Source organism: Streptomyces sp. NPDC058773 (assembly GCF_042746015.1).
Classification (GTDB): Bacteria; Actinomycetota; Actinomycetes; order Streptomycetales; family Streptomycetaceae; genus Streptomyces.
Window position 1 is genome coordinate 146,997 of record NZ_JBHYPE010000003.1, and the last position, 56,094, is coordinate 203,090.

General features: G+C 70.7%; 51 protein-coding genes and 1 pseudogene (2 of these 52 running past the window's edge). 27 read left to right on the forward strand and 25 right to left on the reverse strand.

The window, feature by feature from the left end:
- Positions 1-623 carry the start of a recombinase family protein gene (locus ACFW5B_RS04035; RefSeq protein WP_386432831.1) on the reverse strand. It extends 919 nt beyond the left edge of the window, so the window shows 623 of its 1,542 coding nt (coding positions 1-623); it begins with the start codon at positions 621-623; the stop codon falls past the left edge of the window.
- A gap of 48 nt (positions 624-671) precedes the next feature.
- Here ACFW5B_RS04035 and ACFW5B_RS04040 point away from each other — a divergent pair.
- Positions 672-806: pseudogene (locus ACFW5B_RS04040) on the forward strand (exodeoxyribonuclease III); the annotation flags it as partial.
- 144 nt (positions 807-950) lie between these two features.
- Here ACFW5B_RS04040 and ACFW5B_RS04045 read toward each other — a convergent pair.
- On the reverse strand, positions 951-1,463 hold the full coding sequence (locus tag ACFW5B_RS04045; RefSeq protein WP_386432834.1) for a stress protein: 513 nt from the start codon (positions 1,461-1,463) through the stop codon (positions 951-953).
- A gap of 414 nt (positions 1,464-1,877) precedes the next feature.
- On the opposite strand from ACFW5B_RS04045, the gene ACFW5B_RS04050 reads away from it, so the two are divergent.
- On the forward strand, positions 1,878-3,878 hold the full coding sequence (locus ACFW5B_RS04050) for a BTAD domain-containing putative transcriptional regulator (RefSeq protein ID WP_386433248.1): 2,001 nt from the start codon (positions 1,878-1,880) through the stop codon (positions 3,876-3,878).
- Positions 3,879-3,897: 19 nt separating this feature from the next.
- On the opposite strand, the gene ACFW5B_RS04055 is transcribed toward ACFW5B_RS04050, so the two are convergent.
- A complete protein-coding gene (locus ACFW5B_RS04055; RefSeq protein WP_386432837.1) occupies positions 3,898-4,704 on the reverse strand; it encodes a MerR family transcriptional regulator in 807 nt (268 codons plus the stop codon).
- 220 nt (positions 4,705-4,924) lie between these two features.
- Here ACFW5B_RS04055 and ACFW5B_RS04060 point away from each other — a divergent pair, with 220 nt between their 5' ends.
- From ACFW5B_RS04060 to ACFW5B_RS04075, 4 genes are all read left to right on the forward strand, one after another.
- Positions 4,925-6,448 carry a flavin-containing monooxygenase gene (locus ACFW5B_RS04060; RefSeq protein WP_386432840.1) on the forward strand — a complete coding sequence of 508 codons (1,524 nt, stop codon included), beginning with the start codon at positions 4,925-4,927 and terminating at the stop codon, positions 6,446-6,448.
- Positions 6,445-7,440: an alpha/beta fold hydrolase gene (locus ACFW5B_RS04065; RefSeq protein WP_386432843.1), complete on the forward strand. Its 996-nt coding sequence runs from the start codon at positions 6,445-6,447 to the stop codon at positions 7,438-7,440. The genes ACFW5B_RS04060 and ACFW5B_RS04065 overlap by 4 nt, the downstream gene beginning before the upstream one ends.
- A complete protein-coding gene (locus ACFW5B_RS04070) occupies positions 7,437-8,318 on the forward strand; it encodes an SDR family oxidoreductase (RefSeq protein WP_386432846.1) in 882 nt (293 codons plus the stop codon). Before ACFW5B_RS04065 ends, ACFW5B_RS04070 begins: the two co-directional genes overlap by 4 nt.
- A 120-nt stretch (positions 8,319-8,438) precedes the next feature.
- Positions 8,439-8,696, forward strand: coding sequence for a hypothetical protein (locus tag ACFW5B_RS04075; RefSeq protein WP_386432849.1), 258 nt, complete (start codon positions 8,439-8,441; stop codon positions 8,694-8,696).
- Between the two features lie 135 nt (positions 8,697-8,831).
- Here ACFW5B_RS04075 and ACFW5B_RS04080 read toward each other — a convergent pair whose 3' ends face one another.
- Both ACFW5B_RS04080 and ACFW5B_RS04085 read right to left on the reverse strand, forming a co-directional pair.
- Complete coding sequence (locus ACFW5B_RS04080; RefSeq protein ID WP_386432852.1) at positions 8,832-9,461, reverse strand: hypothetical protein; 630 nt, start codon at positions 9,459-9,461, stop codon at positions 8,832-8,834.
- A 203-nt stretch (positions 9,462-9,664) separates the two neighbouring features.
- Positions 9,665-13,000 (reverse strand): S41 family peptidase, encoded by a 3,336-nt coding sequence (locus ACFW5B_RS04085; RefSeq protein WP_386433251.1) that lies wholly within the window; start codon positions 12,998-13,000, stop codon positions 9,665-9,667.
- A gap of 316 nt (positions 13,001-13,316) precedes the next feature.
- On the opposite strand from ACFW5B_RS04085, the gene ACFW5B_RS04090 reads away from it, so the two are divergent.
- The 4 genes from ACFW5B_RS04090 to ACFW5B_RS04105 all read left to right on the forward strand — a co-directional run bounded on the left by ACFW5B_RS04090 (position 13,317) and on the right by ACFW5B_RS04105 (position 17,329).
- Positions 13,317-14,453, forward strand: coding sequence for an energy-coupling factor ABC transporter permease (locus tag ACFW5B_RS04090; RefSeq protein ID WP_386432855.1), 1,137 nt, complete (start codon positions 13,317-13,319; stop codon positions 14,451-14,453).
- A gap of 1 nt (position 14,454) precedes the next feature.
- The gene (cbiQ, locus tag ACFW5B_RS04095) at positions 14,455-15,216 is read left to right on the forward strand and encodes a cobalt ECF transporter T component CbiQ (protein ID WP_386432860.1); all 762 of its coding nucleotides are present in this window, start codon (positions 14,455-14,457) and stop codon (positions 15,214-15,216) included.
- The gene (locus ACFW5B_RS04100; protein WP_386432863.1) at positions 15,213-15,983 is read left to right on the forward strand and encodes an energy-coupling factor ABC transporter ATP-binding protein; all 771 of its coding nucleotides are present in this window, start codon (positions 15,213-15,215) and stop codon (positions 15,981-15,983) included. The genes cbiQ and ACFW5B_RS04100 overlap by 4 nt, the downstream gene beginning before the upstream one ends.
- Before the next feature lie 152 nt (positions 15,984-16,135).
- Complete coding sequence (locus ACFW5B_RS04105) at positions 16,136-17,329, forward strand: serine hydrolase domain-containing protein (protein WP_386432866.1); 1,194 nt, start codon at positions 16,136-16,138, stop codon at positions 17,327-17,329.
- 57 nt (positions 17,330-17,386) lie between these two features.
- On the opposite strand, the gene ACFW5B_RS04110 is transcribed toward ACFW5B_RS04105, so the two are convergent.
- The 3 genes from ACFW5B_RS04110 to ACFW5B_RS04120 form a co-directional block, all read right to left on the reverse strand.
- Positions 17,387-18,154: a MerR family transcriptional regulator gene (locus ACFW5B_RS04110; protein WP_386432869.1), complete on the reverse strand. Its 768-nt coding sequence runs from the start codon at positions 18,152-18,154 to the stop codon at positions 17,387-17,389.
- 237 nt (positions 18,155-18,391) lie between these two features.
- Entirely contained in the window at positions 18,392-18,586 is a 195-nt protein-coding gene (locus ACFW5B_RS04115) for a DUF397 domain-containing protein (RefSeq protein ID WP_386432872.1), read from the reverse strand.
- Positions 18,583-19,419 carry a Scr1 family TA system antitoxin-like transcriptional regulator gene (locus ACFW5B_RS04120; RefSeq protein WP_386432874.1) on the reverse strand — a complete coding sequence of 279 codons (837 nt, stop codon included), beginning with the start codon at positions 19,417-19,419 and terminating at the stop codon, positions 18,583-18,585. Before ACFW5B_RS04120 ends, ACFW5B_RS04115 begins: the two co-directional genes overlap by 4 nt.
- A 440-nt stretch (positions 19,420-19,859) precedes the next feature.
- Here ACFW5B_RS04120 and ACFW5B_RS04125 point away from each other — a divergent pair, with 440 nt between their 5' ends.
- Together ACFW5B_RS04125 and ACFW5B_RS04130 are read left to right on the forward strand one after the other, a co-directional pair.
- Positions 19,860-21,425 (forward strand): alpha/beta fold hydrolase, encoded by a 1,566-nt coding sequence (locus tag ACFW5B_RS04125; RefSeq protein ID WP_386432877.1) that lies wholly within the window; start codon positions 19,860-19,862, stop codon positions 21,423-21,425.
- An 82-nt stretch (positions 21,426-21,507) separates the two neighbouring features.
- Positions 21,508-22,461 carry a TIGR01777 family oxidoreductase gene (locus tag ACFW5B_RS04130; RefSeq protein ID WP_386432880.1) on the forward strand — a complete coding sequence of 318 codons (954 nt, stop codon included), beginning with the start codon at positions 21,508-21,510 and terminating at the stop codon, positions 22,459-22,461.
- A gap of 10 nt (positions 22,462-22,471) precedes the next feature.
- Here the strand turns inward: ACFW5B_RS04130 and ACFW5B_RS04135 are convergent, their stop codons facing one another.
- From ACFW5B_RS04135 to ACFW5B_RS04145, 3 genes are all read right to left on the reverse strand, one after another.
- On the reverse strand, positions 22,472-23,323 hold the full coding sequence (locus tag ACFW5B_RS04135) for an EamA family transporter (RefSeq protein ID WP_386432883.1): 852 nt from the start codon (positions 23,321-23,323) through the stop codon (positions 22,472-22,474).
- A gap of 153 nt (positions 23,324-23,476) precedes the next feature.
- Positions 23,477-25,129 (reverse strand): penicillin-binding transpeptidase domain-containing protein, encoded by a 1,653-nt coding sequence (locus ACFW5B_RS04140; RefSeq protein WP_386432886.1) that lies wholly within the window; start codon positions 25,127-25,129, stop codon positions 23,477-23,479.
- A gap of 154 nt (positions 25,130-25,283) precedes the next feature.
- Positions 25,284-27,023, reverse strand: a complete 1,740-nt coding sequence (locus tag ACFW5B_RS04145; protein WP_386432889.1) for a dolichyl-phosphate-mannose--protein mannosyltransferase — start codon at positions 27,021-27,023, stop codon at positions 25,284-25,286.
- An 86-nt stretch (positions 27,024-27,109) separates the two neighbouring features.
- Here ACFW5B_RS04145 and rsmI point away from each other — a divergent pair, with 86 nt between their 5' ends.
- The 6 genes from rsmI (at position 27,110) to ACFW5B_RS04175 (ending at position 32,858) form a co-directional block, all read left to right on the forward strand.
- Complete coding sequence (rsmI, locus tag ACFW5B_RS04150; RefSeq protein WP_386432892.1) at positions 27,110-27,979, forward strand: 16S rRNA (cytidine(1402)-2'-O)-methyltransferase; 870 nt, start codon at positions 27,110-27,112, stop codon at positions 27,977-27,979.
- A 251-nt stretch (positions 27,980-28,230) separates the two neighbouring features.
- Positions 28,231-28,689: a hypothetical protein gene (locus ACFW5B_RS04155; protein WP_386432895.1), complete on the forward strand. Its 459-nt coding sequence runs from the start codon at positions 28,231-28,233 to the stop codon at positions 28,687-28,689.
- A 33-nt stretch (positions 28,690-28,722) separates the two neighbouring features.
- A complete protein-coding gene (locus ACFW5B_RS04160) occupies positions 28,723-29,598 on the forward strand; it encodes a TatD family hydrolase (RefSeq protein WP_386432898.1) in 876 nt (291 codons plus the stop codon).
- A 203-nt stretch (positions 29,599-29,801) separates the two neighbouring features.
- Positions 29,802-30,959, forward strand: coding sequence for a ubiquitin-like domain-containing protein (locus tag ACFW5B_RS04165; RefSeq protein WP_386432901.1), 1,158 nt, complete (start codon positions 29,802-29,804; stop codon positions 30,957-30,959).
- A gap of 22 nt (positions 30,960-30,981) precedes the next feature.
- A complete protein-coding gene (gene rsmA, locus ACFW5B_RS04170; protein WP_386432904.1) occupies positions 30,982-31,932 on the forward strand; it encodes a 16S rRNA (adenine(1518)-N(6)/adenine(1519)-N(6))-dimethyltransferase RsmA in 951 nt (316 codons plus the stop codon).
- Entirely contained in the window at positions 31,929-32,858 is a 930-nt protein-coding gene (locus ACFW5B_RS04175; RefSeq protein ID WP_386432907.1) for a 4-(cytidine 5'-diphospho)-2-C-methyl-D-erythritol kinase, read from the forward strand. Before rsmA ends, ACFW5B_RS04175 begins: the two co-directional genes overlap by 4 nt.
- A gap of 18 nt (positions 32,859-32,876) precedes the next feature.
- Here ACFW5B_RS04175 and ACFW5B_RS04180 read toward each other — a convergent pair whose 3' ends face one another.
- The 4 genes from ACFW5B_RS04180 to ACFW5B_RS04195 all read right to left on the reverse strand — a co-directional run bounded on the left by ACFW5B_RS04180 (position 32,877) and on the right by ACFW5B_RS04195 (position 35,356).
- Positions 32,877-33,698 (reverse strand): aminoglycoside phosphotransferase, encoded by an 822-nt coding sequence (locus tag ACFW5B_RS04180; protein ID WP_386432910.1) that lies wholly within the window; start codon positions 33,696-33,698, stop codon positions 32,877-32,879.
- 88 nt (positions 33,699-33,786) lie between these two features.
- On the reverse strand, positions 33,787-33,924 hold the full coding sequence (locus ACFW5B_RS04185) for a hypothetical protein (RefSeq protein WP_386432913.1): 138 nt from the start codon (positions 33,922-33,924) through the stop codon (positions 33,787-33,789).
- The gene (locus ACFW5B_RS04190) at positions 33,921-35,039 is read right to left on the reverse strand and encodes a radical SAM protein (protein ID WP_386432916.1); all 1,119 of its coding nucleotides are present in this window, start codon (positions 35,037-35,039) and stop codon (positions 33,921-33,923) included. The genes ACFW5B_RS04185 and ACFW5B_RS04190 overlap by 4 nt, the downstream gene beginning before the upstream one ends.
- Positions 35,027-35,356, reverse strand: coding sequence for a hypothetical protein (locus tag ACFW5B_RS04195; protein WP_386433254.1), 330 nt, complete (start codon positions 35,354-35,356; stop codon positions 35,027-35,029). Before ACFW5B_RS04195 ends, ACFW5B_RS04190 begins: the two co-directional genes overlap by 13 nt.
- 408 nt (positions 35,357-35,764) lie before the next feature.
- Between ACFW5B_RS04195 and ACFW5B_RS04200 the strand changes: the two genes are divergently transcribed.
- The 4 genes from ACFW5B_RS04200 to ACFW5B_RS04215 all read left to right on the forward strand — a co-directional run bounded on the left by ACFW5B_RS04200 (position 35,765) and on the right by ACFW5B_RS04215 (position 38,174).
- The gene (locus ACFW5B_RS04200; RefSeq protein WP_386432919.1) at positions 35,765-37,018 is read left to right on the forward strand and encodes a helix-turn-helix transcriptional regulator; all 1,254 of its coding nucleotides are present in this window, start codon (positions 35,765-35,767) and stop codon (positions 37,016-37,018) included.
- A 14-nt stretch (positions 37,019-37,032) separates the two neighbouring features.
- On the forward strand, positions 37,033-37,398 hold the full coding sequence (locus tag ACFW5B_RS04205; RefSeq protein WP_386432922.1) for a hypothetical protein: 366 nt from the start codon (positions 37,033-37,035) through the stop codon (positions 37,396-37,398).
- 47 nt (positions 37,399-37,445) lie between these two features.
- A complete protein-coding gene (locus ACFW5B_RS04210; RefSeq protein WP_386432925.1) occupies positions 37,446-37,637 on the forward strand; it encodes a hypothetical protein in 192 nt (63 codons plus the stop codon).
- 102 nt (positions 37,638-37,739) lie between these two features.
- On the forward strand, positions 37,740-38,174 hold the full coding sequence (locus tag ACFW5B_RS04215) for a hypothetical protein (RefSeq protein ID WP_386432928.1): 435 nt from the start codon (positions 37,740-37,742) through the stop codon (positions 38,172-38,174).
- Positions 38,175-38,183: 9 nt separating this feature from the next.
- Here ACFW5B_RS04215 and ACFW5B_RS04220 read toward each other — a convergent pair whose 3' ends face one another.
- Together ACFW5B_RS04220 and ACFW5B_RS04225 are read right to left on the reverse strand one after the other, a co-directional pair.
- Positions 38,184-38,945, reverse strand: coding sequence for an alpha/beta hydrolase (locus ACFW5B_RS04220; RefSeq protein ID WP_386432931.1), 762 nt, complete (start codon positions 38,943-38,945; stop codon positions 38,184-38,186).
- Between the two features lie 44 nt (positions 38,946-38,989).
- Positions 38,990-39,358: a hypothetical protein gene (locus ACFW5B_RS04225; RefSeq protein WP_386432933.1), complete on the reverse strand. Its 369-nt coding sequence runs from the start codon at positions 39,356-39,358 to the stop codon at positions 38,990-38,992.
- A 174-nt stretch (positions 39,359-39,532) separates the two neighbouring features.
- Here ACFW5B_RS04225 and ACFW5B_RS04230 point away from each other — a divergent pair, with 174 nt between their 5' ends.
- Positions 39,533-41,335, forward strand: a complete 1,803-nt coding sequence (locus tag ACFW5B_RS04230; RefSeq protein ID WP_386432936.1) for an ABC-F family ATP-binding cassette domain-containing protein — start codon at positions 39,533-39,535, stop codon at positions 41,333-41,335.
- Positions 41,336-41,453: 118 nt separating this feature from the next.
- Here ACFW5B_RS04230 and ACFW5B_RS04235 read toward each other — a convergent pair whose 3' ends face one another.
- The 6 genes from ACFW5B_RS04235 to ACFW5B_RS04260 form a co-directional block, all read right to left on the reverse strand.
- Positions 41,454-42,305 carry a hypothetical protein gene (locus ACFW5B_RS04235; RefSeq protein ID WP_386432939.1) on the reverse strand — a complete coding sequence of 284 codons (852 nt, stop codon included), beginning with the start codon at positions 42,303-42,305 and terminating at the stop codon, positions 41,454-41,456.
- 316 nt (positions 42,306-42,621) lie between these two features.
- A complete protein-coding gene (locus tag ACFW5B_RS04240) occupies positions 42,622-43,119 on the reverse strand; it encodes an Imm50 family immunity protein (protein WP_386432942.1) in 498 nt (165 codons plus the stop codon).
- Positions 43,016-43,504 (reverse strand): Imm50 family immunity protein, encoded by a 489-nt coding sequence (locus ACFW5B_RS04245; protein WP_386432945.1) that lies wholly within the window; start codon positions 43,502-43,504, stop codon positions 43,016-43,018. The genes ACFW5B_RS04240 and ACFW5B_RS04245 overlap by 104 nt, the downstream gene beginning before the upstream one ends.
- A complete protein-coding gene (locus ACFW5B_RS04250) occupies positions 43,497-48,251 on the reverse strand; it encodes a putative T7SS-secreted protein (protein ID WP_386432948.1) in 4,755 nt (1,584 codons plus the stop codon). Before ACFW5B_RS04250 ends, ACFW5B_RS04245 begins: the two co-directional genes overlap by 8 nt.
- A 66-nt stretch (positions 48,252-48,317) precedes the next feature.
- Complete coding sequence (locus tag ACFW5B_RS04255; RefSeq protein ID WP_386432950.1) at positions 48,318-48,953, reverse strand: hypothetical protein; 636 nt, start codon at positions 48,951-48,953, stop codon at positions 48,318-48,320.
- Entirely contained in the window at positions 48,950-49,381 is a 432-nt protein-coding gene (locus tag ACFW5B_RS04260; protein ID WP_386432953.1) for an SseB family protein, read from the reverse strand. The genes ACFW5B_RS04255 and ACFW5B_RS04260 overlap by 4 nt, the downstream gene beginning before the upstream one ends.
- A gap of 478 nt (positions 49,382-49,859) precedes the next feature.
- Between ACFW5B_RS04260 and ACFW5B_RS04265 the strand changes: the two genes are divergently transcribed.
- Positions 49,860-50,579, forward strand: a complete 720-nt coding sequence (locus ACFW5B_RS04265; RefSeq protein WP_386432956.1) for a response regulator transcription factor — start codon at positions 49,860-49,862, stop codon at positions 50,577-50,579.
- Between the two features lie 8 nt (positions 50,580-50,587).
- Here ACFW5B_RS04265 and ACFW5B_RS04270 read toward each other — a convergent pair whose 3' ends face one another.
- A complete protein-coding gene (locus tag ACFW5B_RS04270; RefSeq protein WP_386432959.1) occupies positions 50,588-50,896 on the reverse strand; it encodes a hypothetical protein in 309 nt (102 codons plus the stop codon).
- A gap of 30 nt (positions 50,897-50,926) precedes the next feature.
- A complete protein-coding gene (locus tag ACFW5B_RS04275; RefSeq protein WP_386432962.1) occupies positions 50,927-52,597 on the reverse strand; it encodes a sodium:solute symporter family protein in 1,671 nt (556 codons plus the stop codon).
- Between the two features lie 245 nt (positions 52,598-52,842).
- Here ACFW5B_RS04275 and galT point away from each other — a divergent pair, with 245 nt between their 5' ends.
- The 3 genes in view from galT to galK are tightly spaced (each overlapping or abutting the next) and all read left to right on the forward strand, a layout consistent with a single transcriptional unit that may run on beyond the window.
- Positions 52,843-53,940: a galactose-1-phosphate uridylyltransferase gene (gene galT, locus ACFW5B_RS04280; protein ID WP_386432964.1), complete on the forward strand. Its 1,098-nt coding sequence runs from the start codon at positions 52,843-52,845 to the stop codon at positions 53,938-53,940.
- Complete coding sequence (gene galE, locus ACFW5B_RS04285) at positions 53,937-54,911, forward strand: UDP-glucose 4-epimerase GalE (RefSeq protein ID WP_386432967.1); 975 nt, start codon at positions 53,937-53,939, stop codon at positions 54,909-54,911. The genes galT and galE overlap by 4 nt, the downstream gene beginning before the upstream one ends.
- Positions 54,911-56,094 carry the 5' portion of a galactokinase gene (gene galK, locus ACFW5B_RS04290; protein WP_386432970.1) on the forward strand. It continues 13 nt past the right edge of the window, so 1,184 of the gene's 1,197 nt are visible here — the first part of the coding sequence; its start codon is at positions 54,911-54,913; its stop codon lies off the right edge, out of view. The genes galE and galK overlap by 1 nt, the downstream gene beginning before the upstream one ends.

Sequence of the window (56,094 nt, forward strand, 5' to 3'; positions counted from 1 at the left end):
TCCAGCAGCATCCGAATCATGGTCTCTATGGCCTCTACGCGATCCGGGTCCGGGGCCAGCGTCCACCCTTCTCCGTCGCCGCGCGGAACGGGCTTGTAGCCGTACGGCGGCAGTCCGCCCGCGTACCGGCCTACGGCCCGCAGTGCGGCATTCGCGCCCGTCACGCGCTCCTTGATGGCCTGAGCCTCCATCTGGGCAGCGAACGCCAGAAGCATGATGATCAGCTCCGACATGATCGAAGTCATGTCCAGTTCCAGGGAGGCCCCGCACGGTCCCTCAGCGAAGATGAGCCGCTTGCCGTGCTGCTTCGCCCAGCGGGCAAGGTCGGCCATGTCAGCCATGGAGCGGACGGCCCGGTCAAGCCGCCACCAAATGATCACGTCGTAGTCGTCGGGGCGGGACAGCCAGTCACCCAGTTCCGGCCGCTCGAACGGTGTGGTCTTGCTGGCCGACACGTCCAGGTCTTCCGCGTACCCGACCAGCTCAGCGCCGATACGTTCCGCCGCAGCGTCCCCCGCTTCCCGCTGCCGCTTCGGGGATGTGGTCTCGTCCGTCTTCACGCTCAGGCGTATGGCGACGAGTGCGCGCAGCCCGGCAGCGCGGGCGGTGTTCTTGCTGGTCATGGCAGTGATCCTCTAGCAATCGGGGCTAGTTGTGCCTCCCGATTAATGGGATGGCGCATCGACTACGCCATGGCCACCCCCGGCCTCGCCGCCCGCGCGGTGAAGGCGTCCGTGGAGCGGGCGGCCAGCTATGACCAGCGGTGGTCGGACCATGCGCCGGTGGCGGTGGTGTTCGGGCCGTAGCCCGCGGCGGGAAGCCCCGTCGGCCGGTGTGCCCGCCGTCGCCGGACGGGGGGCGCCACCGGGCCGCGTGGCACGCGAAACGGCCCGCCGGGTAATCCGGCAGGCCGTCATGCGGGGAGTGGGGCCGGTGGTGCGGCCCGTGCGTCAGGAGACGCGGGAGAACTTCACGTAGCCGCCGTTGTCCGGGCGGTCGAAGACGCCGCGGAAGGCCCAGTTGATGTAGCCGCCGTCGCCCTGGTTCGTGAACTCGCCGTCCTCGAAGACCCAGATGCCGTAGACGACACCGTCGTAGGTGGCGGTGCCGAAGGACTGCACACCGTTGAAGTGGTCCTCGTACGGCTGGCTCAGGTTGTGGACCATGACGTTGTACTTGCCGCCGGCCGCGTAGAACGCCGACTCCATGAAGCTCTTGACGAAGCCCTCGCGGTTCTGGGCGGTCTTGATCGACGCCTCGATCTTGTTGGCGATGCCGAGGACGTCAACGTTCATGTTGAGGTTGGCGTTGGCGCCGACGCTCACGGGGGACTCGCCCGCCGCCGCGGCGGGCGCCGCCGGCGCGGCCGACGCGGTCGCCGGGAAGGCGAGCGCGGTGCCGGTGAGCGCCGCGCACAGGGTGACCGTGGCGAGGCTCTTCTTCACCAGGTTCTTCTTGGACATGATGCTCCTCATGTGTAGGGGGTGGCAGTCCTCCCCGTCCCCGATGCGGGTGGGCGGAGACGGAGAGGCGGCCCGGGCAGCCGCTGGGGAGTGCCACTGCGCCGGTGCGGAAACGATGATGCGCAGGTCGGCTCATGATCCGCTCACGTCGTGATCATGGAGTCCGCCGACAGTCCGCCGCTTTTATTGACTTTTCGTCAATTCCCTTGAGGTGTCCACATACTGAGAGTGGAAGAGAAAACGGAACCTGGCGTTCCTTTCGGTGGTCTTCCTGGAAAAAGGGGCGGTTTGCCGTGCGTTCCACGGCGGAGTGGACTCGAGGGCACAATGGTTCAGTTGCGGCTACTAGGGCCAGTTGAAATCGAAGTGAACAATGGGCGACTGCTGAGTTTGGGAACCGGCCGCTTGCGCACCGTGGCCGCGATTCTGATCAGCGAGGTCAATCAGGTGATCACGGTGAGCAGAATGATCGACCTGGCCTGGGACGCGGACCCGCCGGCCAGAGCGAGAGGCGTGGTCCACAACCATGTGCACCGCCTGCGACGGCTGTTGGTCGGTCACGCCGAGATCGCCACCCGGGGGCAGGGGTACGCGCTGCTCACCGATCCGTGCGCGGTGGACGTCAACCGGTTCCGGTACCTCGTCTCCAATGCTCACGAGGACGAGCCGCGCACCGCCGTCGCCAAACTGCGCCAGGCGCTGGGGCTGTGGCGGGGTGAGGCGCTGGCGGATGTGCCGGGGGAGCGGGTGCGGCGGACGCTGGGCGTGGGCCTGACCCAGGCGCGGGTGGCGGCGCTGCAGGAGCTCGGTGACAAGCTGCTGATGCTGGGCCGCTACGGGGAGTTGATCACGGAGCTGACCGCCTGGCTGGCGGAGCAGCCGCTGCACGAGGAGCTGACCGCGCTCCTGATGCGCGCGCTGCAGGCGAGCGGCAGACAGGCCGAGGCCCTCGACCACTACCACCGCACCAGGCGCCATCTGAAGGACCAGTTGGGCATCGATCCCGGGCCGGCTCTGAGTGACGCCTATATGGCGGTGCTCAGTGGGAGGCCCGTACTCGGCAGGCCGTTCACCGGGCGTCCGCCGGCCGGTCCCGGTCCCGGTCGCGCCCCAACTCCCGGCCGCGGCAGGGCTGCTGATCCCCGCGTCCGGTCCGGCCCTGGGCCCGATCCCGGCCCCACCGCGCCGTACGGCTCCGGCTCCGGCCCCACCGCGCCGTACGGCTCCGGCTCCGGCTCCGGCCCCGCCGCGCCGTACGGCTCCGGCTCCGGCCCCGGTCCCGCCGCGCCGTACGGCTCCGGCCCCGCCCCGTACGCCCCCGGAAGTCCCGCGCCCCTGCCCCCCTCCATCGCCCAACTCCCGCCCCGCATAGCCGACTTCTGCGGACGGGTGCGGGAGATCGTCGCGCTGGACCAGAAGCTGGACCGGTTTCCGCGGCCGGACTGCGTGGTGCTCGCGGGCGCGGGCGGGACCGGCAAGACCACGCTGGCGGTGCACTGGGCGCACGCGCACACCGCCGAGTTCCCCGACGGGCAGCTCTTCGCCGACCTGCGCGGGTTCGAGCGTCCCCCGATGCGGCCGGTCACCGTGCTGGGCATGTTCCTGCGGGCGCTGGGGGTGCCGGAGGCGGCGATGCCCGACTCCCTGACGGAGCGTTCGGCGCTGTACCGTTCGCTGCTCGCCGGCCGGCGGATGCTCGTGCTGCTGGACAACGCCGGCACCGCGGAGCAGGTGCGCCCGCTGCTGCCCGCGACGCCGGGCTGTCTGGCCGTGGTGACCAGCCGGCGGCGGCTGAGCGGGCTGGTGGTCCGCGACGGGGCGGCGCTGGTCACGGTCGGGCCGTTCGCCATGGAGGACGCCTTCCAGCTGCTGGGCAACGCGCTGGGCGTGGCGCGCGTCGCGGCGGACCGGGCCGCCGCCCGGGAGCTCATCGAGCGGTGCGACCGGCTGCCGCTGGCGCTGCGGATCGCCACCGCCCGGCTGATGGCGCACCCCGACTGGTCGCTGGCGTGCTGGACGGGGAAGCTGGCCGACGAGCGGCGCCGGTTGTACGAACTGTCCGCCCATGACGCCGATCTGGCGGTGGAGGCCTGTCTCTATCTCAGCTACCGCGCGCTGTCGAGCGGGGCCGCCCGGCTGTTCCGCCTGCTCGGGCTGCACCCGGGCCGGGACGTGGATGTGCCCGCCGCCGCGGCGCTGGCCGGCCGGGAACCCGACCGCACCCTGCGCCACCTCGCCGAACTGAGCGACGCGCACCTCGTCGAGGAGCACGCCCAGGGGCACTTCGTACGGACCGAGCTGGTGCGCATCTATGCCGAGCAGCTCGTGGCGTCCGAGGAGGCGCCGGCCGACCGGGACCTCGCCCGGCAGCGGCTGCGCGACCACCGGGCGCGCCACCGGCCGTGGCGTTGCTGAGCCGCCGGGCGGTTCGCGGTCAGCTCTCCTCCGGCCGCTCGGTGTGCAGCCACTTCGCCACCTCGGCCCGGACGCGGCGGTCCATGGCCATCGACAGCTCGGCCTCGACCACGCCCTTGGTGAGGGGGCGGAGCTGCTCGATGGTCTCGCTGATGCGGCCGGCGTCCCCGGGTCCGGCGTCCTCGCAGCTGGACAGGCGGCTGAGGACGTCGGAGAGGAGGTGGGTGCGGATGAGGTCGGTGAAGAGGTCGGCGAGGGCGTCGGCGTGGGCGCGTACCTGGCGGCCGGCTTCGAGGACGGCGGCCAGCGGGATGCCGCGGTTGACGAGTTCGGTGGACGCGTCCAGGAGGCGGCGGCTGGTGTGCACGAACGCGTCGCCGTCGACGGCGAGATAGCCGATGTCCAGGGACGCGCTGAGGTTCTCGGCGGTGATGTCCTTGCTGAAGTGGTCGGCGAGGTCCTCGGGGGTCAGACGGACGGGCGTCTCCTCGGACCAGGAGGGGACCAGGGGGTTCTCCAGGCCGAGGAGCTGGCCCATGTCGCGGCCGGTGTCGAAGGCCGCGAGGAGTTCGGCGATGCCGCCGAGGGTGTGGCCGCGCTCCAGGAGGCCGCCTATGGTGCGCAGCCGGGCGAGATGGTGCTCGTTGTACCAGGCGATGCGGCCCTCCCGGCGCGGTGGCGGGATGAGCTTGCGCTCGCGGTAGAAGCGCAGCGTACGGACCGTGATGCCGGCTTCCCTGGCCAGGTCGGCCATGCGGAATTCGCGCGGGGAGCGGGGGCCTGCGGGCTCCGTCCGTGCGTCCTGGGGGTTCTCGTTCGCTGCCACGGGTTCAGCCTATGCCGGGGGTGTGACGCGGGGCCGGGATACGACCGGCGGTAACTTCCCACCGCCCGCCCCCTACCGCTCGGTACGCGGCTGCCCTACGCTCCCATTGTGCCAGTGATTGCTGGCGCGGTTTGCGGGCGGGCTGTGACGGCGGCTGTGATGCCGCGGGTCGCGGCACCGAAGATGGCAGGGAAGAACGTCGGACTCGGGAGGCGGCGGGATGGACGGGCGCGAGCGCAGGCATGTGCGGGTTGCGGTGATCGGATCGGGGTTCGGTGGCCTGGGGGCGGCGGTCCGGCTGCGGCGCCAGGGGATCACCGACTTCGTGGTCCTGGAGCGGGCCGGCGCGGTGGGCGGCACCTGGCGGGACAACAGCTATCCGGGGTGCGCGTGCGATGTGCCCTCGCACCTCTACTCCTTCTCGTTCGCGCCCAACCCCGAGTGGCCGCGGAACTTCTCCGGGCAGCCGCACATCCGCGCGTACCTGGAGCGGGTCACCGACACCTTCGGGCTGCGCCCGCACCTCCGCCTCAACTCGGAGGTGCACGCCCTGCGGTGGGACGGGGACGCGCTGCACTGGGAGGTGGAGACCGCGAGCGGGCCGCTGACCGCGGACGTGGTGGTGTCGGCGACCGGGCCGCTGTCGGACCCCAAGGTGCCGGACATCCCGGGGCTGGACACCTTCCCCGGCAAGGTCTCGCACTCCGCCCGCTGGGACCACGACTACGACCTGCGCGGCAAGCGCGTCGCCATGATCGGCACGGGCGCCTCGGCGATCCAGATCGTCCCGGCCATCCAGCCGGACGTGGAGCGCCTCACGCTCTTCCAGCGCACCCCGCCGTGGGTGCTGCCGCGCGCCGACCGCCGGATCAGCGCGGCCGAGAAGTGGCTGCACACCAAGATCCCGGCGACCCGGGCCGCGCGCCGCGGGCTGCTGTGGGGCATCCGGGAGATGCAGGTCAGCGCCTTCACCAAGCGCCCCGACCAGCTGGGCCTGATCGAATTCCTGGCCCGTAACCACATGAAGAAGGCCATCAAGGACCCGGCGCTGCGGGCCGCGCTCACCCCCGACTACCGCATCGGCTGCAAGCGCATCCTGCTCTCCAACTCCTACTATCCGGCGCTGGCGCAGCCCAATGTGGACCTGGTCGCCGCGGGGCTGAAGGAGGTCCGCGGCAGCACGCTCGTCGGGGCCGACGGCAGTGAGACGGAGGCCGACGCGATCGTCTTCGGCACCGGCTTCCATGTGACCGACATGCCGATCGCGCGGCGCGTCACCGGCGCCCGCGGGACGACGCTCGCCGAGGAGTGGAAGGACGGGATGGCGGCGCTGCGCGGCGCCGGCGCGGCCGGCTTCCCCAACTTCCTCACGATCATCGGGCCCAACACCGGCCTCGGGAACAGCTCGATGATCCTGATGATCGAGGCGCAGCTGAACTACCTGGCCGACTTCATGCGCCAACTGGACGTCCTCGGCGGGAAGATCGCCCTCGACCCCCGGCCGTCCGCCGTGGCGGACTGGAACCGCAGGATCCAGCAGCGGATGACCCGTACGGTGTGGAACAGCGGCGGCTGCGACAGCTGGTATCTGGACGCCAACGGCCGCAACACCACCGTCTGGCCGGGCACCACCGGGGAGTTCCGGAAGGTCACCCGGCAGGTCGACCTCGCGGAGTTCGAGGTGCTGCGGCCACCGAAGCCGGTGGGCCCGAGCACCGACGCGCGCGCGGAGGTGGCCGTATGAGCCGCCGGCCCGCCCATGTCACCACCGGTCCGTACGCCCCGCCGGTGCCGCGGACGACGCGGACCGTCACCTCGGCCGACGGCGCCCGGGTGTACGCCGAGATCCACGGCCCCGAGTCCGCCCCGGCCGTCGTCCTGGCACACGGCTGGACCTGCTCGACCGCCTTCTGGGCCCCGGTCGTCCGCGAGCTGGCCGCCGACCACAAGGTCGTGGTCTACGACCAGCGCGGCCACGGCCGCAGCCCCGCGGCGGGACCGGCCGGCCACAGCACCCATGCCCTCGCCGACGACCTGGTCGCCGTACTGGAGGCGACCCTGGAGGACGGCGAACGGGCCGTGCTGGGCGGCCACTCCATGGGCGGCATGACGATCATGGCCGCCGCCGAGCGGCCGCAGCTGCGCGCACGGGCCGCGGCCGCGCTGCTGTGCAGCACCGGAAGCGCCGATCTGCCGGCCGAATCACGGGTGTTCCCGCTGCGCAGTCCGGGCGGCCGCCGCCGCGCCCACCGGCTGATGCTGCGCTCCCGGGCCCCGCTCGGCCCGATATCGCCGCTCACCCGGAGCGCCCTGAAGTACGCCACGATGGGGCCGGGCGCCACCACCGAGCAGGTCGAGGCCTGCGCCCGGATCGTGCACGCCTGCCCGAGCGCGGTACGGGCCCGCTGGGGCGCGGTGCTGGACGGGCTCGAACTGACCGGTGGCGCGGGCCGGCTGGAGCTGCCGACCGCGGTCCTCGCGGGCACCGCCGACCGGCTCACCCCGCTGGTGCAGGCCCGCCGGCTGGCCTCCGTCCTCCCCGACTTCCGCGGGCTGACCGAGCTGCCGGGCCGGGGGCACATGACACCGGTCGAGGACCCCGGCGCGGTCTCCGGGCGGCTGCGCGCACTCGTACGGGACCATCTGCGGACCGCCGGCACACCCCCGGCCGCGACCGCCGAACCGCCCCGCGCCACCCGGCAGAAGAAGGAGCAGCAGAAGGAGGGGACGGCATGAGGGCGAGCAGGAGCATGGCCGGGCAGGTCGTCGTGGTGACCGGTGCGGCGCGCGGGGTCGGCGCGCTGCTGGCCCGCAAGCTGTCGGCGCGCGGGGCGTCGCTGGCGCTGGTCGGCCTGGAGCCGGACGAACTGCGCGGGGTCGCGGCCTCGCTGCCCGGCCCGGCGCACCACTGGCACGCCGATGTCACCGACCACGAGGCGATGGCCCGGGTGGCCGGCGAGGTCAAGGACCGCTTCGGCACGGTCGATGTGGTCGTCGCCAACGCCGGGGTGGCGACCGGCGGCCCGTTCGCCGACTCCGACCCGGTGGCCTGGAAGCGGACCATCGAGGTCAACCTCATCGGCGGCGCGGTCACCGGCCGCGCCTTCCTCCCCCTCCTCACGGCGTCCCGCGGCTACTTCCTCCAGATCGCCTCGCTGGCCGCGATCACCCCGGCGCCGATGATGACCGCGTACTGCGCGTCCAAGTCGGGTGTCGAGGCGTTCGCGCACAGCCTGCGCGCCGAGGTCGGCCACCGGGGCGTACGGGTCGGCGTCGGCTATCTGAGCTGGACGGACACTGACATGGTGCGGGGCGCGGACCGGGACGCGGTGATGCGCGAACTGCGGAGCCGGCTGCCCTGGCCGTCCAACAAGACCTATCCGCTGGGCCCCGCCGTCGACCGCATCGTCGCGGGCATCGAGCGCCGCTCCGCGCATGTCTACGGGCAGTGGTGGCTGCGCGGGATGCAGTCGGTCCGCGGGTATCTGCCCGCGCTCATCGGGACGGCGGGCCGGCGGGAGATGCGGCGCTTGGGGGACCGGCTGGAGGGAATGCGGATCGGTCTGGTGGGCGCCGGGGGCGAGGCCGACGAGAAGGCGCGGGCGGACCGGTAGGCCTCTGACCAGCTACGTCCTCACGCAGCGTAGTCATTCGTGATCGAAATGCGAGCAATGTCCGGGCGTGTCACGCTGAACGGGGCCCAACCCCCCTACACCCCACTAGGAGTGAACAGCATGGGCATCAAGGACCAGTTCCAGGACAAGGCCAACGAGCTCAAGGACCAGGCGCACAAGGCCATGGGTGACTCCCGCGAGCAGGGTCAGCGTGGCGGTCAGCGCCCGGAGCACGAGCGTGGCGGTCAGCGTCAGGACCGCGAGAGCGGGCGCCAGGGCGGCCAGGACCGTGGCCAGCAGCCCCGTGACCGCGGCCAGCAGGGCCGCCGGCCGGCCCAGGACGCGATGGACGCCGCCGAAGGCCGCCACCAGCGCTGACGTGGCTCGTCCTGAACACCACGCGCGGCGACGTACGCGCCATGCGTGACGGGCGCACCCGGTCGACCGGGTGCGCCCCACTGGTTTCCCCTGCGGCCCAACCTCCCTGCCGGAGAGGTCAGTCGGCGCCCGCGGTCAGCTGACGACCTTGAGCTTCGTCGGCCAGCCGTCGCGCCCGGCCCTGCTGAAGAGGTTGTCGATGTCGGCCGGGCTCAGCTTGATGCAGCCCAGCGAGCGGTAGTCATCGGAGCCCTCCCAGCGGTAGGGGCTGTCCTTGCCGGGCTGACGGGACGCCTGGCTGCCCTCGGGCCACATCTCGCTGTGCACGAACAGCTCGGCGCGGGTGGTCCGGCCGTTCTCGCACAGCTTGTCCTCGACGTGTATCACCTTCCCGTTGACCCCTTGGTCCCCGCCGTTGTAGTGCGCGTCGTGGGCCAGCACCCGGTAGGTGCCGTTCGGCAGCCAGCCCTGCGAACTGGCGCATTCGTTCTTGCCGTTGGGGCCGCCGTCGCCGGAGCCCGCGCGGTACTTGGCGAGCACCGTGTCCTTGGCGTCCGGGACGCTCTTCATCAGGTAGAGCCGCGAATTGCCCGGGTCGCTCTGGTTCTTGTCGAAGGAGAGGTACGTACCGCCGGACGCGGCAGCTTCGGTGGTCTTCCCGGACGCCGGCTGGGCGGCCAGTGCGGGTGCGGCCGCGGTGGCGGCCAGGCCGCCGGCCAGGGCCAGCACGGCAGCGAGCGGCGCGATCCGGTGACGGATTCCCATGGGTGTATCTCCGTAGCGGTGGGGGGCGGGGCTCGTGCGGATGCCCCGGCCGGGAACGCTACGACCGCCATGTCATGAGCGCGTAACCAGAAGATGATCGGCTGTCGCGGACCGGCACCCGGCCGGCCGTGCAGGTCAGTTGGGTGCCGGTCCGGTCGTGCGGCGACGGCCGGCACCCGCCGGCCGTCGGTCGGCTGACGGCGTCAGGCCCCCGCCGCCTCCTCCGCGGCTCCGCCCCGCGGCGGCAGCGGCGGCCGTCGCAGGTCCGGCACGTCCGACAGGTCCGGAGGGGTCGCCGCCGGATGCCGCTCCAGCAGCTCCAGCGCGGTACGGATCGCCACGCCCAGCTGGGGATGGCGGCCCTCGGCCCAGTGCAGCGGCGAGCGCAGCGCCTCGATGTCGACCTCGACGCCGTGGTTCTCCACGCCCCAGCCGTAGAGCCGGAACCACGCGGCGTTCATCGGGACGGTGATCGCGGTGCCGTCGGCGAGCCGGTGCCGGCCGGTCATGCCGACCACCCCGCCCCAGGTGCGCATGCCGACGACCGGGCCGATGCCCTGGAGCTTGAAAGCCGCGGTGATCATGTCGCCGTCGGACGAGGTCATCTCGTCGGCGACCGCCACGACCGGGCCCCGCGGTGCGTTGCTGGTGTACGAGACCGGCTCGGCGTCCCGGGTCAGGTCCCAGCCCATGATGGTGCGGGTCAGCTTCTCGATCACCAGCTCCGAGATGTTGCCGCCCGCGTTGCCCCGGACGTCCACGATCAGCGCGGGCCGGGAGACCTCCATCCGCAGATCGCGGTTGAACTGCGCCCAGCCGGAGCCGCCCATGTCGGGGATGTGCAGATAGCCGCACCGGCCGCCGCTCAACTCCCGTACCACCGCCCGGCGTTTGGCCACCCAGTCCTGGTAGCGCAGCGGCCGTTCGTCGACCAGCGGGACCACCGCCACCCGGCGGGCCGGGCCGTCGCCGTCCGGCGGGGAGAACGTCAGCTCCACGGTGGTGCCGCCCGCCGCGGCCAGCAGCGGACCGGGCCCGGCCACCGGGTCCACCGGGCGGCCGTCGACATGGGTGAGCGCGGTGCCCTCGCGGATGCCCGTACCGGCCAGCGGGGAACGGGCCCTGGAGTCCGAGGACTCACCCGGCAGGATGCGGGTCACCACCCAATGCCCGTCCCGGCGCACGAGGTTGGCGCCGAGCAGGCCCATGGCGCGCTGGTAGTGCGGCGGCCCCTCGTTGCGCCGGGCGCCGGTGACATAGGCGTGCGAGGTGCCCAGTTCGCCCATCACCTCGCGCAGCAGATCGGCGAACTCGTCGGGGGAGGCGATCCGGTCGAGCAGCGGCCGGTACTGCGCCAGCACCGCGTCCCAGTCGACGCCGGACATCCCCGGCTCCCAGAAGTACGCCCGGGTGATCCGGCCCGCCTCCTCGAACGCCTGGTGCCACTCCGCCACCGGGTCGACGTCGTGCAGGATGCGCCGCAGGTCCAGGAAGACCGTGGAGTCGCTGTCCGGCGGTTCGGTCGCCGGTACCGCGCGCAGCTCGCCCTCGTCGTTGACGACCAGCCGGGAGCCGTCGCCGCTGAGCGCGAACCCGTCCAGGGAGCTGGTGAGTTCGGTGCGCCGCGCCTTGGTCAGATCGAAGTGTTCGAGGGTGGGGCGGCCGGAGGTCTCGGCCGGGTTGGCGAAGGTCTCGCCCAGCGCACCGGAGATCGGCCAGCGCAGCCACACCAGCCCGCCGCCGCCGACCGGTTCCAGCGAGGAGTATTTGGACGCCGCCACCGGGAACGGCGTGACCCGGTTCTCCAGCCCCTCCACCTCGACCAGCAACGGCCCCTCACCGGTCGGCGGAGGAATCTCCTCCGGGTCCAGGCCGCCCGCCGCGGGCCGGCCCTCCGGGGACAGCGCGAAGGGGGAGGGCGTCGCCGACGACAGCGGGACGAGGTGGGGGCGGCAGCCCAGCGGGAACGACAGATCGCCGGTGTGCACGTCGTAGACCGGGTCGAAGCCGCGCCAGGACAGGAATGCCAGATAGCGGCCGTCGCGGGTGAACACCGGCTGCTCGTCCTCGAACCGGCCGTTGGTGACGTCCACGATGTGCCGGTCGGACAGCCGGGCCATCTTGATCTGCCGCAGCGACCGCCCGATGCCGGGGTGCGACCAGGTCAGCCAGCGGGAGTCGGGGGAGAACGCCAGATCGCGGACCGGGCCGTTGGTGGAGCGGATCAGCTCGGTGACCCCGCCGGAGCCGGTCTCCCCGGTGCTCGTCGCCTCGTCCGGGCGGGCCACGTCCACCAGCAGCAGCCGGCCGTCGTGCGCGGCCACCGCCAGCCGTTCGCCGTCCGGGGCGGCGGTCATCTCGTGCACCCGGCCCAGCTCACCGGCGGCCAGCCGGCGCGGTTCGCCCGGTGCTCCGGCCCGCGGCAGGTTGGTGATCTCGATCGCGTCGTCGCCCTCGGCGTCGGTGACATAGGCGATCCGGCCGCTGTCGCCCAGCATCTCGGGCAGCCGGACCCGTACGCCCGGGACGTCGTGGATCGTGCGGGCCGGGCCGTCGCGGTGGGTGAGCCAGTACAGGCTGCCGCGGACGCCGACCGCGCTGGCCCGGCCGGTGGTGTCCACCGCGAGCGCGGTGACCTGCGCGGCGGCCGGGACCTGGTAGCTGCGCCGCCCGGCCCGCGGGCCGCCCAGGCGTACGGCCAGCTTGCGCGGGGCCGCGTCCGGGCCGAGGTCGTCGATCAGCCAGAGGTCCCCGGCGCACTGGTAGACGATCCGCTCGCCGTCGGTCGAGGCGTGCCGGGCGTAGAAGTCGGCGTGGTCGGAGTGCCGGCGCAGATCGGTGCTGTCGGGCAGACAGGAGTAGACGTTGGCGATGCCCTCGTGGTCCGAGAGGAACGCGACCCGGCCGCCGACGAACATCACCGAGTCGAGGTGCCCGTACAGGTCCGGCAGCAGCCGGGTGCCGTGCAGCCACATCCGGCCCATCGCGCCGCCCCGGTAGCGCTTCCAGGAGGCGGGCTCGTGCGGCGGTTTGCCGGTCAGCAGCAGGGTGCGGTGCTCCCCGCCGATGTCGGCGACCGCGATGTCGGAGACCGGCCCCCAGGGCAGCTGCCCGCCGGGGCTGCCGTCGGTGGGCAGGCTGTAGGCCCACGAGTAGTACGAGAACGGCTGGCCGTGCGAGGAGACCGCCAGGATGTGCGGGTGGCCCTCGTGGTCGGGCGGCGCCCAGCCGCAGACCCGGGCGTCCGTGCTGCCCCAGTACGTCAGCCGGCGGGCCGGACCGCCCTCGACCGCGGCGAGATGGACCTCGGGGTCGAGGCTGCGCCAGGTGGTGAAGGCGATCTGCCGGCCGTCGGGGGAGAAGCGGGGGTGGCCGACGCGGGTGCGGTCCACGGTCAGCCGCCAGGCCCGGCCGGGCTCCGCGTCCTCCGGGGCGAGCGGCGCGATCCACAGGTCGTCCTCCGCGGCGAAGCAGAGCAGATCGCCGTGCAGATGCGGGAAGCGCAGATACGAGCCGCCGGGCGGGTCGCGCGGCGGCATCCGGCGCAGCCGCCCGCGGGCCTTCGCGGGGTCCGGCCCCGGGCGCGGCCCGAGGGTCTCGGGTGCATCGCTCACGCACCCATCGTTTCGGGACGAGCAGGGGGCGGCAACTCGGTCGGGTGAACCGGCCCCCGCCGGGTGCGGGCGTCCGCGCGGCGCCCGCCCGCTCGCACGCGTGTGCCCACGGGTGCGGGTGCCCAGGTGGGACCCGCTGTCGGGGTCGTCGCAGCGGTTTCGCATCATGGGCGCTCTTGCAACTTATTTGCAGTGGGCACCACCATTGGCGGGTTGCAGAACCTGAAGCGGAGAAGCCGAGATGCACGTACCCGATGGATTCATCAATGCGCCGGTGTCGGCGGCGACCGGGGTGGTCGCCGTCGCGGCGGTGGCGGTCAGCCTGCGCGGCGCCCGGCGTGAGCTGGCGGGTGCGGGGCAGGGCGGCGCCGCGGCCGCCGAGCGCACGGCGCCGCTGGCCGGGCTGGTCGCGGCGTTCATCTTCGCCGTGCAGATGCTGAACTTCCCGGTCGCGGCCGGCACCAGCGGACATCTGCTGGGCGGTGCCCTGGCGGCGATACTCGTCGGCCCGTACACCGGCGTGCTGTGCGTCTCGGTCGTGCTGCTGATGCAGGGCGTGCTGTTCGCCGACGGCGGGCTGACCGCGCTGGGCGTGAACATCACCGATATGGCGCTCGTGACGACGGTGGTCGCGTACGCGCTGTTCCGCGGGCTGGTCAAGGTGCTGCCGCGGCGGCGCCGCTCGGTCACCGTGGCCTCGTTCGTCGCCGCGCTGCTGTCGGTGCCGGCCGCCGCGGTCGCCTTCACCGGCCTCTACGCGCTCGGCGGGACCGCGGACGTGCCGATCGGCAAGGTCTTCACCGCCATGGTGGGCGTGCATCTGCTGATCGGGATCGGGGAGGCGGCGATCACCGCCCTGACGGTCGGCGCCGTGATCGCGGTGCGCCCCGACCTGGTGTACGGCGCGCGCGGGCTCACCGAGCCGCTGGAGCTGCGCACCTCACCGCTCGCCGCCCCGGCCGACGGGGCCACCCCGGCCGACGAGCCGGCCCCCGTCCCCGCTGCCGCCGCCCCGGCCCCCGCGCGCCGCTCCGTCCGCCGCGTCTGGCTGGCCGGACTCGCCGCCGCCCTGATGTGCGCGGGCGGCCTCAGCTACTACGCCTCCGCCAGCCCCGACGGCCTGGAGAAGGTCGCCCACGACCACGGCATCGACCGCAAGGCCGAGGACCACGCCGCAAAGGACTCCCCACTCGCCGACTACGGCGTCAAGGACATCACCGACCCGCGGCTGTCCGGCGGCCTCGCCGGGGTCATCGGCGTCGGCGCGACGCTGGCCGTGGGCACCGGCGTGTTCGTGGTCGTACGGCGCCGCCGGAGCGCCGCCAGTGCCCAGCGGCCGGACGCGGGTGCCGGGCGCCGCCCGACGGAGAACGTCTGACATGGGCTCCGGGCACGCGCACAAGCTCTACCGGCACGGGCACTCACCGGTCCACGCCCTGCCGGCGCACTGCAAGATCGCGGCGGTCTTCTGCTTCGTCCTCGTCGTGGTCTCCACCCCACGGGAGGAAGTCTGGGCGTTCGGGCTGTACGCCCTGCTGATCGCGGCCGCCGCCGGGGCCGCCCGGGTCCCGGCCGGGTTCCTGCTCAAGCGGCTGCTGATCGAGGTGCCGTTCGTCGCCTTCGCCGTGCTGATGCCATTCGTCGCCGAGGGGCCGCGGGTCGCCGTCCTCGGCATGAGCCTGAGCGAGTCCGGGCTCTGGGGCGCCTGGAACATCCTCGCCAAGGGCACTCTCGGCGTCGCCGCGTCCGTGCTGCTCGCCTCCACCACCGAGCTGCGCGAACTCCTGCTGGGCCTGCAGCGGCTCCGGATGCCGCCGCTGCTCGTGCAGATCGCGTCCTTCATGATCCGCTACGGCGATGTGATCACCGACGAGCTGCGGCGGATGCGCATCGCCCGGCTCTCCCGCGGCTTCGAGGCGCACGGCGTCCGCCACTGGGGCGTGCTCGCCAAGTCCGCCGGGGCGCTCTTCATCCGCTCCTACGAGCGCGGTGAGCGCGTCCACCTCGCCATGGTCAGCCGCGGCTACACCGGCACCATGCCCGTGGTCGACGGCGCTGCCGCCACCCGCACACAATGGACCCGCGCGGCCGCCCTCCCCCTGGCCGCGCTCGCCGTCTGCCTCCTGGGATGGACCCTTTGAGCACCACCACGCCCGCCCCCGCCCCCTCCCTCGCCGTCTCCGGGCTCGCCTACGCCTACCCCGACGGCCACCAGGCGCTCTTCGGCGTCGACCTGACCATCGGCCGGGGCGAACGGGTCGCCCTGCTCGGGCCCAACGGCGCCGGCAAGACCACCCTCGTCCTGCACCTCAACGGCATCCTCGAAGCCGGCGCCGGCCATGTCACGGTCGCCGGGCTCCCGGTCGCCAGGGAGCATCTCGCCGAGATCCGCCGCCGCGTCGGCATCGTCTTCCAGGACCCCGACGACCAGCTGTTCATGCCCACCGTCCGGGAGGACGTCGCCTTCGGCCCGGCCTCCGCGGGGCTGCGCGGCGCCGAACTGGAGGAACGGGTCACCGAGGCGCTCACCCGGGTCGGGATGGCGGAGTTCGCCGACCGGCCGCCGCACCACCTCTCGTTCGGCCAGCGCCGCCGGGTCGCGGTGGCGACCGTCCTGGCCATGCGCCCCGAGATCCTGGTCCTCGACGAGCCGTCCTCCAACCTCGACCCGGCCTCCCGCCGCGAACTCGCCGACATCCTGCGGTCGTTGGACGTCACCGTCCTGATGGTCACCCACGACCTGCCGTACGCGCTGGAGCTGTGCCCGCGCTCCGTCGTGCTCTCCGGCGGGGTGCTGGTCGCCGACGGGACCACCCAGGACCTGCTGTGTGACGAGGAACTGATGCGCACCCACCGGCTGGAGCTGCCCTTCGGCTTCGACCCGCGGTCGGTCGACGTCCCGCGGTGACCCGCCGCTGAACGCTTCCCCCCGGCCCCGGCCCGGCCCGCTGTCCGTGTGTGACGAAGGCCACGGGCCGCGGTCCTGGTCATCAGCACTGACCCGCACGTTGCACCATGGATGGGTCACGAAAGCGACGGATACAGGGGAAGCGGGAGTCAGTGGTGGACGTCCAGGGCACGGTCGAGGACGGCTTCGAGCCGGTCCGGGACGCCTTCATGGCCAACTTCGCGCGGCGCGGTGAGCGGGGGGCGGCGGTCGCCGTCTACCGGCACGGGCGGAAGGTTGTCGACCTGTGGGCCGGCACGAAGGACGGGGACGGCCCCGCTGACGGGACGGCCGCGCCCTGGGAGGCCGGTACCGCCCAGGTGATCCGTTCCGCGACCAAGGGCATCGCCGCCGTCGTGCCGCTGCTGCTGCACCAGCGCGGGCAGCTCGACCTCGATGCGCCGGTCGGCACGTACTGGCCCGAGTTCAAGGCCGCCGGCAAGGAGCGGGTGCTGGTCCGCCATCTGCTGTCGCACCGCGCCGGGCTGCCGATGCTGGACACCCCGCTCACCCCCGCCCAGGCCCTCGACGGCGTCAGCGGCCCCGCCGCTCTTGCCGCCCAGGCACCCGCCTGGGAGCCGGGCACGGACCACGGCTACCACGCGCAGACCTACAGCTGGCTGCTGTCCGAGCTGGTGCTGCGGGTCACCGGCCGCACCCTCGGCAGCTGGATCGCCGACGAGATATCCGGGCCGCTCGGCCTCGACCTGTGGCTCGGGCTGCCCGCGGCGGAGCTGCCCCGGGTCGGGCGGATCGCCGCCGTCGAGCCCCCGGCCGCGCCCGCCGCGGCGGGGCTCCGGGTCCGCCCCAAGCAGTCCGTCGCCGACGCGTACGCCGATCCCGGCTCGCTCACCAGCCGCGCCTTCGGTGCCATTTCCCCGGCCCCCGACGAAAACGCGCCGGAGTACCGGGCCGCCGAGCTGCCCGCCTCCGGGGGGATCGCCACCGCCCGTTCGCTGGCCCGCTGTTACGCCGCGCTCATCGGCCCCGTCGACGACCGCGCCCGGCTCTTCGCCCCCGCGACCCTCACCCTCGCCCGGACCGAGGAGTCCGCCGGCCTCGACCGCACCCTCCTGCTCTCCACCCGGTTCGGCCTGGGCTTCATGCTCCACGGACCGGCCTCGCCACTCCTGGCGCCCGGGTCGTTCGGGCACCCCGGGCGCGGGGGCGCGCTCGCCTGTGCCGACCCCGAGAGCGGGCTGGCGTTCGGCTATGTCACCAATGGCATGCAGCGGAATGTGACGGCGGATCCGCGGGCACAGGCGCTGCTGCGGGCGGTTGCTGCGGTTTCCCACGCGGGCGGCTGATCCGCCGTCCTTCTTCTGCGAACGGGCAGCCTTCGCCCGGCCCGGCCCGGCCCCGGTTCAGCTCAGCCGGGTGGCGGCGTATACCTCGGTGGCGTCCCGCTGGTACGCGGCCAGACCCGGTGCGATCGACTCGTATGCGGCGTGCCAGGCGTCGTTGTCCACGCAGGAGCGTCCCAGGGCGCGGTACTCCTCGGCAGACATGGCCCCGGCCCGCAGTTGGATCAGGGCCCGGTACTGGGCGTCGATCTCGGCCTGCACCGGCTCGGCGCCGGCCGGGTGGCCGGCGGCCATCAGCTCGGCCAGCCGGATCATCTGCGCCGTGCGCTCGCGCTGCCCGGCCTCGACCTCCTGCGGGGTCATCGCGGCGACCCTGCGGGCGACCGCCTCGGCATGCTCGGGGAAGTCCTTCAGGGTCGCCTCGTACTGGGAGGGCCGCACGCCCTCGAACAGGTTCTCCGGTCGGTTGATGCTGGTCATGGTGCTGCCGTCCTTCCTGGACTGCTCCAGTTCGGCGATCGTGCGGGAGACGGTGCCGGCCAGGGCGTCGAGCCGGTCCCGCTCGGCGAGCAGCCGCCGGTGGTGGCCGTGCAGGGCCTCCACCTCGTCGACCTGCTCGGCCAGGATGCGGCCGATCTCGGGAAGTCCTACGCCCAGCGCCCGCAGTACGAGAATCTGCTGCAGCCGAAGCAGCTGGCGCTCCTCGTAGTAGCGGTGGCCATTGGCCCCGATCCGGGCAGGCGGCAGCAGGCCGATCTCGTCGTAGTGCCGCAGGGTCCGGGCGGTCACACCCGACATCCGGGCAACCTCCGCGATCGGCCAGCCCATCGCCGCCTCCCTCACGAACGCGTCACCGGGCCGGTCTCTCCGGCCCTGTTCAGGACGGTAGAAGCTGCCGCAACGACAACTTCAACCCCGGAAACCGGGCTCTCCCGATTCCCCGATTCCCCGATCCCTCGATTCCCGGCTTCGCGCCCGGCACGGCGCCGTCCTGAACGCACAGCAACGACAGCGGCCCCCGCCGCTTGGCGAGGGCCGGGCACTCGGGGTGCAGAGGGAGGCCGGTCACCCGTGATGCCGGGCGAACTCCACGAGTCCCACGAACGCCCCTCGGGTGAGGGTGAGGTGCGGCCCGTTGGGTTCCTTGCTGTCGCGGACCTTGAACTCGCCGGTGGCTGCCGCGTGTTCCGGTGCCCACTCGATGCACTGTCCGCCGTTGTTGCTGTACGAGGATTTGACCCATCGGAGGGAGTCGGTCACGGGATGCCCTTTCGTAGCTGGCGGATCATGGTCACGGACGCCGCCTGGGAGTGCGCGTCGGCCTGTAGCTGATGGTAGGCCGTCAGTATCGGCAGCACCGAGGTGCTTTCCCGTTCCAGATAGCCCTGTTGAGCCGACTCGGCGTACGACATGAGCGAGCGATCCGACAGCGTCAGCACGGTGATGGGAAGATCGAACGGCCGGCCTTCGCCCATCTCGAACGGGGCGATCTGGAGCACGGTATTCGGAAGCTCGGCGAACTCGATCAGCCTCGCCAACTGTGCGTCCATGACGTCGGGCCCACCGACAGGTCGACGGATGCAGCTTTCGTCCAGCACCACGAAGATCAATGGCGGGCGCGGCCGGACCAGTGCAGCTTGCCGTTCGGCCACCAACGACACTCGTTCATCGGCCTGCTCGGGGATGATCGCTCCGCGCTTGACGGCGCTCCCGGCCAGTACGGACGCATACTCCGGCGTCTGGAGCAGCCCGGGGACCACTCCCACCTCATACAGCCGGATCTCCGCCGCCCGCCCCTCGTGGCCGACGTACTCCGGGAAGCCCTCCAGCAGGCTGCCGTGCCGGATCTCCCGCCACTGGCGTTCGAACGTGTCTGCCGTTCCTTCGGTGCCGAAGGCGCGGTCCGCGCTGCGCGAAAAGCGCAAGGTCGGGGGTTTCCGTCCGGTTTCGACCGCGGACATGTGCGTGCTGGAATATCCCATGCGCTCGCCAAGCTCATCCTGCGTCCAGCCGCGCGCTTCCCGTGAGCTGCGCAGACGCGCCCCGAAGGCGGCCTGAGGGCTGGATTCCGGCTGTAACTCCTTGCGGTTCAAAGGGTTTTCACCGACCTTCCGTGCTGTGCTGACACGTTGAGCGGCTCCCGACTGTAGGCCACGCTGAGCTCCCTTACCCTGGCGCTCCTTCGTGCGCGGGTGCACGAGGACTACGCGCGACGGCAGCAGTACGGGCCGCTGGGTCGGTCGCTGTGAGCTGCTCGAAGTGTCAGGCGCTGCGGGCCGAGTTGGCCGAGGCGGAGCGAACCGGCGACAAGTCGAGGGCCGTTGACTGCCGGGTGATGCTGCGGCGGCACCCCCGGCACGACGGCACACCGGTGGAGAGGGAGGGGAGCGAGGCACTCCCGGGGCATGGAGAAGAGCACCCTTGACCTGCTCGCCGGCGTTAACGGGGGGGAGCCCGAAGGGCCGGGACTCTGTTACGTCGCCACCATGTGGCCATGGAAGGGCCGTCATGTGGGGGCCTGAGGGTGTGCGGCATGAATGCTGCAGGTTCTTTCTCCCGGCCCGGGGACGGGTCGGTCGAGAGCGCGGACGGACGGTCACGCCGGTCGCGCAAGGGTGTGGTGCTGACGGCTTCGGTGGGGGCGGGGGCGCTGGCCGCCACACTGCTCGTGCCGTGGAACGCGGGGGCGAGTCCCGGGGCGGCGGGGACGGCCAAGGGGACGATCAAATGGTCCGCATGCCCCAAGGCCGACCCGCCGTACCCCGACCCGAGCAAGCGGACCCGGTGCGGGACCGTGGAGGTGCCGGTCGACTGGGCGAAGCCCGACGGGCCGACGATGAAGATCGCGGTGGCCCGGCAGCAGGCCACCGATCCCAAGAAGCGCCTCGGTGTGCTGCTCTCGAACCCGGGCGGCCCCGGCAACAGCGGTCTGGACGATGCCTACTACGCCGACAGCCCGACCGAGGGCTATGACAAGAACATCCGGAGCCGCTTCGACGTCATCGGCTTCGACCCGCGCGGGATCGGCCGCAGCGGAGAGCTCCGGTGCGACGAGAAGCTCGCCGGGAAGATCCCCGCCCGCCCGAAGAACGCCGCCGAGTTCCAGCGGATGCGCTCCATGAACAAGCAGCTCGCCGACAGCTGCCGGGCGGGCAGCGGACCGGTCGCCGACCATATGGACAGCGTCAGCGTCGCCCGCGACATGGACGCGATCCGCGCCGCCCTCGGGGAGCAGAAGATCAGCTTCCTGGGGCACTCGTACGGCACCCTCATCGGCCGGCAATACGCCCGCCTCTTCCCGCAGAAGCTCCGGGCGCTGGCCCTCGACAGCGCGATGGACCCGTCCCGGCCGGACGCCGGGCGCTTCCTCACGGACGGTTCCGCCGCCGCCGAGGGCGGGGTGAAGCAACTCGCCGACTGGTGCGCGAAAAACACGTCGTGCGCGCTGAAAGGCAAGGACGTGAAGGCTGTCGTCCGGGGGCTCTTCGCGCGCGCCGACGCGGGCGAGCTGTTCGAACCGGGGCCGCACGGCCCGACGCGCAAGAAGGTCACCGCCGACCAGCTGTCCGGCTTCCTCACCGACAACCTGGCGAAGTGGAACCCGGAGCCCACCGCCGAGCAGCTGGGCGCCCTGAACAGCGGCAAGGGCAAGGTCTTCTGGATCGACGGCACCCCGGAGCTCGCCTGGCGCACCGTGCTGTGCCGGGACTACGACTTCCGCCTCCGTGACTGGGACCACTACCGCGAGCTGCGTCGCCAGGCCGCGTCCGCCGCGCCGCACGCCCGCTACAACTCCCAGGCCCTGGACATGATCCTCGGCTGCCAGGGATGGCCGGCCGCGCCCGAGCCGGAGCCGGCCCGTGCCAAGGGCAGCCTCCCGCAAGTGCTGGTGGTGAACGCCAAGCACGACCTGGCGACCCCGCTGCCGGGGGCGCGGCGCATGGCGCAGGAATTCCCGGCGGGGCGGCTCGCCGTCCTCGACTCCGTGGACCACTGGCTCTACCGCAAGTGCCAGTCGCCGCTCCCGGCACGGGCGGTCGACACCTACCTCCGTACGCTGGAGACACCGCCCGACGGCACGGTCCACCCGCGTCGTTGACGGGGCCCGGGGCGGTGGCATCTGCTGGTGCCGGGTGCGATGACCTGCACCCGGCAGTCCGGTGACCATGAGGGGGAACCCGATGAAGATTGTGATACCCGGCGGGACCGGCCAGGTGGGGGGAATCCTGCGCCGTGCGCTGGCCGCCGCGGGCCACGAGGTCGTGGTGCTGACCAGACGTCCGTCGCGGAAGGGCGATGTGGCCTGGGACGGGGCGACGCCCGGCCCCTGGACGGCGGCGCTCGACGGCAGTGATGTCGTCATCAACTTGGCGGGGCGGAGCGTCAGTTGCCGGTACACCCAGGCCAATCTGCGGGAGATGATGGACTCGCGGGTGGACTCCGCGCGGGTGGTGGGCGAGGCGATCGGGGCGGTGGCCCGGCCGCCCCGGGTCTGGCTTCAGATGAGTACCGCCACGATCTATGCGCATCGCTTTGGCGCGGCGCACGATGAGGCGGGCGGGGTGATCGGGGGCGCGGAGGCCGGTATCCCGGACTACTGGGCGTTCAGTGTGGAGATCGCCAAGGAGTGGGAGCGGGCGCAGGAGGAGGCCGTCACCCCGGAGACCCGCAAGGTCGCGCTGCGCTCCGCGATGGTGATGAGCCCGGACCGGGGCGGGGTCTTCGATGTGCTGCTGCGGATGGCGCGGCTGGGGCTCGGTGGTCCGGTCGCGGGTGGTGCGCAGTACGTGTCCTGGATTCATGACCAGGACTTCGTGCGGGCGGTGGAGTTCCTGGTCGACCGGAACGACCTCACGGGACCGGTGAATCTCACCGCTCCGGGGCCACTGCCGCAGCGTGATTTCATGCGGGCGCTGCGGGCCGCCTGGGGTGTTCCGGTGGGGCTGCCGGCCACGAAGTGGATGGCGGAGCTGGGGGCGTTCGCGCTGCGTACCGACACCGAACTGCTGCTCAAGAGCCGCCGGGTGGTGCCCGGCCGGCTGCGCGAGGCGGGCTTCGAGTTCGGGTACGACACCTGGCCGGCGGCCGCGGATGACCTGGTGGGGCGGGTCCGGGCCGCGCGGGTGGCCGGGTGAGCGGCAGCTTTCAGCCGGTGTGCAGCATCAGGCCGATGCCGATGACCATCAGGCCCGCCGCGGCGATCCGGGGGGCGCCGAAGCGTTCCTTGAAGAAGACGGCGCCGATGGCCGCGCCCACGATGATCGAGGACTCGCGCAGGGCCGCGATCGGCGCGAGCGGGGCGCGGGTCTGCGCCCACAGCACCAGGCCGTAGGCGAAGACCGAGAGCACTCCGCCGGCCAGCCCGCGCAGGGCGAACGGGCGGAGTTCGGCCAGGAGCTGGCGGCGGCGGGTGGCGAGCGCGTAGAGCGGGATCGCGAGGCCTTCGAGGAACATCAGCCAGGCGATGTAGCCCAGCGAGCTGCCGGAGGCGCGGACGCCCAGGCCGTCGACGGTCGTGTAGGAGGCGATGGCGAGGCCGGTGGCGAGCGCGGCGGCGAGGGCCGGCCAGTGCGGCCTGGCCCCGGCGCCGGAAAGGCCCCAGAGGGCGACCCCGACCAGGCCCGCGGAGGCCAGGGCGACACCGGCCAGCGCCCAGCCGTCCGGGACCTCGTGGACGAAGACGGCGGCCAGGACGGTGACGGCCAGGGGCGCGGTGCCGCGGGCGATGGGGTACATCTGCCCGAAGTCGCCCAGGCGGAACGACTGCATCAGCAGCACCTGGTAGACGATGTGCAGCACCGCGGAGGCCAGCAGGAAGGGCCAGGCGCCGGCGGCGGGCAGCGGGCTGACGGTGGCCAGCGCGAGGCCGCAGACCGCGCCGCCGCCACCGACCAGGGTGAAGGCCAGGAGTTGGTCGCGGATGCCGTGGGCGATGGCGTTCCACCCGGCGTGGGTGACGGCGGCCAGCAGGACCGCGGCGACCACGAGCGGGGTCATGAGCTGCGCTCGCGCTCGGTGGGCCGGAGGGCGGTCGGGGTGCCCGGGGCGGTGCCGGACGCGGAATCGCACATGGCCCGCACGCTAGCGAAAGCTGTACGGGCCATGCGAACCGGATTCCGGTGGCTGGGACGGGGCCCCGCGGGCGCCCCGTCAGCCGGCGGTGAGGACGGCGCGGACCACCGGGCCCGCGTTGGAGCCGCCGTGGCCACTGGCCGGGACGACGGCCGCGGCCGCCAGGTCGTTGCGATAGGCGGTGAACCAGGCGTTGGGCTTCTTCTGGTTGTCGACCTCGGCGGAGCCGGTCTTGGCGCCGATGTCACCGCTGACCCCGGCCATCGCCTCGGCGGCCGTACCGGACGTCGCGGTCAGCTTCATCAGGGACTTGAGGCCGCTGAGGGTGGACGGCTTCATCGTGCGGGGCGCCTTGGCGAGCGTCCGGTGGTCCAGCGCCGGCGAGACGATGTACGGCTGGTGGAAGGAGCCGGCCCGGACCGTCGCGGAGAGCGTGGCGACGTTGAGCGGGTTCATCCGCACCCCGCCCTGGCCGATCAGCGAGGCGGCCATCTGCGCGTCGCTCTGCACCGGCACCGCGCCGTCGAACGTCGGGATGCCGGTCTGCCAGTTCAGGCCGATGCCGAAGACGTCCCGGGCCTCCTTGGTCAGGTCGTCGTCCTTGAGGTCCTTGGCCTGCGAGATGAAGGCGTTGTTGCAGGACGCCGCGAAGCTCTGGGCGAACGTGCCGTGCTTGATCTCGGACTTGTTGAGGTTCTGGAACTTCCAGCCCGCGACCGTCACGTACTTGGGGCACGGGTGCTGCTTGCCGGGCGAGGTCATGCCCTTGTCCATCAGCATCGCCGAGGTGACGATCTTCATCGTCGAACCGGGCGCCATGGAGCCCTGGGTGGCCAGGTTGAAGCCCTTCTCCGGGGAGTTGGCGAGCGCCAGGATCTCACCGGTGCTGGGCTTGACCGCCGCCACCGACGCGGACTTCTTGCCCTTGACCGCCCGCTCGGCCGCCGCCTGCATACGGGCGTCCAGGGTGGTCTTGAGCGTGCCCGGCGTCCCCTTGGAGAGCACCTTCAGGGTCTTGTCGGGCAGCTGGTCGGCGGGCTTGGCGGCCTTGGCGCGCTGGATGAACAGCTCCACGCCGGGCTTGCCGCTGGTCTTGTCGCCGTACTTGTCGCGCAGGCTGTCCAGCACCCCGGCCAGCGTCGGATGCGCCTCGGGGGTCAGCGCGGCGCCCTTGCGGTCGACGGCCTTGATCGGCGGCGCCTCGGCCTCGCCCGTACGCAGCTGGTCGCCCTTGGCCAGGCCCGGGTGCAGCATCGCCGGCTTCCAGGCGATCTGCGGCTTTCCGGTGGACTTGGCGCGCTGCACGGTCGCGGAAGTGCGGTACGAGTACGCGGCCTTGGTGCCGTTGTAGTCGATCTGCGCGGCGACGGTGTACGGCACCTTGTCACCGGCGGCCTTGCCCGGGGTGAGCGACACCTTCGAGAACCGCGCCTGCTTGGTGAGGGCGGTGAGGGCGCTCTTGCACTTGTCCGGGTCGTCCGTCATCCCGGCCGCCTTGGCCGCGTCGCCGGACTGCCACGCGGTCAGGAACTCCCGTGACGTCGTCTGCACTTCCTTGGCCGACAGCGGGCCGGCCGGCACCTCGGTGCCGTCCTCGCCCGACTTGGCATCCGCCGAGTTGACCTCCTGCGACGACTCGTCCGAGCCGCCGAACAGCGTCAGGCCGCCCACGACTCCCGCCACCAGGGCCACCGATCCGCCGATCAGCCCGTACTTCACCTCACGGCGCATGCCACCGATTCCCTCCAAGAGCCTCGTCCCTGAATACGCACACAAGAACGTGCCTCGCACTCTATGGGACACGGGAGGGCAGTGAGTCTCGATACGGGCACGGTCCGGTGACGCGCTGTTGTACGGCTGTTACGGAACTGTCGAATTGGCGCCGCTAGACCCAGGTGTCGAACCACATCCTGTTGTGCCAGGCCGACTTGGGGATCGGCATTCCCGTATAGAGGGGGTAGAAGTAGATGAAGTTCCATGCGATCAGGAGAACCAGGACACCGGCGCCGACCGCGCCGATGGTGCGGCGGCGCTCCGTCGAGCCCGGCGGCCCGACGATCGCGCCGGTCATCATCGCCAGCGCCAGACACAGGAACGGGACGAACACCACCGCGTAGAAAAGGAAGATGGTCCGTTCCTGGTAGAGGAACCACGGCAGATAGCCGGCCGCCACGCCGCAGGCGATCGCGCCGGCCCGCCAGTCCCGCTTGAACAGCCAGCGGTAGAGCACGTAGAGCAGCGCGAAGCAGGCCGCCCACCACAGCAGCGGGGTGCCCAGCGCCAGCACCTCGCGGGCGCAGCCCTCGGCCGCCGTGCAGCCGTCCTGACCGGCCTTGGGGTCCTCGTAGAAGTACGAGACCGGCCGGCCCAGGACCAGCCAGCTCCACGGGTTGGACTGGTAGGTGTGCGGGGTGGTCAGTCCGGTGTGGAAGGAGTAGACCTCGGTCTGGTAGTGCCACAGGCTGCGCAGCCAGTCCGGCAGCCAGGTCCAGCCGCCGGTACGGCCCTCCGGTGAGGTCGCCCAGTCGCGGTAGTAGCCGCCCTTGGTGGCGATCCAGCCCGACCAGGACGCGAGGTAGGCGGCGAGCGCGACGACGACGGTGGACCCGAAGGCGGGCAGCACATCGCGGCGCAGCGTCGAACGGAACGGGTGCCGGGCGCCGGCCGTACGCCGTGCCGCGACATCCCACAGCACCGCCATCAGCGCGAAGGCCGCGAGGTAGTACAGACCGTTCCACTTCGTCGCCGCGGACAGGCCCAGGCACAGCCCGGCCGCGATCCGCCACGGGCGCAGCCCGAGCCGCAGCCGGTCCCCGACGCCGTCGTCGGGGCGCGTCACCCCGTCCGGACCCACCGGCAGCGCCGCCGCCAGCCGCGCTCTGGTGCGGTCCCGGTCCACCAGCAGACAGCCGAACGCGGCCAGCACCCAGAACATCACCAGCAGATCGAGCAGTGCGGTCCGGCTCATCACGAAGTGCAGCCCGTCCACCGCCAGCAGGGTGCCCGCGAGACAGCCCAGCGCCGTCGAGCGCAGCAGCCGGCGGCCGATCCGGCAGACCAGCAGCACCGAAAGGGTGCCGACCAGCGCCACCGTGAACCGCCAGCCGAAGGGGTTCATCCCGAAGACGCTCTCACCGGCCGCGATCATCCACTTGCCCAGCGGCGGGTGGACGACATACGAGTGCTCCGGCGAGAGCAGCAGCTGCGGCGGATGCCCGACCAGCGCGTCATTGGCGTTCTTCGCCCAGGTGCCCTCATAGCCGTACTGCAGCAGCGACCAGGCGTCCTTGGGGTAGTACGTCTCGTCGAATATCACCTTCCGCGGGCTGCCGAGGTGCCAGAACCGCAGCACCCCGGCGAACAGCGCCACCAGCAGCGGACCGGCCCAGGCCGACCAGCGCGCCAGCCGGGCCGCGGCCTCCGGGCCCGCGCCGAACACGGCCCACAGCCGGCCGCCCGGCTCGGGGAAGGCGGGCACCAGCCGCGCGCGGACATCGGTCTGCGGGCGGTCGGGAAGCCCGAAGCGGCGCAGTCGCCGCTGCCACACGGGGGGCGCTCCCGGCGGCTCCGGGGCGTGCTGCGCGGCGGCGTCGGTCGCGGTGGTGTCACTCGTCACCCGGCCCATCGTAGGGAAGCCGCCGGTGCGCGGCGGGGAGCGCACCGGGGAGGCCGACCGGCCGGACCACGCCGGCGCCCTGGGAGGATGGGGAGGTGACTGGAACGCTGGTACTTGCAGGGACGCCCATCGGGGAGATCGCGGACGCGCCGCCGCGGCTCGCCGCCGAGCTGGCCGCCGCCGATGTGATCGCCGCCGAGGACACCCGGCGGCTGCGGCGGCTGACCCAGGCACTGGAGGTCCAGCCGTCCGGGCGGATCGTGTCGTACTTCGAGGGCAACGAGGCGGCCCGGACGCCCGAGCTGGCCGAGGCGCTGGCCGGCGGGGCGCGGGTGCTGCTGGTCACCGACGCGGGCATGCCCTCGGTCTCCGACCCGGGCTACCGGCTGGTCGCCGCCGCGGTCGAGCGGGACATCAAGGTCACCGCCGTACCGGGCCCCAGCGCGGTGCTCACCGCGCTGGCCGTCTCCGGGCTGCCGGTGGACCGCTTCTGCTTCGAGGGGTTCCTGCCCCGCAAGGGCGGCGAGCGGCGCACCCGGCTGCGCGAGGTCGCCGACGAGCGGCGCACCCTCGTCTACTTCGAGGCACCGCACCGGCTGGACGACACCCTCGCCGCGATGGCCGAGATCTTCGGCCCCGGCCGGCGCGCGGCGGTCTGCCGGGAGCTGACCAAGACCTACGAGGAGGTCAGGCGCGGGCCGCTGGCGGAGCTGGTGACCTGGGCCGCCGAGGGCGTACGCGGCGAGATCACCGTGGTCGTCGAGGGCGCCCCGGACAGCGGGCCGCAGGAGCTGGACGCCGAGGAGCTGGTGCGCCGGGTGCGGATCCGCGAGGAGGCCGGGGAGCGCCGCAAGGAAGCCATCGCCGCGGTGGCCGCGGACGCCGGGCTGCCCAAGCGGGAGGTCTTCGACGCGGTGGTCGCCGCGAAGAACGCCGCGAAAACCGACTCATCAGAAGGTAAATGACTGGCCTGAAAGGTAAAGAACTGGCCGCGATGGCGGGGACTTTTCCCTGCCCCCGGCCAAATCTGCACCAATACGGTCGGCGAGCTGCTGCTTTGTGACCGGGAAAGGCGTCCACTGGACCAGGGACGCACGGTTCCCGAAGACCTTGTCCGGAGGACAAGAGGAGCGCAGCACATGAGCGAACGTAGTGAGCGAATCATCGAGGGGTGCGCGCCGAGCGAGTGCGAGGCCGAGCGAAGCGAGGTTTCGGCATGAGCGATTTCGCCAGGACCACCGGAGTTTCCACGACGGCCACGGGCGGGGCGCACCCCGATCCGCAGGCCGATGCCGCCGCGCACGAGGCGTACTCCTTCGCCTGTATGCGGTGCGGCCATGGCTGGGAACAGGCCTACGACATAGTCCATCAGGTCGACGGCAAGGGGGAGCTGCACGTTGTCTACTACGCGGACGGCGTGCGCGTCCCCTCCCCGCTGACCCGTCCGACCTGCGTGAACTGCGGCACCGACATCGTCCGCATCATGCGCTCCGGACAGGTCTCGATGGTCTCCGCCGCGATGGCGAGCATGCACCAGCGCCAGCACGGCAGCGAGAAGAAGGCCTCCCCCGCGGCGGACCCGGACGCCACCGGCACCGCCGGTGGCGAGGACTCCGGACGCCACCACTGGCACCTCTCCGACCTGCTGCATCCCTTCCAGCACCACCGCAAGTGAGGTACCGGCCGCGCCCCTCGTAGGATCGCGGCCATGGCACCGCAGGACAAGAACACCCCGCCGCCGCTGCCCGAACCGCTTCGGGTGGCGGTGGCGGATTCGCACACCCACCTCGATATGCAGGAGGGCTCCGTCGAGGAGTCGCTCGCCAAGGCCGCCTCCGTCGGGGTGACCACCGTCGTGCAGGTGGGGTGCGACCTGGCCGGTTCGCGCTGGGCCGCCGACACCGCCGCGGCCCACGACAGCGTGCACGCCACCGTCGCCCTGCACCCCAACGAGGCGCCCCGGATCGTCCTCGGTGATCCGGACGGCTGGTCCCGGCAGGGCGCCCGGGAGGCCGGCGGCGACAGCGCCCTGGACGAGGCGCTCGCCGAGATCGACCGGCTGGCCGCCCTGCCGCAGGTCCGCGGCGTCGGCGAGACCGGACTCGACTACTTCCGCACCGGCCCCGAGGGCATGGCCGCCCAGGAAACCTCGTTCCGCGCCCATATCGAGATCGCCAAGCGGCACGGCAAAGCCCTGGTCATCCACGACCGCGAGGCCCACGACGACGTGCTGCGCATCCTGCGCGAGGAGGGCGCGCCCGACCGGGTCGTCTTCCACTGCTACTCCGGCGACGCCGAAATGGCCAGGATCTGCGCCGCGGCCGGCTACTTCATGTCCTTCGCCGGCAACGTCACCTTCAAGAACGCCCAGCCACTGCGCGACGCGCTCGCCGTCGCCCCGCCCGAGCTGGTCCTCGTCGAGACCGACGCCCCCTTCCTCACCCCCGCCCCGTACCGCGGACGGGCCAACGCCCCGTACCTCATTCCGGTCACGCTGCGGGCGATGGCCGACGTCACGGGGGTGACGGAGGACGCGATGGCCACCGCCGTCGCGGCGAACACGGCGCGGGCCTTCGGTTACTGACGGTTCGGGGGCCGGCTTCCGACGGTTTCCGAAGGCGCCGTACGCCGCCCCAAAGGTCCCCGCAAATCACCGGAAATCGCCGGAAAACCCTTCCCTGCCCCCTCCATTCCGATCACTTTCCGTATCGGGTCAACTTTGGAGAGTCACCTCCTCCTCCGCTACATTCCGGCCGTCAACCGCATCCGTGGCATGTGGAGCGCGCCGTGAGTCCTTCGCAGAGCAGCAACCACCGCGCCGCGCGCGGCCGTCGCAGACGCCGTGCCGAACGCCCCGACGCGCTGCGCGGGCTGTTGCCCCGGGCCCTGGTGGTGGCCTTCCTCGCCGGCGGCACCACCGCCTTCATCGCGCACGACAAGGCGGTCCGGCTCACCGTCGACGGCACCCCGCGCACCCTGCACACCTTCGCCTCGGACGTCGACGACCTGCTGGCCGACCAGCGGCTCGACATCGGCGCCCACGACATCGTCGCGCCCGCCCCCGGCACCGCCCTCAGCAGCGGCGACGAGGTCGTCGTCCGGCACGGCCGCCCCGTCGTGCTGACCATCGACGGACAGCGCCGCACGGTGTGGACCACCGCCGACACCGTCGCCGGCGCCCTCCACCAGATCGGCGTACGGGCCGACGGCGCCTATCTGTCGGCCTCCCGCTCCCGGCGCATCGCGCAGCGCGGCATGGAGCTGGCGGTCCGTACCGAACGCTCCGTGGTGATCGTCGCCGACGGCCGCGAACACCGGCTCCGCACCAACGCGGCCACCGTCCGCGAGGCGCTCGCCGACGCCGGGCTCACGCTGCGCGGCCAGGACACCACCTCGGTGCCGCCGGACAGCTTCCCGCACGACGGCCAGACCCTCTCGGTGCTGCGGATCACCGGCTCCAAGGAGGTCCGCGACCGGCGCATCCCGTTCCGTACGATCCACCGGGCCGACTCCCGGCTGGCCCGCGGCGCCGTCGTGGTCGTCCAGCAGGGCCGCCCCGGCGTGCGGCGGATCACCTACCGGATGCGCAGCGTCAACGGCGTCAAGCAGAAACCGAAGCGGCTGCACAGCGAGGTGGTGCGCACCCCGCGCCCGCAGATCGTGCACCTCGGCATCCGCGAACTGCCCACCTCCGTGCGCGGCGCCGACCACCTCGCCTGGCACGCGCTGGCCCAGTGCGAGGCGGGCGGCCGGCCGAACGCCGTCGACTCCTCGGGCACCTACGGGGGGCTCTACCAGTTCGATGTGGCCACCTGGCGGGCCCTCGGCGGCCGCGGCCGCCCCCAGGACGCCTCGCCCCAGGAGCAGACCTTCCGGGCCAAGAAGCTCTACATCCGCAGGGGGGCGAGCCCGTGGCCGGTCTGCGGCCGTAAGCTTCACGGGTGAACGAGCACAACGAGGCTGTGGCATGAGCAAGAGCACCACCGACGATCCCGGTCCCCTGCTGGGCGCCGCCGACATCCGCGAGCTGGCCGCCGCGCTGGGCGTCCGCCCCACCAAGCAGCGCGGCCAGAACTTCGTCATCGACGCCAACACCGTCCGCCGGATCGTCCGCACCGCCGAGGTCCGGCCCGACGACGTCGTGGTCGAGATCGGCCCGGGGCTCGGCTCGCTGACCCTGGGGCTTCTGGAGGCCGCCGACCGGGTCACCGCCATCGAGATCGACGAGGTGCTGGCCGCGGCACTGCCGTCCACCGTCGACGCCAGGCTGCCCGGCCGCGCCGACCGCTTCGCGCTGGTGCACAGCGACGCCATGCACGTCACCGAGCTGCCCGGCCCCGCGCCCACCGCGCTGGTCGCCAACCTCCCCTACAACGTCGCCGTGCCGGTGCTGCTGCACATGCTCGCGACCTTCCCCACCATCGACCGCACCCTGGTCATGGTCCAGTCCGAGGTCGCCGACCGGCTCGCCGCCCGCCCCGGCAACAAGGTCTACGGCGTCCCGTCGGTCAAGGCCAACTGGTACGCCGAGGTCAAGCGCGCCGGCGCCATCGGCCGCAACGTCTTCTGGCCCGCCCCCAACGTCGACTCCGGCCTGGTCTCCCTGGTCCGCCGCACCGAGCCGATCGAGACGACCGCCTCCCGCGACGAGGTCTTCGCCGTCGTCGACGCCGCCTTCGCCCAGCGCCGCAAGACCCTGCGCGCCGCCCTGTCCGGCTGGGCCGGCTCGGCCGCCGCCGCGGAAGCCGCCCTGGTCGCCGCGGGCGTCTCACCGCAGGCCCGCGGCGAGGCACTGACCGTCGAGGAGTTCGCGAGGATCGCCGAGCACAAGGGGCCGGGCGGGGCGCCCGGTATCCGGCAGTCGGGGGGAGCACACGCCTCAAGGGGAGAGCAGACACCAGGGGGAGAGCAGGCATGACCGACACAACTGACACGACCGACGCGACCGCCACCCCGGTCACCGTCCGGGTACCGGCCAAGGTCAACGTCCAGCTGGCGGTGGGCGCCGCCCGCCCGGACGGCTTCCACGACCTGGCGAACGTCTTCCTCGCCGTCGGCCTCTACGACGAGGTCACCGCCACCCCCGCCGACACCCTCCGGATCACCGCCGAGGGCCACGACGTCGACCAGATCCCCCTGGACCGCACCAACCTGGCCGCCCGCGCCGCCGAACTCCTCGCGGCCCGCCACAACATCGAGCCACACGTCCACCTCCACATCCGCAAGGACATCCCCGTAGCGGGCGGCATGGCCGGCGGCAGCGCGGACGCCGCCGCCGCCCTCCTGGCCTGCGACACCCTGTGGTCCACGGGTGCCTCGCAGGACGAACTCCTCACCATCTGCGCCGAGTTGGGCAGCGATGTGCCCTTCAGCCTGGTGGGCGGGGCGGCGCTGGGCCGTGGCCGCGGCGAACTCCTGACCCCGCTGTCCGTCGGCGGCACCTTCCACTGGGTCTTCGCGGTTGCCGAGGGCGGCCTCTCCACCCCGGCCGTGTACGGCGAGTTCGACCGCCTGACGGCGGGAACGGACGTCCCGGAGCCGGAGGCGGCGCCGGAGCTGCTGGCCGCGCTGGAGTCCGGCGACGCCACCGCACTTGCCGCGGCCCTGGCCAATGACCTTCAGCCGGCGGCGCTGTCGCTGCGGCCTTCGCTGACCGAGACGTTGGAGGCGGGGACCGCGGCGGGTGCGCTGGCCGCCCTGGTCTCGGGGTCCGGGCCGACGACGGCCTTCCTGGTCAAGGATGCGGAGGCGGCCCGGGAGGTGGCTGCGGCGCTGATGGCGTCGGGGACTTGCCGGCAGGTGCGGGTTGCTGAGGGGCCGGCGGTGGGGGCGAGGGTGGTCTAGGGAGGGGCGGGCCCGAGTTCAGGCGGTCTCGCGGTGGTCGTGCCAAGTGGCCGCGGCAGCCGCCAGGCGCAGGTGCCACGGGTCGGGGTCGACGGTGCTGCTCTCGTCCCAGACGTTGCGGTTGGCAGCGGCGAAGGCGGTGAGGCCCGCGGCCGGTGCGGTGTGCCACGCGGGCATCCCCGCGGCCCAGCGTTCCGCCGAGGCGGGCGTGTGACCGGCGGCGATGAGCCAGATGACCCAGTAGCCGGCGTCGAGCCAGGAAGCTCCCCGGGTGGCCCAGGCCCAGTCCACGAGGCGGGCCCGGTCTCCTTGTGGGGCACGGTCGTTGACGAGCACGTTGGTGTTGTTCAGGTCGGTGTGCAGGAGGTGCTCCCCTGCAAAGAAGCGGAGGTCGTCGGGGTGGGTGGCGTAGCGCTCCAGACGCTGTTCAGCGAGGCGTAGTTCGATGTCCGGGCGGGGGGTTTCACCGAGGCGGCGCAAGAGGGCAGCGACTTCGGGGAGGTCGGGGGAGCCGGGGGAATAGTCGGCGTGGTGGCCGTCCAGGACTGCGAAGCCGAGGAGGTCCCACCCAGCGGTCTCTACGCGCCAGCGGAGCGCAGGAGCGATCCCGGTGAGAAAAGGGGCGATGGCTGCCTCCCGGCGCTGGGTCCAGGCGCGGGGGTGGTCGGTGCGCAGCCCCTTGATGTGCCAGGTCCCCTTGGCGGCGGTGACGAGGGCGGCGATCTCGCTGTTGAAGCCCTCGGTGGCCTCCACGATCGTGAGCAAGGGGCCGGTGTGCCGCTCGACGGCGGCGCGCGCCGCGGCGGGCAGCCGGTCGAGGCCGATGCGGGTGGTCGCCATGGGACCTCACTCTTCCACGGTGCGGGTGGTGCGGGAGCTTCGGACGGTGAACGCCACGAAGCCCCCGCGGTGGTGTACGGCTGGATGACTACCGGTAGGGGTTGTCGTCGTTGCAGCCGGGGACGGCGCCCTCGGTCAGCCTCTCCAGGTCCTCCAGGAGAACGACTCCCTCGGGCTCTTCCTGGGCCTGAGGCCGGGGCGTGATCTCCACCATGACAGTGGTCATTGCGCTTCCTCGCTTCCGTGCTGGCAGTAGGTGTTGAGTGGTGCCTTCGCCTCCTGGTATGCCTTGGCGAGCGGTCGGCAGACCCGGCAGGTGCCGGAGAGCTGACAGCCGCCGCAGCCACCGGTGCGAAGCATTTGGGCATCGGCGATGCCGGGCAGGCGGAGGAGCCCGTCCGTGCCCTCGGACATCAGGTCGATGGGGTTTTCGCGGCCGACCTTGCACATGGTCGCCAGGCCATGCGGGTCGACATGAAAGAAGGTGTGACCGGCAGGGCAGCCCTGGAAGACACTGCTCTTGTCCAGGAAACCGGGGGCCTGCGCGGCCAGGGGCTCGGGGGTGCCCGAATACGTCGGGGAGATCGTCCCGTACTCGGTACGGCCCGTCCCGTAGCGGTCGGCGAGAGCACGCATGGCGTCCAGCTCGTGCGCGTTGTGCCGGGTGACGATCAGGGCCAGTTCGAGTGCGATCCCGGCCTCAGACGCGGCGGCCAACCCCTTCTCGACCAGCCTGAACGCTCCCTTCTTCCGGGTGAGGGCGTCGAAGCTGTCCGGTGTCGCGCCGTAGAGGGAGACAGTCACCTTGTGCGGCGGCAGGTCCCGCAGCATCCCGATGAGCTCGGGGCGGTGCAGCCGGGAGCCGTTGGTGAGGATCTCGATCAGCATCCCGGACCGGAAGGCGAGCGCATACGCGTCCATGAAGTCGCGGTCGATCAACGGCTCGCCGCCGGTGAACTGCAACCACAGCACCCCGGCTTCGCGCAGCAGGCGCAGGAGTCGCGCTTTGCCGTCCCACGGAAGGCCCTCGAACTTCCGCTCCGCGAGGTAGCAGTGCTCGCAGTTGAAGTTGCAGCCCTTGTTGATCTCGTATGTGGCACGGCCGTAACCGAGCCGGGTCCGCGTCCGCACCAGGACGACATCCCGCGTGGGCACGCCCGCCAGATCCAGACCCCAGGCGGATCGGGCGCCTTCGAGGAGCCAGTCCGGCAAGGGGTCACCGCTCTCGGTGAGCGCGGTGAGCCGCTCGTACATCGCCCGGGGAATCTGCATCCCTGCCCGGTCGCCGGGGTGTGCGACGAGGAACGTGCCGTTGTACGGACTTGCGATCAGCTTGTGCACGGGTCCTCCACGAGGTGGGCCTCTTCCCAGGTGTGCTGTCCGGCGTGGCCGGCGAACAGGCAGCAGCCCTCCCTGCCCGGCCCCTGGGCGTCGGGCACTGGGCAGTCCGCCAGTACGGCCAGCTCCGTGCCGGCAGCGCCCCACCGGAACCACAGCGCGGTGCCGTACTCCAGGTCGTCGAGCAAGCCGTAGTGCTGACTGTCTTCGTGGGCGCACAACTGGCACTGAACGGTGCTGTCGACGCACTTCGAGGCCGACCTCTCCCGCGCTTTCCGCGCCAGGTCCAAGGGCAGTCGGCGCCAGTTCGCGCACCTCATCACGACACCACCTGAGTGGAGGCCCCGAAGAGTGCCTCGCGGCCGGTGCAGCGCGGGCACGTACACGGAGGGAAGCCGCCAGAGTTGTCGGGGAGCGCCCGAGGCCGGTCCTCCCGTACCTTCGTCACCGGGCTCCACGTCCGGCCGGAGTCATGGGAGACCCTGAGCGTCATGAGGACTCGCTGTCCGGCACCCGGGCTCTGAGTCCGCCTACCGTCGTCCGGCTCGTGTGCCGGAGTCTCGCCTCTCGTGGTCATGACCGAACTCCTCCGTGGATCCCTTGCGCTCGTCCGGGGCAACATCCAGAAAAGCGCTTGGAGTTGCGGTACTCCACGGCATCGATGCGGCAGTCTTGAGGCAGATCCGTGCACGGACTTCGGACAGGTCGCACTGCGGGAAGGGTCGGTCATGGGACTGGCGGAAAGGCGCAGGACCCTGGGCTACAGTCAGGAGAAAATGGCCCAGTTACTCGGTGTGGACCGCACGACGGTCGGACGCTGGGAGAGCGGCAGGATCGCTCCTCAACCACCCCAGCGACGAGCCTTGGCTACCGCCCTCGACATCAGCTTTCACGAGCTGGACGCCCTTCTGACGCCGTCACGAGCGGCAAGCGAGAAGAGGCCGGGGCAGCAGCCCAGTGACCCCTCGAACGCGGGAGACCCCGACGAAATGATCCGCCGTGAATTCCTCCGCATACTCACCGTCAGCGGGGCGCTGGCCCCTCTCCCGCACGCGGAGGCGGAAGCCCTCACCGCAGGCGTCCGCCGGGGAACTCCCGCTGACTTCGCCCGTATGAACAGCCACCTGTGGCAGGTCTACCAACTGGCGCGCTCCAAGGGATCCGTCTACCCCGTTGTCCGTGATCAGCTGGCGACGCTCAACGAGGCCCTGGCGAACAGGCGCGGCAACACCCGCCCGCTCCTGAGCGCAGCGGCAGACCTCTTTCAGCTGGCCGGTGAGGTGGCATTCGACGCGAACCGGTATGCCGACGCCGCTGCCTCGTACGCGCTCGCGGCATCGATCAGCAAGGACGCCGGAGCGTACGACCTGTGGGCCTGCGCACTCGTACGGCACGCCTACGTCGACCTGTCGGAGCACCGTTATCGTGAGGCGGCGCAGCTGCTCGGCGCGGCCGAGGCGTTGGCCGGGCGTGGGGACAAGGGGCTCTCGACCCGCTGTTGGGTCGCCTCGGTGCAAGCCGAGGCATACGCCGGCCTCGGCGACCTGGACGCGTGTGAGCGCGCGTTGGGGCGTGCCGAGGAGGTCCGGGAGCTCACCCCGGAGAGCGCCAACGGCGGGTGGCTCAGGTTCGACGGATCCCGGCTCGCGGAGGAGCGTGGTGCGCGGTACGTGCGACTGGGGCGCCTGGACCTGGCGGAGGGAACGCTGCGAGAGGCTTTGCAGCACGCACCCTTGGCATCCGGACAGTCGCTGCGTCGAAGAGGTGCGGTGCTGACGGACCTGGCGGCCATCGGAGTGCAGCGGCGCGATCCTGAGCAGGCGGTCACGTATGGAAGGGAAGCCGTCGAGCTGGCTCGTGCCTCATCCTCCGGATACATCGCCCGTAGACTCCGAGACCTGTGCGACGAGTTCGGCCCCCTGAGCCGCGATCACCGCGTGGCTGAGCTGGGGGCGGAGGTCGCCGCGCTGAGGACGCCGTGACGAGAGGGGATGACATGTCGCAGACCGAGGGTGCACGACTGTTCCGGGAAGCCTGGATTGCGGGAGTGCGTCAGCACTTCCCTGGGGAGCCCAAGGCCGGTTACGTCACTCCGTGGGCCGACACCCCGGAGTGGGAGCGCGCGGCCGCCGGGTCGGTCCACGCGCAGGTGCGCCAGTTCATCGAGGTCAGCGACGGGAAGACGGCCAGGCTGTCCCGGGAACAGAAGGGCCGCTTCGTCGCTATCTGCTGGACGGCCCAGATGTTCAAGCAGTTCGACGACCCGAAGCCGGGCTATGTCGCGGACTGGCCCGACCTTCCGGCCTGGCAGCAGGAGACCGACGCCGACGTCTTCGAGGCCATCGAGAAGTCGCTGAGCTGAGCGACCTCACGGCCTGGTTGCCAAAGGCTCCGCCGCGGCGCCGCCTCATGCGCGTCCGGCGGCTCCCGCCCGAACTGCTCCCGCTGTGCCGTCAGGACGGCCTCCGTCTCGTCCGGCCGTACGTCCGCCCGCCGGAGGAGCCGCGGCACCCCGGAGACCAGGCGGCCCGGCGCCGGGAGTTGGAGGAGGCCGTACGGAGGCTCAACACCTGGTCGTCCGGCGGGGGCGGCCGCCGCTGACCTCCGGGCCCCGGGCCGGAGCCGCACGGATTCCGTTCCGCCTGCCTTGTCCCGTCTCTCGTCCTGTCTTGCCTCATCGGATGGCCACGTACCCTCGGTTCCGTGCTCCGCCATCCGAAGAAGCCGCGCCGACTGGTCGCCGACGGGCGGTCGTACCTGTGGACGCTCCGCCACAGCCACTGCGTGCCGGACAGCGGCCGCTCCGCAGATTGCTGCCAGACCCTCACGCTGTACCCGCAGCCGGCCGGCACCGGCGGCCCGCTGCGCATCGTCTTCGCCGAGGGCCCTGGCCGGTACGTCCCGGGCGGGGCTCCCCTGGGCTCCGGAGACGTGGGGTACGTCCGGGGTGCCTCCCTGAACCTGCATGAACCAGGTGCCGTCCGGGCCCTGCTCGACGCGGCGTCGGCCCGCGGCTGGCAGCCGGGGGAACGGCAGGAAGTGGAGATCGACGGCTGGCCCCTGCTGGACGCGGTAGCTGTCGCACGAGCCGGGGACGCCGATCCCGCCGAGGCTCACAACGCCGCGATCGAGCCTTAACGAGACCGGTCACATTCGGCTGGGACCGGCCGCCGCAGCCCTCGCCAGCGCCTCGGCGGTGAGCTGCCCCGCCCGTAGCGCGTGCCCGGCGGTCGTCGGGACGCAGCGGTCCGCCGCCGGGTCGTACGCAGTCATGATCACGCCCGCGTGGTCCGTGTCCGGCTCCTGGAGGGTCACCGTCCGGCCCGCGGCCCGGAGCGTCCCGGCGAGGCCGCGGGAGTACCGCGCATCCACAACGGTGTCGTGGGCGCCGTGCACCAGGTGGACCGCTACGCCCGGTTCCCGGCCCGCGGTGAGATCGTCCAGTGGCGGGGTGCCGGTGGTGCGCGCCGGCAGGTCGTAGCGGCCCGCCACACCCACCAGTGCCCTCGGCCGCCAGTCCGCCGCGCTCTCGGGCCGCAGCGCGACGCCGAGCGCGGCCCCGGCCCCCGCCGACCACCCGGCCAGCACGCACGACGCCTCGTTGCCGCCCAGCCCGCCCGCCTCTTTGCGGAGGAAGGCGACGGACTCCAGCAGATGCGCCCGGCCGCCGTCGGGGGCGTCCGAGCGCCAGTCCGGTACGAGCACCAGCGCACCGAGCGCCGCCGACGCCCGCGCCAGCGGTTCCAGCACGTCCCGCTCGTCGGGGCCGATGCCGTGCCACAGCAGCACGGTGGGCGCCGGGCCGGACACCCCGGCCGGACGGTAGACGTCCAACTGTTTCCCGCTCGGGCCGTAGACCAGCCCGCGTACCGTCTCCACTGCCGTGCCCATGTCCAAGTCCGGTGCCATGGCGGCACGTTACAGCGACACGTCACAGCTGCGAGCGGGGTGCCTCAGCCGCCCGCGAGGCCCAGTGCCACCACCCAGGACACCACCAGCAGAAACGGCGCCGCCAGGAGGCAGCCCCAGCCCGCCGCGCTCCTGTTGGCCATGCCCACCACCGCCAGGAGGGCGGCCACGAAGGCGGCGCCGACCGGCAGGCCGCCGACGATCTGCTGGACGCTCGCGGAGCAGATCGCGCGCGCGTCCCCCTCGTTACAGTTGTCGCTCGCCATCACCAGCAGGGGCGCGAACAGCCCGGTCACCCCGGCGAACGCCAGCACCAGCAGGCCGATGACGACACGGCCCACGGTGGAGCCTGTGTCCGACGATGCCGTCTCGCGCACGGGAAGAGCATCCGGAGCAGCCTGGTCATTGATCATGCGGCCCACGCTAGGAGCGCCCGCCGGCCCTGCCATCAGTACGGATACTCATCCCCCGGTACTCATCTCCCCGCACTTATCCACAGGTATTGATCTCCCGGCGGCCCGCCTCCCCACGCCGACTAGGCTGGACAGGTCGATCGATGTGAAGTGCATGTGAAGTGCAGGAGTGAGATGGCCGTCAACCTCGTCAATCTGGAAGCCGTCGGCAAGGTCTACGGGACCCGTGCCCTGCTCGACGGTGTCTCGCTCGGCGTCAACGAGGGGGACCGGATCGGCGTCGTCGGGCGCAACGGCGACGGCAAGACCACCCTGATCCGGATCCTCGCCAAGCTGGAGGACGCGGACGACGGCCGGGTCACCCACAGCGGCGGTCTGCGCCTCGGCGTCCTCACCCAGCACGACTCCCTCGACCCGGCCGCCACCATCCGGCACGAGGTCATCGGCGACCTCGCCGACCACGAGTGGGCCGGCAACGCCAAGATCCGCGACGTGCTCACCGGCCTCTTCGGCGATCTGCACCTGCCGGGCTTCACCCACGGCCTGGACACCGTCATCGGCCCGCTCTCCGGCGGTGAGCGCCGCCGGATCGCGCTGGCCAAGCTGCTGATCGCCGAGCAGGACCTGATCGTCCTCGACGAGCCCACCAACCACCTCGACGTCGAGGGCATCTCCTGGCTGGCCCGCCACCTCCGGGCCCGCCGCTCGGCGCTGGTCGTCGTTACCCACGACCGCTGGTTCCTCGACCAGGTGTGTACCCGGATGTGGGACGTCCAGCGCGGCGACGTCCACGAGTACGAGGGCGGCTACAGCGACTACGTCTTCGCGCGGGCCGAGCGGGAGCGGATCGCCGCCACCGAAGAGGCCAAGCGGCAGAACCTGATGCGCAAGGAGCTGGCGTGGCTGCGGCGCGGCGCCCCGGCCCGTACGAGCAAGCCCCGCTTCCGCATCGAGGCGGCCAACGAGCTGATCGCCGACGTCCCGCCGCCCCGCGACAACGCCGAGCTGATGAAGTTCGCCAGCTCCCGCCTCGGCAAGACCGTCTTCGAGCTGGAGAACGTCAGCGTCCAGGCCGGGCCGAAGGTCCTGCTCAAGCACCTGACCTGGCAGCTGGGCCCCGGCGACCGGATCGGCCTGGTAGGCGTCAACGGCGCGGGCAAGACCTCGCTGCTGCGGGCACTGGCCGAAGCGGCCCGGACCCAGGGCGAGGCCCAGCCGGCGGCCGGCCGCGTCGTGGTCGGAAAGACCGTCAAGCTCGCCTACCTCTCCCAGGAGGTCGGCGAACTCCCCCCGACGCTGCGGGTGCTGGAGGCCGTCCAGCAGGTGCGCGAGCGCGTCGATCTGGGCAAGGGCCGCGAGATGACCGCCGGCCAGCTCTGCGAGAAGTTCGGCTTCACCAAGGAGAAGCAGTGGACGCCCGTCGGCGACCTCTCCGGCGGTGAGCGCCGCCGCCTGCAGATCCTCCGCCTCCTGATGGACGAGCCCAACGTCCTCTTCCTCGACGAGCCCACCAACGACCTCGACATCGAGACCCTGACCCAGCTGGAGGACCTCCTCGACGGCTGGCCCGGTTCCCTCATCGTCATCAGCCACGACCGCTACTTCATCGAGCGCACCACCGACCGCGTCCACGCCCTCCTCGGCGACGCCACACTGCGGATGCTGCCCCGCGGCCTCGACGAATATCTGGAACGCCGACAGCAGGTCATCGACGCTGCCACCCCGGCCCCCGCGCAGCAGACCGCGGCGGCCCCCAAGAAGGCCGCGGCCGTCAACCGCGCCGCCCAGAAGGAACTCCAGAAGATCGAACGCCAACTGGACAAGATCGGCACCAAGGAAGCCACCCTCCACACCCAGATCGCCGAGAACGCGACGGACTTCGAGAAGGTCGCGGGTCTGGATGCCCAGCTCCGTGAACTGAGCGCGGAGAAGGATGAGTTGGAGATGCGGTGGCTGGAGTTGGCGGAGGAGGCGTAGGGGGCGGGGTCGACCGGGACCCTCGTACTGCGACGCCGGTCAACGCGGGACAACGGCCTCCAGGCCACGTGGTGACCGGCGGTACTTCAGAGCGGGCCGGCATCCGGAATCTGGAATCTCACCCCACCGGCTTCCTGACCTCACTCCGAATCTTGTCCGTCTTGTCGGCGAAGGCCTGTAGGTCGATGGAGCGCGGGTCTTTTGCCAGCTCCGCCGAGTCGGATTCCGCGACATTCCCGCTCGTAGTGGAATCGGCCCAGACGCAGAACGTCAGCGTGACCTTCTTGCCCATCTCCGTCCGTACGTCCACACCGCAGGTGACTGATTCTCCGCCCCTGCTGGGCGTGAACTTTTTGTCGGCCACCGCGACTTCCGTGTCGCTGTCGTCCTTCATGCCCTCGATGCTGTGATCGATAGCTGTCTGGGGGTCGTCGATAACGCCGTAGATCCCCACCATCACCAGCATCTTGGTCCCGGACGAGTACTGGCCGCCCGACGTCGTGACGTTGTGCTCATTGGCCCCGCCCTCACCCACCGTTTCCGTGGCCTGCTGGGATATGTCCTTGGCGAGCTTGTACTCCCCGTCCGCCAGCGTCTGCGGCACCGTGATCCGGTACCGCGGCCCACTGTCGGACCCGCCCGACGAACTCCCGCCACCACGGAACACCCCGGTCGACGCCACCGTCCCGATCACCAGGACACCGGCTATGGCGCCGAGAATGCCGAAGGCCTTCGCGGCCTTCCGCTTCGGCGGTAGGGGCGGCATCCCGGGCCCGCCCCCGTACCCGAACTGGGGCGCCTGCTGCGGCATCCCGTAGGGGCCAGGCTGCTGGCCGTACGGTGTGGGGCCGGCGGGAGTACCACCCACCGGATACCCAACTGGCGGCGGCCCCTGCTGCGGCACGCCTTGCGGCACCCCGTAACCGGGCATCGGCCCGTAACCATCTGGGAGTTGTGGCGGAGTGGACATGCACTTCTCTCTTTTCTCTTCTCCAAGGCGCGGCCGGAAGCCCGGGAAGGACTTCTTGATCACGCCAGTCACACCTTGATTTCTGCCCCTCTGACGGCACGCTACGATGTCCGGCGCCTGGTGGGCATCCTGAGCCGTTACGTCAAGCAGGAGTTGAGGCCTATGCTCATGCTGCTGAGGGCCGAATAAAATGCAGTACATGAGCCAACATGCGGTCACTGATGCGGGCTTATATGCGGTTGTGCATGAATCTGCGGCTAGGGCAGAGAAGGTGTTGGGGCGAGCTACCCTAGTGGTATCGAAGAATCCCTATCGCTTACTCCATGGCCTTGCGTTTGGCTTGCGAGTGAATGATGGACGTGCTATCCGCAGTGAATTTCATGAACTCCTCGTGGCCCGTGATTGAGGTATAAATAAATCCGTCCGATTGGCGTTTGGATACCTTGATGATCTTATCGGCCTGGGTTTGCCATCCATCGAATTCGAGATCTTTAACGCCGAAGAAAGACAAGTGGAATGCGACGACGTTGCAGCCCTCTGGATACTCACCTTCGCGAGGTAGGTTGAAGGGCTCTTCGGCCTCAAGGCTCATCGTGAGACTCTGGCTGCGTTCATCCATGTGGAGGTAGATCAGATTGCATGAGCTCAACTCGGGGCCGAATTCATAGAACCTCTCAATTCCTCCCGAGTCGTCCAGGAGGTCTCTCCAGTTAGATGCTGTCATAAAACGCCCCCTGGTGCAGGCTTGGAATTGAGTCGAAGAGCTTGGCGTCGATCTTCCGAGCGTAGAAATGCCTTCCGGAATCGGACCCATCGCTGGAAGCTTTAAACGCGCCGACGTGCCCGACCAGCGTAAAGGGGAGGCAGTTGAATGCGATAGACGTTCCGGGGCCTTCAATCTCGACGCTAGCCGTTCTGTCGCCGATCGAGAATGCGATGTCAGCCGTGACCGGCAGGGTCAAACTTGTCAATCTAAAATTGCTCACATTGACGAATTCGACCTGGCATTGAACTGTATCGCAGTGGAATTCATTCCACTCGGCGGGAACGCTTTCTGGATATGTTGGCAGGTCGAAGCGCAATTTGACCATCGGGCCGAGTCTACTCAAGTGAACTGATCGAATCTTGACGGTGTCAAGATTCGGCACACTGCCGTATAGGCTGATGAGCTCCTGCGGGTTCTCTATCGATTCAGCCAAGACTTGGGTTGTAATAATAGTGCTCCTCGCATCCTGGCACCTGTCCGTTCCTTTCCTCGCCATACGGCCGCACGTGGACATGTGCCGGTTGGTGTCCGGGTGTTCCGGGTTCTTGATGGCCAAACCAGTGATCCTGGTAGACAATGATTTCGCCATCGGCTCGCTCGAACCACTCCTGACGGTAAAATATTGGCCTACCATTTTCGTCGAGCAACATCCCCCCACCCTGATATTCTGGCTTGGTTGCCTTTATGTAATCATTGCTGTCAAATGGTACCGCATCGTCAGGTATTCCCGCGTCCCGAAGGGCATTGCTCCTGGCCTCTGCACGGCTAACCTTGCAGTCAAAAAGACCGAGTGGGTCTATCTGGGCGTGAGGATTGAGTACATAGGTGATCGGATTTGGCTTCGGCGCTAGCCTGAGGGGATCCGGGGACAGGTAACGGCCAACAGTGGGGTCGTAGTAACGATGGAAGTTGTAGTGTAGTTGAGTTTCCGGGTCGAAATATTGACCGGAAAACCGGAGGGGTGTGTAGGCTGTGTCGGCGCGACTCCATGTCGTTCCGCCCCAGAATGCACCTCGAGCTTGCCATGCGATCGTGCCGTCCATTGACGAGAGATTCGTCGGCGTGCCTGCCAGATCTGTGGCTATCGCGAAGAACCGTTGGTCAATAATGCATTGAGGTGATTGGGGGATATCTTGAGCTGAGTATTTACGCTCAAGCTGAGTTAGGGGGATCAAACCCTTGTGGTCCCAGGTAAGGGTGATGGATTTTGGCGCCCCCGCCACCTGCGTAGTCTGTTCGGTTAGAGTGGAACCTTCCCAGGTGAATTCTACTTGCTCAGTGACTGTTTGGCCGTCCATAGCGAGGCGTTTTTTGGCTATGCGGCGGCCGAATGGGTCGTAGGCGTAGCGCCAGGTAGCGCCGTCCGGGGCGATGGTGGTGGTGAGACGGCTCTCGGTGTTCCAGGCATAGTGCCAGGCGTCGGGTTTGCGGGAGAGGCGAGCTTTCTGGCGGAGGGTTACTCGGCCAAGGGCGTCGTGTTCATAGCGGATGCGGCCAGCGCGAGTGATATTGGTGCCGGCGTAGGTGCGCTCACCCCGGGCTGAGGCGTTGGCATGGCGGTCCGGCCAAGTGGCGTGGGTTTGGTTGCCGGCTTCGTCGTAGGCGTAGGTCTCGGTCCAGTCGGTGGCGTGGACGGCGGTGACGCGTCCGGCGCGGTCGAGGTCGAAGGTGCGGCGGCCGGTGTGGGAGTCGTCGATCGCGGTGAGGTTGCCGTCGGGGCGGTAGGTGTAGCCGCGGTGGAGGACTCGGCGTGCTTCGGCGGCGGGGTTCTGTGGGCGGTCCGCGCCGGTGAGGGGCTGGAGGGTGTCGGTGGCAGCTGTGGTGAGTGACTGGCTGGTGAGGCGGCCGGTGGGGTCCCAGGTGTGAGCGAGCTGGAGGTGGTCACCGATGGTGCGGGTGAGTTCTTGGCCGGCGGCGTCGTGGTCGAAGGTGAGGACATGGCCGGCGATGTCCATGGCGGTGCGGTTGCCGGCGGCGTCGTAGGTGTAGGTGGTGGTGTGGCCGGTGGGCGTGGTGCGGGAGGTGCGGCGGCCCAGAGCGTCGTAGGTGAACGTCATGGTGCGGCCGTTGACGGTCTCGGCGGTGACGCGGCCGAGGAGGTCGCGGGTGTAGGTGACGGTGGCGTCGGGGTTGGCTGCCTGCCGAAGGCTGCCGCCCGCGTCGTGCTCGTAGGTGGTGATCAGGCCAGCGGCGTTCTTCTCCGTGATGCGGCCGAGGGCGTCGCGGCTGTAGGTGGTGATCTCGCCGAGGGTGTTGGTGCGGGCGGCCAGTTGGCCTGCGGCGTCGTGGGTGTAGGCCAGGATCCGGTCGTCGAAGTCCGTCTCGGAGATGAGGCGTCCTGCGCCGTCGTAGGCGTAGTTCCAGGTCAGGCCCTGGGGGTTGGTGACCTGGGTGAGGCGGAGTTCGGTGTCGTGGGTGAACTCGTGGCGGGCGCCGTCCGGGTCGGTGCGGGCTGTCAGCAGGTCGAAGTGGGTGTATTCGAAGCGGGTGGTCTGGCCGATGGCGTCGGTGTGGGTGAGACGGTTGCCTTCGCCGTCGTAGGTCCACTCCTCGGTGGCGCCGGTGGCCTCTATGCGGGCAGCCGGCTTCCCTTCAACCGTCCACACCATGTGGGTGGTTTCGCCGAGCGGGTCGGTAACGGATGTGGTGCGGCCGAAGGCGTCGCGGCGGTAGTGGGTCACCGCGCCGAGGGGGTCGGTAACCGAGATCGGCAGGCCCGCCTTGTTGCAATAGAGGCGGGTGGTGTGGCCCAAGGCGTCGGTGACGGCGGCGATATGGCCGCGCTCGTCGTGGGTGTAGGTGGTGGTGGCCCCAGTGGGGTCGGTGGTGGCCGTCCGGTTGCCGTTGGCATCGTAGGCGTGGGTCCAAGTCGTGCCGTCCGGACCGGTGATGCTCAGAGGCAGGCCGAGGTCGTTGTAGGTAGTGGTGGATCGGCTTCCGTCGGGGGCGACGATGGTCACCGGGCGGCCCTCGTCGTCGTAGTCGATGTGGGTGGCGCGGCCCAGGGGGTCGGTCATCGACAGGATGCGGTGCTTGGCATCGCGGATGGTGCGGGTGGTGGCGCCGGTGGGGTCGGTCTCCGCGACGACCTGGTGGCGTTCGTTGACCTCGTAGCGGGTGACCTGGCCTTGGGAGTTATGGAAAGTGTTGGTACGCAGGCCCGTTGCGGGATCCGGGTCGCCCCAGGTGAACTGGGCGCGGAGGTGGCCTGCTATGCCGCCCTGTGAGATGCAGCGGTCATCGTCGTCGTAGACGTAGGTGTAGCTGCTGTTGTTGGTATCCGTCCATGACGTGATCCGGCCGTGATCGTCGTAGGTGAAGCGGAGTGGGAGGCCGGAGGAATTGGTTGTGGTGATGAGGTTGCCGGCTTCGTCGTAGCCGTATGTCATCAGCAGTTGGTCGGAGCCGTCGGGGGCCGCGCCTGCAAGGTGGAGGGCCGTGATGCGGCCCTCTTCGGTGGTGAGCAGGAGGCGGTAACCGGCGCTGTGGGTGATGGCGGTAGGGGTGCCGTCTTCGGTGTAGTCGAAGGTGTGGTGGTTGCCGCGCCGGTCGGATATCTCGTCGAGGACGGCGAGGTCTTCGGTGTAGGTAGTGAAGTAGCGGCGGGTGCCAGTGACCGGGTCGGTGAGAACATAGTCGCCGTCCGGGGTGAGCTCCAGGTGGTGGCCGTCACCCTCGGCGGGGAGAGTGGGCACACCTACCGCCGGATGCGGGTAGAGGAGGAAGTTGCCCTCTTCACCGATGAGGATGACGCCCTCGGGATCGATCTCCAGGCGTTGGTCGACCGTACTCATCCACGTCGGCCCGAACCAGCGGCCGGTGCGGTAGGACGACTCGAAGGTTCGGGCGAAGGTGAGCGGGAGGCTGCCGGGGAGCGTGACGTCGGTCTGCGGCAGGATCATCCGGCCGGTGGCCATGTCGATGGGGTCGTTGCCGAAGATCTTGCACCAGGCGGTACGGGCCCGGTCCATGACGGTGCGCTTCCCGCCGTCCTTGACGGCTGTCCGCGCGGCCCCCTTGGCCGCGTCCTTTGCCCCCGCCTTCATCACGCCCTTGCCGACGGCGCCGACGCCCTTGGCGCCGATGAGGTTGCCAATGACGCCGCCAAGCGCATCCCCGGGGTCGCTGCCCCAGCCCTCGCCGAGCATCCCCTTGGCCAAACGCCCGGGGTGGGCGGCGGTACTGGCGAGGCCGAGTGTGATCTTGGAGACGTTGGCCATGTACTGATGGGGGTGGGCGAGGTTGTACGGTTCCGCCGGGTTCACCGTGCGGGCCAGATTGACCGTTTCGACAAGGGCCTTGCCCACACCGCCGACGACGTGCATCAGGTTCATGCCGCCGGCTGCGATGCCGTCAGCGGTGTCGAGAGCCATCTCAGTGGTGAACTTCGGTGCCTGCGGGGCGTGATCCAAGGCGCCTTTGAGGGCGCGCTGTGCTTTCTCCGCGGCCTCGTTGCGCTGGCTGCGGGCGTTCTTGAGGATTTCTTGCGCCGCCTCGCGATCCTGTTCAGAGGGGTCGTGGAAGTCACCGGGTTTGTCGGGCTTGGGGCCCGGGTCGGAACCTTCGTCCAGTGCGGAGTTGTACGCGTCGGCTTTGGCGTTGTACGAGTCGACCGCGTGGCTGTGCGCTGTGAACGCCTTCATGGTCTTCTTCTCGGCCGCTCGCCATGCGTCGATGGCCGCCTGAGCCTTCTTCTGAGCCCAGGAGACCGTGTCCGCGTAGGAGTCGAGGGCCTTCCACGCCGACTCGCAGGCATCCGCGGTGCGCATCCACTGCTTGGGGTGTACGTCGAACTTCTCGTGGAAGCTGTCGGCGGCTTTTCCCTTCCAGGACCCGGCGTCGAGCTTGCGGATTCCCTGGCCGACGCGCTCGAAGGCAGCGTAGAAGTCCTTCAGATGGGCGGCGGATTCATTGATCTTCGCGACGTCCCCATGGATCAGCTCCTTGGGGTCGTCGCTCTCGCCCAGCTGCCGCTCGTCGACCTGCGCGCCCAGCGCATCAGCGACATCGTCACCGGCCGAGCGGACGGCCTTGGCCGCGCCGTCCGCACCGACGTAGGCGAGTCCGTCGGCGGTCAAGTCCGAGGCGGAGTCGACGGCCTCGCCAGCCGCCTCCTTGATGCCGTCGACAGCGTTGCCAGCCTTTTCGGCTGCGGAATTGATGAAGTCGCCGAGGCCCATCAGTTCCTAACCCCCCAGTGGTGCTCTGCAGCAGTGGTTGTGCGGTGGTGAAGGTGTGACGGTTCCTCAGGATCCGCCGTGGTCGCGCGCCTGCGCCTGCGCCTGTTCCTGCGCTTGGTTTTCTTGGACGATTTTCAGCGGGCGCAGGGCCCAGTTGTGGCCCGCGTCGCCCGCCCACTTGGACGTCGAGAAGTCCTCGCCTGTCTGCTGCGCCGCCTGGTCGACTTCCTCAAAGGCCTTGCGGGATCTGGCAGAGGAGGGGTCCCAGTCCGCGTCGTCGAACTGGGTGATGGCGTTGTCGTCGCGGACTTGCTTCCACGTCCGGTGTTTGAGCTGTTCCTCTGTCATCGTCGGGTCCCCCATCAGCAGCGCGTTCGCCCCGACCTTCAACGTCGTCGAAACGTACTGCTCCTGCTCGTGATAAAGCCCGGCCGACAAATCAAGACGGCGCGCGAATTCGTTGGCCTCATGGATGAGCAGGCGAACGCCCCAGCCCCAGCGTTCGCAGAACGAATCCAAGACGGAACTCATGCCGGCGTGCCCGCTCTCCATGCCGGAGAGGGCCAATTTGTCAAATCCCTGACCGAGTTGGGCGTTGATGTCAAAGCCCAGTTCCTTCAGCTCTGCAATGGCCTCATGGATGCCCTTGGTAACCTGCTTCAAGGCATTCGGGTCGAGCTCGTAGCCTTCGGCGGATGTCATGCCGCACCTCCGGCCACGGGTGCTCCGGGCCCGCTTGCGGTTGAGTCGGGCTCGATGAGGTCGATCGCCACGGAGTCCGGCACGATGCCGCTGACCGGCGGAAACACCATGCCCTGCTCACTTCCCGCGTCCAGCGCCACGCCCGCCGGTCCCTCGATGGCGGGGATGACGACGTCCAAGAGACGCGCGCCGACCGCGCGGGCATAGGGCAGTTCGGTATCGGGAGCGGCGCCGCGGGACATCGCGAAGCGAGCCAGTTCCTGTTCGTCGGAGAAGGCGTATATCCAGCGGATACCGGACAACTCGGCCGACATGAGGGAGTCGTTGACAAGCGGTATCAATACCGGCGTCCGACGGAACTCACCCACCAGCGCGGCCGGATTCGGATCCCCTGCGTGTGCTGCCGCTACTTCGTCGGCCAGTGACATGACGGCCGGCTCCCTCCCCGGTTTCAGCTCAACTGTCGAACCTACTTTCGCATACGACTCTGACAATGCGAGCAATGACGCTCCGCCGGAAAACCGGCCACCGGTTTCTTTTGAATTCAACCAGCCTGGAGTGGGATGGAGTTCGAAGAGCAGCGATGGCGGGTGAGGCGCTCGGTGTGGCGAAGGAGGCTGCTTGCCACGGGCAGTGCCTCGGGGCAGGCCGCTCTCAACTCCGCGGAGGGCGGCGGGATACGCCGTTACGCCGTCCGCGGTCCGTGCGTCGGCAGGGTCCGGTCCATGAGAGCCCTGCCCCCGCCCCCACCACTCCAACCAGCCCACATTGGCCGGGATTCCAGCATTCCGAGGGGCTTCTTCCCGGTAGGGGGCGCGGTATCGCAGCCGAACGTGTAGCTTCCCGGGGACGAGTGGCCCGGCCGGGGGCTGCGCCGGGGCCCGCCGGAGCGGGGGAGGTTGCTCGATGGGCGTGCGGCTCATGGTGGTCGACGATCATCGTCTGCTCGCGGAGGCGCTCGCCTCGGCGCTGAAACTGCGCGGGCACCGGGTGCTGGCGGCGGCCGCGCCGAGTGCGGGGGCCGCGGAGCTGGTGGTGAGCCGGGCGCCCGAGGTGTGTCTGCTGGGCACCGCGGCGCCGGCCCGGCCGGGGGCCTTTGACCCCGTCGTACGGATCAAGAAGGAGCGGCCGCAGGTCGCGGTGGTGGTGTTGGGGCCGGTGCCCAGTCCGCGGGGAATTGCGGCCGCTTTTGCTGCCGGGGCTTCCGGTTACGTCCGTAACGACGAGCGGATCGAGGGCGTGGAGCGCGCCATGATGAAGGCGCGGGCGGGGGAGTCGGCGGTCTCGCCGCAGTTGTTGCAGCAGGCCTTCGAGGAGCTGCTGCACCCCGCGGCGCAGCCGGACGACGAGGGGGCGCGGCTGCTGGAGCTGCTCACCCCGCGCGAGGTCGAGGTGCTGATGCGGGTGGCGGACGGTGAGGACACCCGGCTGATCGCGGCGGGGATGGACATCGCGCCGAGCACCGCGCGGACGCATGTCCAGCGGGTGCTGATGAAGCTGGAGGTGGGCTCCCGGCTGGAGGCCGCCGCGCTCGCGGCGCGTACGGGGCTGCTGGACCGGGCGGGCGGGCAGACCGCGCGCGCCACGGCGGCGGGACCGGACGCACCGGTGCCGCCGCCGGGGTGACGACGCGTTCAGTCCTTCGCAGGTCCACCCTCCGCCTCGGCCTCCCCTTCCCCCGCCTCCGGCGCAACCGCCGGCCGCAGCATCTGCCAGATCAGGAAGAACAGGCCGAGGGCGAGCATGCCCAGGCCCGTCCAGAGGTTGATGTTGATGTTCTGGGCCTTCTTCAGGTCCGCGTCGTTCGCCATCAGGCCGGCGATGGTGACGATCACGCCGTAGACGGTGAACAGGCCGCCGATGATGCGTCGTACGTCAAAGAGCCGCGCGGCGGTCGCCGACTCGCGTTCCAGTTCCTCGACCTCGTGCTGGTAGTCACTCATGGGTGCGTCAACTCCGCTGGTTCAGGCAGGTCAGAGGGAGAACGGGAGGTAGCAGAGGGCGGCGAGGACGACGGCGCCCCAGCCCAGTAGCGCGGGCCTGCGGTACCAGGCGTCGTCGCCCTCGGCCGGCAGCTCCGCCATGCCGGGGGACCTCGTGCCGTAGACCAGACCGGCCAGCGACTCGGCGGACTTGGGCTCGGTGAAGAGGGTGACCACGACCATCACCAGTGCGCCGACGACGAAGGCGACGATGGAGGAGACGAAGTTGGCGCCCTGGTCGGAGGGGATCGCGATGATGCCCTGCTTGTAGAGCCAGAAGTAGTTGACCATCGCGGCCGCGGTGCCGGAGAGCAGACCCCAGAAACCGGCCGCGGCGCTGGTCCGCTTCCAGAACATGCCGATGACGAAGACGACGAACAGCGGGACGTTGAAGAAGGAGAAGAGGGTCTGGAGGTAGTTCATGATGTTGCTGAAGCCGGCGGCGATGAACGCCGTGCCCATGCCGGTCAGCACGCCGACCGCGGTCACCACCCGGCCCGTCTTCAGGTAGTAGGCGTCCTCCCGGCCCTTCTTCAGGTAGGCCGCCCATATGTCGTTGGTGAAGACGGTGTTGAAGGAGGAGACGTTGGCGGCCATACCGGCCATGAAGGCGGCCAGGAGGCCGGTCACCGCGATGCCCAGGACGCCGTTGGGGAGCAGGTCGCGCATCAGCACCGGGATCGCGTCGTTGTACTGGAGCCCGTCCTTGGACTTGCCCAGGGTCGGTTCCATGACCAGGGCGATCAGGCCGGGGACGACCACGGCCAGCGGGATGAAGATCTTGGGGAAGGCGGCGATCAGCGGGGTGCGCTTGGCGGCGGAGAGGTTCTTCGCGGACAGCGCGCGCTGCACCTCGGCGAAGTTGGTGGTCCAGTAGCCGAAACTCATCACGAAGCCGAGGCCGAGCACGATGGTCAGCCAGTTCGCGCCGAGCGGGTTGGCCTCGCCGATGCCGGTGCCCTTCCAGGCGGTGAGGAAGGCGTCCCCGTGTGAAGAGGAGAGCGAGTCGGTCAGGCCGTCCCAGCCGCCGACGCGCTTGAGGCCCACCACGGTCAGCGGGATCAGCGCGGCCAGGATGACGAAGAACTGGAGCACCTCGTTGTAGATCGCCGAGGACAGCCCGCCGATGGTGATGTACGCGAGGACGAAGAAGCCTGCGACGACGATGGCGACCCACTGCGGCCAGCCGAGCAGCGCCTGGAGCACGATCGCCATGGCGTAGAGGTTGACGCCCGCGATCAGGACCGACGAGACGGCGAAGATCACCGACGACAGCAGGTGGGAGGACGGGCCGAAGCGGTGCAGCAGGAACTCCGGCACCGAGCGGACCTTCGAGCCGTAGTAGAACGGCATCATCACCAGGCCGAGGAAGACCATCGCCGGGATGGCGCCGATCCAGTACCAGTGGACGGTGTAGGCCCCGTACTGCGCGCCGTTGGCGGCCATCCCGAGGATCTCGGTGGCGCCGAGGTTGGCGGCGACGAACGCGAGACCGGTGACCCAGGCGGGCAGTGACCGCCCGGAGAGGAAGAAGTCCAGGCTCGTCTTCACGCTGCGTTTGGCCGCGAACCCGATGCCGAGGACGACGATGAAGTAGAGGGCCAGGATCGTGTAATCGAGCCCGTTGGTGGGGAGCCGTAGCCCCTCGGCCAAGGTGATCATGGTGGGAACTCGCTTCTCTGCGCGATCGGAGTGCACAGAAAGCTACGCCCGGGCCTTCAGAAACTGAATACTTTTGTTTGGTTGAGTTGTTGATTCGTGATTGAGCTTGTCGATATGTCGCGAATGTCTCGGGGAATCCGTGAGAGGTCCGGTGCTGCGCTCGACATTGACGCCACTGTTTAGTTGTGCTTCATTGTGTTTGTTTGTGTTTGGTCGGCGCGGTTCGGCGCAGGTGAGGAGCTCCGTTGAAGAAGACGACGACCCGGCTGGCGGACGGCCGGGAGCTCATCTACTACGACCGGCGCGACGACGCGGTCCGCGGCGAGCGCGACCCCCGCCCCCTCGACCCCGTCGCCACCGCCGCCGAGATCCGCCACGACCGGCTCCTCGGCGACTCCGTCGCCATCGCCTCGCACCGCCAGGCCCGCACCTACCACCCGCCGGCCGACGAGTGCCCGCTGTGCCCCTCCCGCGACGGCCGGCACTCCGAGATCCCCGCCCCCGACTACGACGTCGCCGTCTTCGAGAACCGCTTCCCGTCCCTCGCCGGTGACCACGGCCGCTGCGAGGTCGTCTGCTTCACCCCCGACCACGACGCCTCCTTCGCCGACCTCACCGAGGAGCAGGCCGCCCTGGTCCTGGAGGCCTGGACCGACCGCACCGCGGAACTCTCCCAACTCCCGGGCGTGGAACAGGTCTTCTGCTTCGAGAACCGCGGCGCGGAGATCGGCGTCACCCTCGGCCACCCGCACGGCCAGATCTACGCGTACCCCTTCGTCACCCCGCGCACCGCGCGCATGCTCACCTCGGTGGCCGCCCACCGCGCGGCCACCGGACGCAACCTCTTCGACGACACCGTCGCCGACGAGCTGGCCGACGGCCGCCGGATCGTCCTGGAGGGCGAGCACTGGGTGGCCTTCGTCCCGTACGCCGCCCACTGGCCCTACGAGGTGCACCTCTACCCCCGGCGCCGGGTCCCCGACCTGCTCGCCCTCGACGACGCCGCGCGCACAGAATTCCCACAGATCTATCTGGAAGTCTTGCGGCGCTTCGACCGGATCTTCGCCGGGCGGGGCGGTGGGAGCGAGGCCGCGCCGGGCGGCGGGGACGGGGCGGCCGCGGCGGCCGCCTCCCGTACGCCGTACATCGCCGCCTGGCACCAGGCGCCGCTGCGCGCCGGTGACCGTGAGGAATTCGCCCTCCACCTTGAGCTTTTCACCATCCGACGTACTTCCGGCAAGCTGAAGTTTCTCGCGGGTTCCGAATCCGGCATGAACGTGTTCATCAATGACGTGCCGCCGGAGGCCGCGGCCGACCGACTGCGAGAGGTAGCGAGCGAGTGAGCAAGAAGTACCTGGTCACCGGTGGTGCGGGATACGTCGGCAGCGTCGTCGCGGCACATCTGCTGCAGGCCGGCCACGAGGTGACCGTGCTGGACGACCTGTCCACCGGCCACCGCGAGGGCATCCCCGCCGGCGCCCACTTCATCGAGGGCCGCATCCAGGACGCCGCGAAGTGGCTCGACCCCTCCTACGACGCGGTGCTGCACTTCGCCGCGTTCTCCCAGGTGGGCGAGTCCGTCGTGAACCCCGAGAAGTACTGGCGCAACAACGTCGGCGGCACCATGGACCTGCTCGCCGCGATGCGCGACGCCGGCGTCCGTACTCTCGTCTTCTCCTCCACCGCCGCCACCTACGGCGAGCCGAAGTCCACCCCGATCACCGAGTCCGCCGAGACCGCGCCCACCAGCCCGTACGGTGCCAGCAAGCTCGCCGTCGACCACATGATCAGCGGGGAGGCCGCCGCCCACGGCCTGGCCGCCGTCTCGCTGCGCTACTTCAACGTCGCCGGCGCCTACGGCAGCTGCGGCGAGCGCCACGACCCCGAGTCGCACCTGATCCCGCTCGTCCTCCAGGTCGCCCGGGGCAAGCGCGAGGCGATCTCCGTCTTCGGCGAGGACTACCCCACCCCCGACGGCACCTGCGTCCGCGACTACATCCACGTCGCCGACCTCGCCGAGGCCCACCTCCTCGCCCTCGACGCCGCCACCTCGGGCGAGCACTTGATCTGCAACCTCGGCAACGGCAACGGCTTCTCCGTCCGCGAGGTCATCGAGACCGTCCGCAAGGTGACCGGGCACCCCATCCCGGAGGTGGTCGCCCCGCGCCGCGGCGGTGACCCCGCCGTGCTGGTGGCCTCCGCGCAGACCGCGATCGACCGCCTCGGCTGGCGGCCCGCCCGCGCCGATCTGGCCGGCATCGTCGCCGACGCCTGGCAGTTCGCGCAGAATCTCGACCGGACGAAGGAGTCCTGATGACCGCACACGGAGCCGCCGCTCCGGCCACCGGGCGCGCGGACCGTGCCCAGGACACCGCCGGGCGGTTCGCCGCGGTGTACGGCGCCGCCCCCACGGGCACGTGGGCGGCGCCCGGCCGGGTCAACCTGATCGGTGAACACACCGACTACAACGACGGTTTCGTGATGCCGCTGGCCCTCCCGCACACCACCCTCGCCGCCGCCTCGCCCCGCGACGACGGGGTGCTGCGGCTGCACTCCGACCGCGCCGACGGCGGCACCGTCGAACTCCGCCTGGACGAGCTGCGGCCCACTCCCCAGGGCGGCTGGGCCGGGTACCCGGCGGGCGTCTTCTGGGCGATGCGGGAGGCCGGCCTGCCCGTCGGCGGCGCGGACCTGCACTACGACAGCACGGTGCCCACCGGCGCCGGACTCTCCTCCTCCGCCGCCCTGGAGGTCGTCACCGCGCTCGCCCTCAACGACCTGTACGCGCTCGGCCAGGAGCCGCAGCGGCTGGCACAGCTCGCCCAGCGGGCCGAGAACGCCTTCGTCGGGGTGCCCTGCGGAATCATGGACCAGACCGCCGCGGCCTGCTGCACCGACGGCCACGCCCTGTTCCTGGACACCCGCGACCTCACCCGGCGCCAGGTCCCCTTCGACCTGGCGGGGGAGGGGCTGCGGCTGCTCGTCGTCGACACCCGCGTCAAGCACGAACTGGGCGACGGCGCATACGCGGAGCGGCGCGCCGGCTGTGAGCGTGGCGCGCGGGCGCTCGGGGTGCGGGCCCTGCGCGACGTGTCCCACGCGCATCTGCCGGAGGCGCTGGAACGGCTGGCCGGCGACCCCGTCGTGCAGGCCCTCGTCCGGCACATCGTCACCGAGAACCACCGCGTCGAAGAGGTCATCGCCCACCTCGACGCCGGCCGCACCCGCGCCATCGGCCCGCTGCTGACCGCCGGCCACGCCTCGCTCCGCGACGACTTCCGGATCTCCTGCCGCGAGCTCGATCTCGCCGTCGACACCGCGCTGTCGGCGGGCGCCGTCGGGGCCCGGATGACCGGCGGAGGCTTCGGCGGCTCGGCGATCGTGCTCGTCGAGGAGGCGGACGCGGCCGCCGTCGGCGCGGCCGTCACCGAGGCGTTCGCGGCGGCCGGCCACGCCGCCCCACGGATCTTCGAGGCCGTCGCCAGCGCGGGGGCGCA

Coding starts and splice junctions, on each gene's coding strand:
- ACFW5B_RS04045 (WP_386432834.1), bottom strand. CDS start 1,463: ATGTCCAAGAAGAACCTGGTGAAGAAGAGCCTCGCCACGGTCACCCTG.
- ACFW5B_RS04060 (WP_386432840.1), top strand. CDS start 4,925: ATGGACGGGCGCGAGCGCAGGCATGTGCGGGTTGCGGTGATCGGATCG.
- ACFW5B_RS04065 (WP_386432843.1), top strand. CDS start 6,445: ATGAGCCGCCGGCCCGCCCATGTCACCACCGGTCCGTACGCCCCGCCG.
- ACFW5B_RS04070 (WP_386432846.1), top strand. CDS start 7,437: ATGAGGGCGAGCAGGAGCATGGCCGGGCAGGTCGTCGTGGTGACCGGT.
- ACFW5B_RS04075 (WP_386432849.1), top strand. CDS start 8,439: ATGGGCATCAAGGACCAGTTCCAGGACAAGGCCAACGAGCTCAAGGAC.
- ACFW5B_RS04080 (WP_386432852.1), bottom strand. CDS start 9,461: ATGGGAATCCGTCACCGGATCGCGCCGCTCGCTGCCGTGCTGGCCCTG.
- ACFW5B_RS04085 (WP_386433251.1), bottom strand. CDS start 13,000: ATGCCGCCGCGCGACCCGCCCGGCGGCTCGTATCTGCGCTTCCCGCAT.
- ACFW5B_RS04090 (WP_386432855.1), top strand. CDS start 13,317: ATGCACGTACCCGATGGATTCATCAATGCGCCGGTGTCGGCGGCGACC.
- cbiQ (WP_386432860.1), top strand. CDS start 14,455: ATGGGCTCCGGGCACGCGCACAAGCTCTACCGGCACGGGCACTCACCG.
- ACFW5B_RS04110 (WP_386432869.1), bottom strand. CDS start 18,154: ATGGGCTGGCCGATCGCGGAGGTTGCCCGGATGTCGGGTGTGACCGCC.
- ACFW5B_RS04125 (WP_386432877.1), top strand. CDS start 19,860: ATGAATGCTGCAGGTTCTTTCTCCCGGCCCGGGGACGGGTCGGTCGAG.
- ACFW5B_RS04130 (WP_386432880.1), top strand. CDS start 21,508: ATGAAGATTGTGATACCCGGCGGGACCGGCCAGGTGGGGGGAATCCTG.
- ACFW5B_RS04135 (WP_386432883.1), bottom strand. CDS start 23,323: ATGACCCCGCTCGTGGTCGCCGCGGTCCTGCTGGCCGCCGTCACCCAC.
- ACFW5B_RS04140 (WP_386432886.1), bottom strand. CDS start 25,129: ATGCGCCGTGAGGTGAAGTACGGGCTGATCGGCGGATCGGTGGCCCTG.
- ACFW5B_RS04145 (WP_386432889.1), bottom strand. CDS start 27,023: ATGGGCCGGGTGACGAGTGACACCACCGCGACCGACGCCGCCGCGCAG.
- ACFW5B_RS04155 (WP_386432895.1), top strand. CDS start 28,231: ATGAGCGATTTCGCCAGGACCACCGGAGTTTCCACGACGGCCACGGGC.
- ACFW5B_RS04160 (WP_386432898.1), top strand. CDS start 28,723: ATGGCACCGCAGGACAAGAACACCCCGCCGCCGCTGCCCGAACCGCTT.
- rsmA (WP_386432904.1), top strand. CDS start 30,982: ATGAGCAAGAGCACCACCGACGATCCCGGTCCCCTGCTGGGCGCCGCC.
- ACFW5B_RS04175 (WP_386432907.1), top strand. CDS start 31,929: ATGACCGACACAACTGACACGACCGACGCGACCGCCACCCCGGTCACC.
- ACFW5B_RS04180 (WP_386432910.1), bottom strand. CDS start 33,698: ATGGCGACCACCCGCATCGGCCTCGACCGGCTGCCCGCCGCGGCGCGC.
- ACFW5B_RS04185 (WP_386432913.1), bottom strand. CDS start 33,924: ATGACCACTGTCATGGTGGAGATCACGCCCCGGCCTCAGGCCCAGGAA.
- ACFW5B_RS04195 (WP_386433254.1), bottom strand. CDS start 35,356: ATGAGGTGCGCGAACTGGCGCCGACTGCCCTTGGACCTGGCGCGGAAA.
- ACFW5B_RS04200 (WP_386432919.1), top strand. CDS start 35,765: ATGGGACTGGCGGAAAGGCGCAGGACCCTGGGCTACAGTCAGGAGAAA.
- ACFW5B_RS04205 (WP_386432922.1), top strand. CDS start 37,033: ATGTCGCAGACCGAGGGTGCACGACTGTTCCGGGAAGCCTGGATTGCG.
- ACFW5B_RS04210 (WP_386432925.1), top strand. CDS start 37,446: ATGCGCGTCCGGCGGCTCCCGCCCGAACTGCTCCCGCTGTGCCGTCAG.
- ACFW5B_RS04220 (WP_386432931.1), bottom strand. CDS start 38,945: ATGGCACCGGACTTGGACATGGGCACGGCAGTGGAGACGGTACGCGGG.
- ACFW5B_RS04225 (WP_386432933.1), bottom strand. CDS start 39,358: ATGATCAATGACCAGGCTGCTCCGGATGCTCTTCCCGTGCGCGAGACG.
- ACFW5B_RS04230 (WP_386432936.1), top strand. CDS start 39,533: ATGGCCGTCAACCTCGTCAATCTGGAAGCCGTCGGCAAGGTCTACGGG.
- ACFW5B_RS04235 (WP_386432939.1), bottom strand. CDS start 42,305: ATGTCCACTCCGCCACAACTCCCAGATGGTTACGGGCCGATGCCCGGT.
- ACFW5B_RS04240 (WP_386432942.1), bottom strand. CDS start 43,119: ATGGGTCCGATTCCGGAAGGCATTTCTACGCTCGGAAGATCGACGCCA.
- ACFW5B_RS04250 (WP_386432948.1), bottom strand. CDS start 48,251: ATGGGCCTCGGCGACTTCATCAATTCCGCAGCCGAAAAGGCTGGCAAC.
- ACFW5B_RS04255 (WP_386432950.1), bottom strand. CDS start 48,953: ATGACATCCGCCGAAGGCTACGAGCTCGACCCGAATGCCTTGAAGCAG.
- ACFW5B_RS04260 (WP_386432953.1), bottom strand. CDS start 49,381: ATGTCACTGGCCGACGAAGTAGCGGCAGCACACGCAGGGGATCCGAAT.
- ACFW5B_RS04265 (WP_386432956.1), top strand. CDS start 49,860: ATGGGCGTGCGGCTCATGGTGGTCGACGATCATCGTCTGCTCGCGGAG.
- ACFW5B_RS04270 (WP_386432959.1), bottom strand. CDS start 50,896: ATGAGTGACTACCAGCACGAGGTCGAGGAACTGGAACGCGAGTCGGCG.
- ACFW5B_RS04275 (WP_386432962.1), bottom strand. CDS start 52,597: ATGATCACCTTGGCCGAGGGGCTACGGCTCCCCACCAACGGGCTCGAT.